This is a genomic window from Oceanithermus desulfurans (genome assembly GCF_014201675.1).
GTDB lineage: Bacteria > Deinococcota > Deinococci > Deinococcales > Marinithermaceae > Oceanithermus > Oceanithermus desulfurans.
In genome coordinates, this window is sequence record NZ_JACHEZ010000003.1 from 1 (window position 1) to 54,824 (window position 54,824).

A 54,824-nucleotide genomic window follows, 5' to 3' on the forward strand; every position below is an offset into this window, starting at 1 on the left:
GCAGACCGCGTGTGGGGTTTACCCGCGTCCGGCCTGCGCTTTTCGCCTTCCCTGATCCGTGCTTTCAAGATCCCCGCACCCGCTGGGCGCAAGACCTAGGGTACAGGCGACCCCGGGGGTTGTCAAGCGCCCTCGGGCTAGAATCGGAGCATGACGGAACCGCAGACGATACCCGTGCTCGACAAGGGCTTCGTGCGCCTGGTGGACGCGATGGGCGACGACCGCCGCATCGTCCAGGCGGCGCGCGTGAGCTACGGCGAAGGCACCAAGACGGTGCGCGAGGACGCGGCTCTGATCGACTACCTGATGCGCCACCGGCACACCAGCCCCTTCGAGATGGTGGAGTTCACCTTTCACGTCAAGGCGCCCATTTTCGTGGTGCGCCAGTGGTTCCGTCACCGCACCGCCAGCGTCAACGAGATCTCGGCGCGCTATTCGGTGCTGAAAGACGAGTTCTACGAGCCCACCCCCGGGGAGCTGCGCGCCCAGAGCAAGGTCAACAAGCAGGCGGGCGAGGGGCGGCTGCCAGCGGCCGAGGCCGAACGGGCTTCCGCACTGCTGGCCGCGGCCGGGCGCGACGTCTATGCCCGCTACCAGGAGCTGCTGGCGCTGGGGGTGGCCCGGGAGCAGGCCCGTAGCGTGCTGCCCGTGGGCATCTACACCGAGTTCTACTGGAAGCAGGACCTGCACAACCTGCTGCACTTCCTGAGGCTGCGGCTCGACCACCACGCCCAGGCCGAGATTCGCGCCTACGCCCGCGCGGTGGCCGAGTTCGTGAAAGCGCGGGTGCCGCTGGTGTGGCGCTCGTTCGAAGAGCACGTGCTGAACGCGCGCACCCTGAGCGCAAGCGAGCTGGCGGTGCTGGCGCGGCTGGTGGACCGGGAAGCCTACGCCGAGGCGCTCGGGCAGGCGGGGCTGTCCAAGAGCCGGGTGCGCGAGGCGCTGGAAAAGCTGTTCGGCGAAGCTTAGCCGCCGTTCATCGGCGCGGCCGGGTAGGAGCCGAGCACCTTCACGAAGGCCGCCCGGCGCAGCAGGGTCACCAGCGCCTCGGCGGGCTCGGGGTCTTCGACGTGGCCCTCGAAGTCGAGGTAGAAGACGTAGCTCCAGGCGCGGTCGCGGCGGGGGCGCGACTCGAGCTTGGTAAGGTTCACCCGCGAACGGGCGAAGGCCTCGAGCGCCGAGAGCAGCCCCCCCGGCTTGTGCCGCACCCCGAAGACGACGCTGGTCTTGTAGGGGCCCTCGGCGCGCGGCCGCTCCTCGCGGGCGATGACGAAGAAGCGGGTGTAGTTGAAGTTGAAGTCCTCGATCCCCTCGGCCAGCACCTCGAGCCCGTAGACCTCGGCCGCCCGCCTGGAGGCGATGGCCGCCAGCCCCGGCTCGGGCCGCTCGGCCAGCTGCTTGGCCGCCCCGGCGGTGTCGTAGACGGGTACGGCCTCCAGCTTTTGCCGGGCCAGGAAACCGTCGCACTGGGAGAGCGCCTGGGGGTGGCTGATCACCTTGCGCACCTCCTCGAGTCGGGTCCCCGGCGGAGCAAGCAGGTTGTGGCGCACCCGCAGGTAGATCTCCCCCACTACGTGCAGGTCGGACTCGAGCAGGAGGTCGTAGGTCTGGTTGATGCTGCCGGCCACCGCGTTCTCCACCGGCACCACGCCGCAGGCGGCCGCGCCGGAGGTGACCGCCTCGAAGACCTCGTGAAAGGTGGGGTAGCCCACCGGCTCGGCGCCCCCGGTGACGGTGAGCGCCGCCTCCTCGCTGAACGCGCCGGCGGTCCCCTGGTAGGCGACCTTCTTCGACATAGCCAACAGTATACTGGCCCCATGGTGCGTTTTCTCGAAGGGGTCGTGCTGGAGCTGGCCGAGGACCGCGCGATCGTGAGCCTGCACGGCCTGGGCTTCGAGGTCTTCTGCCCCACCGGGACGCTGGGGCGGCTGCGCGTGGGCGAGACCGCACGGCTGCACACCCGGCTGGTGGTGCGCGAGGACAGCCTCACCCTCTACGGCTTCCACGACCCGCTCTTGCTCGAGTGGTTCGACCTGCTCACCGGCGTCTCGGGCGTGGGGCCGCGCGTGGCGCTGGGCCTGCTCAGCGCCCTGCCCGCCGACCTGCTGGGGCAGGCCGTGACCGGCGACGACCCCAAACTGCTTACCGCCGCCCCCGGCGTGGGCAGGAAGCTGGCCGAGCGCATCGTGCTGGAACTCAAGACCAAGCTCCCCGACCACCTGGCCGGCCTCGCCCCCAGCGCCGCGCCCGTCGAGAACCCCGCCGCCGGCGAAGCCGCCGCGGCGCTGATCACGCTGGGCTTCCGCGAGACCCAGGTGCACGCGGTGGTGCAGAAGCTGGCCGCCAAGCAGCCCGAGGCCGGGGCCGAAGAGCTCATCCGCCTGGCCCTGCGCGAGCTCCGGTAGGGCATAATGGCTGGGTGCGGCCTGGCCGCCCTTACCATGGAACGACGCGAGATCGACACCCCCGAAGCCTGGAACCGTATCGTCGGCGAGCTCCCGCTCTCCAGCTCCCTGCAGTCGTGGGGCTGGGGCGAGGTAAAGCGCACGAGCGGCTGGAAGCCCGTACGCCTCGCCCTTTTCGACGGTGGCGAGCCCGTGGCCGCGGCGCAGCTGATGACGCGCCACCTGGCCGGCCCGCTGCGCCTGGCCTACGCCCCCCGCGGTCCGGCGCTGGCCGAGGCGGGGTTGCTGCCGCGGGTGGCCGAACAGCTGGCGCGGGCGGCGCGCGGCGCGCTCTATCTGCAGCTCGAACCCCCCCTGGCCCTGGAGGAGCCGTACGACGTCCCCGCCTTCGCGGGTCTCCAGCCGGCGGCCACGATCCAGCCCGAGTACTCGATCCTGGTGGACCTCGAAGCCGGCGAGGAAGCCGTGCTCGCGCGGATGAAGTCGAAGACGCGCTACAACATCCGCCTCTCGGCCCGCAAAGGGGTGACCGCGCGGATCGTGCGCCCGGGCGAAGGCGACGCCGAAGAGGCCTTCGAGGCCTTCTTGGCGCTGTTCACCGAAACCAACCGGCGCGCGAAGCTCCTGCAGCACGCCCGCAGCTACTACGAGACGGTCTTCCGGGCGATGGAGCAGCCGGGGGGCGCGGCCTTCATCAGCCTGGCCGAGTACCAGGGCCAGCCGCTCGCGGCCGGGCTCTTCGTGGCCTTCGCCGGCCGGGTGGACTACCTCTACGGGGGCTCGAGCCGCGAGCACAAGAACGTGATGGCCCCCTACGCCATGCACTGGACGGCGATGCGCTGGGGCATGAAGCACGGCTACCGCGTCTACGACCTCTGGGGGGTGCCCCGGGTGCTCACCCCCGAGTCGCACGCCTACGGCATCTACCGCTTCAAGGAGGGCTTCGGCGGCCGGCGGGTGCGCTTCCCCGGCTACGTGCGGCCGCTCTCGCCCCTCTTCGGCCCGGTGCAGACCGCGCTGCGCTGGCGCAAGAACTGGGTCAACTGGCGCACCCGCGGCACCCCCCGCGACGTCTTGTGATTTGAACATTTAAAACCTTAAAATACCCGGCATGGACCCCGACCGCCGGCAGCTGCTGGCCCAACTCGACGAAGAGTTCTTCCTCTTCCTCTGGCGGGTCAAGGAAAGCACCGCCCGCCTGTTCAAACCGCTGGGGCTGCGCCCCGAACAGGTCTTCATCCTCGAGCTGATCGACCGGGGCCTCCACCACCCCAAGGAGATCGCCGACGCCTTGCAGTGGGACCCGCCCCTGCTCAGCCATTACCTCGCCAAGCTCGAGGAGCGCCGTCTGATCGAACGCGAGCTCGACCCCGACGACCGCCGGCGCACGCGCATCACCCTGAGCGCCTCCGGCGCCCGGCGGCTCGAGCGCGCCCGGGCGGCCTGGCGCGACTACACCGCCGAGACGCTCGAAGTCCTCGAGCCGGGTGAAATCGAAACCTTGCGCGGCTACCTGCGCCGCCTCCTGGCCGCCCAGGAGGCGCGGGCATGAAGCGGCGGATCTGGGCTGCCTGGCTGCTTTCGCTGGCCGCCGCCCAGCCCGCCTTCCTGACCTCGCTGCAGGCCCACCCCCAGCTTCGCGCGGCCCGCCTGCAAGTGGAGGCGCGCGCCCTGGCGGCGCGCCTCGCGCCCAACCGGCTGGCGTTCGACGCCCAGGGGGGCTGGACCCGGCGCGCACTCGACCCAGCGGAACCCTGCCCCTTCCTCGCCGACCCCGACCCCAGCAACGACGTCCTTTGCAGCTTCGTCAGCCCCGACGTTCCCAACGAGGCCTCGCAGGCGGAGGTGGGGCTCACCCTGCGGCCGCTGACCTTCGGCGACTACGCCGACCGCAGCCGGCTCGCCGACCTGGACCTGGCCGAGGCGCGGCTGGACTACCGCAAGGCGCAGGCCGAGCTCGAGGCCGCCGCCCTGCGCGCGGCGTTGAGCCTGGCCGAGGCCCGGCAGGGTCTGGAGGTGGCACGCGAGGGGCGGCGCCTGGCGGAGGCGGCCCTGGCGGCCACCGAGCTGCGGCGCCGCAAGGGCGCTGCGGGCGACGCCGACCTGCGCGCCGCGCGCCTGGCCCTGGAAGACGCACGGGCGCGGGTGGAGCAGGCCCGGGAGGGGCTCGAGCTGGCCCAAAAGGGGCTGGCCGCGTTCACCTCCGAGCCCCCGCCCCCTCCGCCCTGGCCCCTGGAGCCGCCCGAACGGGCGGAGCCCGCCTCGCTCGCCCGCGCCCGGATCGCCGTGGAGCGGGCCCGGGTGGCCCTGAAGAACCGCGGGCGCGACTTCTGGCCCACCGTAGAGGTCGGCTACCGGCTCAACCTGGACGACCGCAGCAGCCTCGCCGTTTCGCTGGAGTCGCGCACCCTCGGGGCGCGCGTGGCCTACGGCTACGCCACCTTCGCCGATCCGGCGCGCGCGCGGACCCGCACAGAGTGGCGCGTGGGCGCCCGCCTGAGCCTCTCGGCGGAAACCTGGGCACAGCAGTCCGAAGCGCGCCTGCAGCTGCGCGCCGCGGAGGCGGCCCTGGAGGCGGCCCGCCGCCAGGCCGTAGTGGAGGCGCTGCGCCTGCGCCAGCGGATCGATCAGGCCCTGCGCGCGGCCGAGCGCGCCGCGGCGCGTCTGGACGCCGCCCGCGCCGACGAACGCGAGGCGCGGGAACGGCAGCGTCTGGGTCTGATTACGCCGCTGCAGCTGATGCAGACCCAGCTGGCGCGGCTGCAGGCGGAGCTGCAGCTCCAGCAGGCCGAAAACGACGTACGGCGGGCACGGCTCGAACGGCTCGTCTTCCTTGCGGTCCCCCCATCGGAGGTGTGGCGATGAAACCCTGGATCCCCCTGGCCCTGCTGCTGAGCGCGCTTCCGGCGCTGGCCCTTGGCTACCCGGAGGCGCTGGCGCGCGCGGACGACCGGCCGCCGGTCGTGGCCGCGCGCGCCGAACTCGACGACGCCGAAGCGCAGTGGGCGCGCACCGAGGCCGACCCCGCGGCGCTGCGTCTGGAACGGCTGCAGGCCCGTCAGCGGCGCGAGCTGGCCGCGGCGCAGCTACGCCTGGAGCGGATACGGGCGTCCGCCGAGATCAGCCTCGCCTACACCCAGCTGCTCGACGCCCAGGCGGCCTACCGCCTGGCGGAGCGGGGGCTCGAACTGGCCGCCCGCACCCTTCGCGTCGCCCAGCTGCGCTACGTCAAGGGCGGCATCGGCCGCCAGGAGCTGCGCGCCAGCGAGCTGCGCCTGGAAGAGGCGCGCAACCGGCTGCGGCAGGCCGACGACGCCCGGGCGCTCGCCCGCGCCCGGCTCTTCTCGCTGGTCGGGGGGCCGGAGCCGGGCGAGGCGCTGGCGCCGGCGGGCTCCCCGGTGCTGCCCGGCCTGGAGGCCGTCTACCTCCGCCTGGACGCCCACCCCGACCGCCTGCGCGCCGCCCAGGGGGTGGAACTCGCGCAAACCGCCCTGGCCCTGCTCGACCCCAGCTACGCCCCCCGCGCCCGGATCGAAGCGGCGCAGCTGCAGCTGACCCAGGCGCGCACCGCGCTGGAAGAGGTGCGACGCGGCCTGCGCCTGCAGGCCAAGGCCCGCTGGCAGGCCGTGGCCGAGCGGCAGCGCGACCTTGACCTGGCGCGCGGCGAGAGCGACAAGGCCGCCCGTGACCTCGACGTCGCCCGGGAGCGCTACCGCGCGGGGCTGATCTCGGAACTCGCGCTGCTGCAGGCAGAGCTCGAGCGCGAGCAGGCGGCCGTGGCGGTCCAGAACGCCGAACACGCGCTGCTCGCCGCCGCCTGGGAGCTGGCGGTGGCGACCGCCTGGCCGCTGGAGGTGCGCGATGCGCACTAGCCTCCTCTTAGCCCTGATCGCAGCGCTGCTGCTCGTCGGCGGCTGCAAGCGCAACCGCGGCGGCGAAGCCGCCCCCTCCACCCCCGCGGTGCAGGAACGTTCCGCCTTCAAGGTGCGCACGGTCGCGGTCTCCAGCGGACCGCTTACGGTCGTGCGGGAAGCCTCGGGTCGCATCGAGCCGGAGCGCGACGTGCGGGTGGCCGCGCGCACCGGCGGAAAGGTGACCGCGGTGCCCGTGCGCGAAGGCGACCGCGTCGCACGGGGGGACGTGCTGGTTCAGCTCGACGAGCGCGACCCTCGCGACCGCCTGCGGCAGGCGCAGCTGGCCCTGGAGCAGGCCCGCCTGAACCGGGTCGCCGCCGAGCGCAGGCTCGCCGACCAGGAGGCGCAGCTCACCCGCCAGCGGCAGGCGGCGCGCCAGAACCTGGCCAACGCCGAGAAACGCCTCGACGAGGCGCGGGCGCTGCTGCCGCTGGGGGGTGTGGCCCCGGTCGAGGTGGACCGGCTCGCCGCCGCGGCCGCCCAGGCGGCGGCGAACGCCGCCGCCGCCGAAGCCGCCTACCGGCGCTGGCAGCGCAGCAAGGACGAGGACCTGGCGCAGCTGCGGCTGCAGGTAGAGCAGGCGCAGGTCGCGGTCGACCAGGCGCGCACCGCGCTGGAGGACACCCGCATCACCGCCCCGTTCGCCGGCCGGGTGGCCGCCCGCTTCGTGGACGCGGGGGCCTTCGTGGGCCCCGGTTCGCCGGTGGTGCAGCTGGTCGCGGGACCGCGCAACGTGGTCTTCAAGCTGCCCCCCGACGAGGTGGCCCGGCTCGATCCGACCGAGCTGACGCTCCTCTTCCTGGGCCGCCGCTACCCGCTCGAGCTCCTGCGCAGCGCGCCGGTGCCGGGGCCGGACCGTCTGATCAGTCTTTACGCCCGCCCCCTCGAGGGCGGCGACGAACTGCCGTTCGGGGGCGCGGTGCTGCTGCGCTACCGTCTGGTCCTCGCCTCGGGCCCGCGGGTGCCGGCGACCGCGCTGCGGGTGCGCGAGGGCCGGAGCTACGTCTTCGCCGCCAGCGGCGAGCGCGCCCGCGCCGTACCCGTCGAGGTCGTGGCCGAGGCGGAGGGGTGGGCGGTGGTGCGCGGCGCCGGGCTGCCGGAGCGCGTCGTCCATCCCCTGCCCCAGGACCTGCGTGACGGTTCGTACCTGGAGGTCCTGGAGTGAGGGAGAACCCGCTGGTCCGCTTCTTCGTCGAGCGGCCCGTCCTCACCACGGCGTTCTTCCTGGCGGTCACCCTCTTCGGGCTGCTCACCGCCTTCCGCCTGGGGGTGGACATGCTGCCCAAGATCGAGGTCCCGGTGGTCACCGTCACCACGATCTACCCCGGCTCGAGCCCGCGCGAGATCGCCGATCAGGTCAGCAAGCCCGTCGAGGACGCGCTCTCGACGCTCTCCGGTGTCGACCGCATCGCCTCGATCTCGCTTGAGGGGGCCTCGCAGGTGATCGTCCAGTTTGACTACGGCGTCGACGTGAACGTGGCGGCGGTGGACGTCTCGGAGCGGGTTTCCGCCATCCGCGGCGAGCTCCCCGCCGACGCCGAACCCCCCGTGGTCGCCAAGTTCGATCCCGCGGCCGACCCCATCCTCTTCGTCGCGCTCACCGCCCCGGGAGAGTCGCTGGGGCGTCTGGGCGCCTACGCCGAGGACCGCCTCAAACCCGAACTGCAGCGCATCCGCGGCGTGGCCGACGTGCAGGTGGTGGGCGGCCCCGACGAAGAGGTGGCGGTGCTGCTGCAGCCCAGCCGCCTCGCGGTCCTGGGCCTCTCGCCGCTGCAGGTGGTGCAGGCGCTCGCGGCCGACACCGTCAACCTCCCCGCCGGTGCCCTGGACGTGCGCGGCGAGCACCGGGTGGTCAGTCTCCGCAGCCGACCCGCCACGCCCCACGACGTAGCCGAGCGCACGGTGGACGCGCGCCGGGGGCTGAAGGTGCGCGACGTCGCCAAAGTTCGCCTGCAGGAAGGGCGGGCCGAGACCTTCAGCCGCCTCAACGGGGACCCGGTGGTGCTCATGGCGGTGCGCAAGGCGAGCGGCTCCAACGTGGTGGAGGTCGCCCGACGCGTCCACGAGACGGTAGCCGCGCTGCAACTCCCCGAAGGCTACCGGCTCCGCACCGTCTTCGACGTCACCCGCTTCACCCGCGCCACCGTGAACGACACCTTCGTCGAGTCGCTGATGACGGCGTTGATCGTCTCGGTGATCATCCTCGTCTTCCTCGGCCGCACCAACTCCGCGCTTTCCGTCATCCTCGCCATTCCCGTCACCCTGGCCGGATCCATCGTCGTCTACGGCGTCTTAGGCTTCACTTTCAACGTGATCAGCCTGCTGGCGCTGATCGTGGCCGTGGGGCTGGTGGTCGACGACGCCATCGTCGTGGCCGAGAACATCGACCGCTGGCTGGAGCAGGCGTACGGTCGCATGGAGGCGGTGCTCAGGGGGGCCTCCGAGGTCAGCACCGCGGTGCTGGCGACGACGCTGAGCCTGCTCGCCGTCTTCGTTCCCATCAGCTTCCTGCCCGGCATCGTCGGCCAGCTCTTCCGCGAGTTCGGCATCGGCCTTTCCACCGCCATCGCCATCAGCTACCTGGAGGCGATGTTCTTCCTCACCGTACGGCTGGCCTACTTCCCCGACCCCAAGCCGCCGGGCTGGCGCGACTTGGGGCGGCTGCTGCGCAGCTTCCACCTCGACCTCGGAGCCTGGCGGGCCGCGCTGGGCCGCTGGGCCTTCTGGGCGGCGGCGCTCGCCCTGGCCTACGGCGGCCACCGGCTTAGCGGCGCGGCCCTGCCGGCGGTGCTGGCCGGGGCCGGCTTCGCGCTGGGCTACCCGCTGCTGCGCTACGCGGCGCGGATGCTGGGCGGGGCGCTGGGTGCGCTCATGCGCGCCGCGCACGAGGCGGTGGACCTCCCCTTCGCGCGGCTGCAGGACGGATACGCCCGCTTGGTGCAAAGGCTGCTGCAACACAGCGGGCTGGTGCTGCTGGGCGCGCTGGTGCTGATGGCCTCGGTGGCCTGGGTGCTGCCGCGGCTGCCCTTCAACTTCACGCCCAAGGCCGACAGCGGCTTCATCGAAATCACCCTCACGCTGCCCAAGGGCACCGACCTGGACACCACCAACGCGCTGGTTCAGAGGCTCGAGGGCTACCTGCTCACCCGCCCCGAGGTGGACGCGCTGGTGACCACCGTGGGGGCCTCGCAGAACGCGGGTACCGGCAGCGCCCCCGAGCGGGCCAGCCTCAGCCTGCAGCTGGTGCCCAAGGACGAACGCATGGACCAGTACGCCCTGGCGGAGGTGCTCCGGCGCGATCTGCAGGCGCGCGTCGCCGCACATCCCGAGGCCAAGGTGCGGGTGCAGCCCATCACCGGCGGCCCTCCGAGCGCGGCCGACATCGAGTTCGTGCTCACCGCCCCCAGCGAGGCACGGCTGGAGGAGCTCAACCGCGAGGCGCTCCGCCTGATCCGGTCCCTGCCCTTCGTACGCGACGCAAAGAGCAGCCTTTCCGAGCGCACCCAGGAGTACAGCTTCCGCCTCGACGCGGCCAAACTGACGGGCACCGGTCTGAGCGCCCTCGAGGTGGGGCGGACGCTGCGCGCCTACCTGACCGGGCTGGAGGCCGGCCGTCTGAGCGACGGCGGGCGGGACACGCCCGTCGTGGTCCGCGCCGACCCCGCGGCGCTCGCCAGCGTGCAGCAACTGCTGGCGCTGCCCATCGCCGCCCCCGCCCTGGGGTCCACCGTCCCCCTCGCCGGCCTCGGGCGCTTCGAGCGCCGGGACCAGGCGGCCAGCATCGGACGCACCAACCAGGCCTACTCCGCCGGCTACCAGGTCAACCTCGTCGATCCCGAGGCCGGAGCGCTGCAGGCGGAGCAGCGGCTTAAGCGCGCCCTCGCCGAGGCCGGGCTGCTGGGCGGCGGCGTCGGCTACCTGGCCACCGGCACCACCACCTTCACCGGCGACCTCGCCGCCACGGCCCCGCTGGCCTTCCTGCTCGCTTTGGTGCTCAACTACCTGGTGATCGCCAGCCAGTTCAACTCGTTCCGCTACCCCGTCTACCTGCTCCTTCCGGTACCCCTGGCCCTCGTCGGGGCCTTCTGGCTCTCCTACTTCATGGGCACCGGCCTGGACGTGATCAGCATCCTGGGCACGGTCATGATGGTGGGGCTGGTAACCAAGAACGCCATCCTGCTCCTCGACTTCGCGGTCGAACGTGCCCGGACGATGCCCCTGGACCGGGCGCTGGTGGAGGCCGCGCGGCTGCGGCTGCGGCCCATCCTGATGACCAGCCTCACCATCCTGGTCGTCTCGCTGCCGCTGCTGTTGGGGCTCGGCGAGGGCTCCGAGTTCCGCATCCCCCTGGGGGTGATCATCCTCGGGGGCATCTTCTCCAGCACCCTCCTCACCCTTTTCGTCATCCCGGTGGCTTTCTACCGGTACGAACGGCGGCGCTACGCGGAAATGCAAGCCGAGCAGTAGACTTTTGGCCCCGCTTGCGTCAGAATCGATACGGCATGCTAGATACTGCGACGGTACTCCAAGCGCTTTCGACGATCGTCGACCCCGACTTCAAGAAGGACATCGTGGAGCTCGGGTTCGTACGCGACCTCAAGATCGAAGACGGGGTGGTCAGCTTTACCATCCGCCTGACCACGCCCGCCTGCCCCATCAAGGACCAGTTCAAGCGGCAGGCCGAGGAAGCCGTCGGGGCGCTGCCGGGGGTCCGTGAGGTGCGGGTCACCATGGGCGCCGCGCCGGCGGTGGAGGTGAGCACCGGGATACCCGGCGTCGCCCACATCGTCGCGGTGATCGCGGGCAAGGGCGGCGTGGGCAAGAGCACCACCGCCGTCAACCTGGCCGTGGCGCTGATGCAGATGGGCGCCAAGGTGGGCCTCTTCGACGCCGACGCCTTTGGCCCCAACACCCCCCGCATGCTCGGCGTGCGCGGGGTGCCGCTGCGCACCCAGGGCGGGAAGATCGTGCCCATCGAGGCCCAGGGCATCAAGCTGGTCTCGATCGGTTCGGCCATCCCCGAAGATCAGCCCGTCGTCTGGCGCGGCAGCCTGCAGCACGGCTTCGTCCGCGACTTCACCCAGAAGACCGAGTGGGGCGAGCTCGACTACCTGGTGGTGGACATGCCGCCGGGCACCGGCGACATCCCCCTCTCGGTGATGCAGCTGCTGCCGCTCTCGGGGGCGCTGGTGGTGGGCACGCCGCAGGAGGTGGCCCTGGAGGACGTGCGCCGCGGGGTGACGATGCTGAACAAGATGAACGTCAACCTGCTCGGCTTCGTCGAGAACATGAGCTACCTCGTCTGCCCCAAGTGCGGCGAAGAGATCGACGTCTTCGGCAAGGGGGGCATGGACGCCTTCGCCGAAACCTTTGGCGCGCCGGTGCTGGCGCGCATTCCCATGGACGTCAACATCCGCAAGGGCTCCGACGCCGGCCTGCCCGCCGCCTTCCAGGAGGGCCCGGTGGCCGAGGCCTACAAGGAGCTGGCGGCGGCCGTGGTGCAGCGGGTGGCCGTGGTGGAAAAGGAAAACCCGCCCAAGGCCGCGGGCGTCCCCCAGGCGGGCCCCGGCGGTAACCAGCCCTTCCTCAACGTCCCCAAGAAGAACTAATCCTCGCGTCCCGAACCGGCCGGCGCCCTGTGGGCGCCGGTTTCTCACGCGGGTTCAATAGAATGTCCCTGCATGCTGCCCCTCGCGGTCGAACCCTTCGGCGGTTATCGGGCCTGGCTGGAGACCCTGCCCGGCTACGCGGGGCAGGTCGCCTTTCACCGGGTGCTGCCGGCCCGGCCGCCCGACGTGGTGCCCTACGAGGGGGCCTTCAAGCCGGTGCTCGCCCGCCTCGGCCTCGCCCCCTACGCCCACCAGGCCGAGGCCTTCGAAAAGCTGGAAGCGGGTGCCAACGTCGTCATGGCCACGCCGACGGCCTCGGGCAAGAGCCTGGTCTTCCAGGCGCCGGTGCTGGCGGCGATGCAGCAGGGCGGCACCGCCCTCTTCCTCTACCCCACCAAGGCGCTGGCGCGCGACCAGCGGAGCCGGCTCGAAACCCTGGCCGACCCCTTCGACCTCGCGGAGCGGGTCTTCACCTACGACGGCGACACCCCGCCCGCCCGCCGACGCAAGGCGCGCGAGCAGGGGCTCGCCCTCCTCACCAACCCCGACATGCTGCACTTCGGTATCCTGCCGCGGCACCCCGCCTGGGCGGGCTTCCTCGGCCGCCTTCGCTACGTCGTGATCGACGAGGCCCACTACCACCGCGGCGTCTTCGGCAGCCACGTGGCCCTGATCCTCCGGCGGCTGCTGCGGCTCGCCGAACACTACGGCGCCCGTCCGCAGCTGATCGCCGCCTCGGCGACGATCGCCAACCCCGCGGCCCACGCCGCCGCGCTGAGCGGGCGGCCGTTCGAGGCGATCGCGGCTTCGGGCCGGTTCAGCGAGCTCGAGTTCGTCGTCTGGCAGCCCCGGGCGCTGGACGCCAGCGGCGACCGCCGCCGCAGCGCCAACCTGGAGGCGGCGGAGCTGGCCGTCTGGGCCGCCACCCACGACCTCAAGACCCTGATCTTCACCGGCAGCCGCAAGACCGCGGAGCTGATCGGCCGCTACACCCGCGGCACCGCCGTGGAGGACAAGATCCGCAGCTACCGCGCGGGGTACACCGCCGCGGAGCGGACCCGCCTCGAAGAGGCGTTCCGTGCGGGCGAGCTCGCCGTCCTCGTCAGCACCAGCGCCCTCGAGCTGGGCATCGACATCGGCGGCCTCGACGCGGTGGTCATGGTCGGCTACCCCGGTTCGGTCAACGCCTTCTGGCAGCGCGCGGGGCGCGCGGGGCGCGGCCGCGAGCGGGCGCTCACGCTCTGGATCCCCCGCGAGGACCCGCTCGACGAGTACTTTCTGCGGCGGCCCGAGCTGCTGCTCGGCAGCCCGCCGGAGTCGGCCGTGGCCGACTGGCAGAACCCCTACCTCTACCCGCCCCACCTCCACTGCGCCGCCTTCGAGCTGCCGGTGGACGAGACGGAGCCGCTCTACCGGCCCGAGCTGCTGGAGGATGAGCCGCTGGTCCGCCGCAAGAGGCGGGTTCACACCCCCTTCAAGGCACCGCACCGCAGGCTCACCCTGCGCGGCAGCGGCGTCACCTTCACCCTGCGCGACGCCGAAGGCCGCGCCCTGGGGCAGCTCGACGAACGCCAGGCCTACTGGGAGGCCCATCCGGGCGCGGTCTACCTGCATCAGGGGGAGAGCTACCTGGTGCGCAACCTCGATCCGCGCAAACGCGAGATCGTGCTCCTGCCGGGGCTCGAGGACTACTACACGCAGCCGCGCGCCCGGACCGAGATCGAGGTCTACCCCGAGCATGCCCGCGAGGTGCGCCCCGGCGTCTGGGTCGGGCGGGTGCGCATGCAGGAGCAGGTGACGGGCTACGTGAAGAAACGCTACGTCACCGAGGCGGTGCTCGAGGAGGTGGAGCAGCCCATGCCGGAGGTGGCCTTCGACACCGAGGCGGTCTGGTTCCATCCGCCGGTGGAGGCGCTGGCGGCTGAGCAGGTGCCGGGCGGCATCCACGCGCTTGAGCACGCGATGATCGGCCTCCTGCCGCTGTTCGTGCTCGCCGAGCGCGGCGACGTGGGGGGCGTGAGCTACCCCGTCTACCCGCGGCCGCTGCCCTCGGGCGAGGGTGCGGTGGTCTTCATCTACGACGGTTACCCGGGCGGGGTCGGGTACGTGCGCGCCGGGGCGGAGCAGTGGGAGCGATGGCTGCAGGCGACGGTCGAGCTGCTCGGCGGCTGCCCCTGCGAGGACGGCTGCCCCCGCTGCGTGCTCAGCCCCAAGTGCGGCAACGGCAACCAGTTCCTCGACAAGCAGGCGGCGCTCGAGCTGGCGGAGCGGCTCGCGGGCCGGCGTTTCCTGCCGAAGCCCTAGCCGTCCAGCGGCTGCTCGAGCACGGTCAATCCACGCTTCTTGGCGGCGTACATCTCACGATCGGCCCGCTCCAGCAGGTCTTCGGGGGTGTCGCCTTCCCGGTAGACGGCCAGCCCGAAGTTGGCGTGCACCCCGTAGTGGCTCAGCTCCGGATCGCGGGCGATCACCTCCGCGGCGCGTCGCGCCGCGTGCAGACCCTCCTCGCGCCCCGCGTGGGGCAGCACGATGACAAACTCGTCGCCGCCAAGGCGGTAGACCTCGTCCTCTTCGCGCAGGGCCTGCTTGAGCAATCCGGCGACGCGCGCGAGCACCCGGTCGCCGACGAGGTGGCCGTAGCGGTTGTTCACGCTGCCGAAGTTGGCCATGTCCACGACGGCCAGCGAGAAGACGTGGCCGTGGCGGGCGGCGAGCGAGGCCAGCCGGGCGAGCTGCTGGTCCAGCTGGCGGCGGTTGTAGACCCCGGTGAGGGGATCGAGCGCGGCTTCGCGGGCGAGCCGCGCCTGCAGCCCGAGGCGTTCGGCGTAGGGGCGGATCTCGCGCATCATCGAGCGCGCCAGCTGCAGGTCCCACTCGGTGAATCCGCGCGCGCTCGCCAGCCAGATGAACCCCTCCCCGAACGGCAGCAACAGCCCCCCCTGCATCTTCTCCGGGTTCCACAACGACTGGAACACCTCGGGGAGCTGGCGGAAGCGCGAGAACATCAGCGGTTGCTCCAGGTGCAGGCTGACGGGGTCCAGGCGCCGCGGCAGCCACTCGACCCGGCCGGTGACGGCGATGCGCTCGAAGGGGGACTCCTGGGTTTCCCGCACGAAGAAGGCCGCCCCCAGCTGGTTCCAGACCTCGGAGGTGGCCAGCAGCAGCTGGTGGAAGAACTCGCGCTCCTCGCCGGCGCGCCACTGCAGCTGCCCCAACCGGCGCGCGAAGCGCTCGAGCCCCCGCCAGCGCAGGTGCTCGATCGCGTACCCCAGCACCTCGGCCACCGAGACCAGGTGCTCCAGGTCCTCGAGCCCGTAGTGCCAGGGGCGCATCGACTGCAACGAGAGCACGCCCTTGGTGCTGCGGCTTTCGAAGGGTACGGCCAGAAAGCTGCGCAGCTCGGGCTCGTCGCGCTCGGGCTCGGGGTCGAGGGTGCGCACCGGGTACATCTGCCGGGCCATGGGGTCGGTCATGTCCCCGATCAAGAGCGGCTCGCCGCTGCTGAAGACGAGGTGGGTGAGGGTCTCCTTTTCGAACGGTACGATGGCCTCACCGATGGTGCGCGGCCCCTGGCCGCTCTCACCCACGCCGTAGAGGATGCGCAGCGAAGCCCCCTCGATGAAGTTGATGGCGACGGCATTGTAGGCCACGTCCCGCGAAAGGCTGCGGAAAAGAACGGGGACGAGCTCGTCGAGGCGGTTGATCTTGTGGATCTCGTCCATGAAGGCGACCAGCCCCCGCTGGCGCTCGTTCCTGCGGCGCTGCCGGCGCAGCGCCGCGTGGGCGGAGAGCAGGCTCTGCAGGATGCGCAGCTCCTGCAGCTGGCCCGCGTCCAGACCCGGGTGCGGCCGGGTGTGCATCGTCATGACGACGGCCCCGTGGTCCTCGCCCCCGAAGCGGAGCGGCAGGACGAGCAGGCTGCGGACGAAGTCGCTGCGCGTCGGCAGCGCGTCCGGGTGCCGGGGGTAGTCGCGCACCTCCAGCAGCTCGCCGCTGTTGAAGGCGCGGCCGATGACCCCGTCCCAGGGTCGGGCGACGATCTTGAGCTCCTCGAGCGGCTCCCCTTCGCCGCCCTCGGCGAAGGTCAGCTCGGCGGTGCCCCCGTGCACGTCGAAGACGCGAACACCCTCGTACCCGTAGTGCCGGTAGATCTCCGGCCAGATGCGGTCCAGGGCCCCGCCCGACTCGATTTGCCGCAACCACCCGTCCAACGGTTCCAACCTCGGCGACCTCCCGATTCCTTCAGTATACGAAGGGCGACCCCTGACCCCCGGGTCAATCCAGCGCCTCCAGACCTCCGCGCCACACCCGCGCCACCGGACGTCCCCGCTCCCACAGCGTCAGGGCCGCGTACGCGCCCGCTCTCACCCGCCCCCAGGGGGCGTCCTCGCGCGTCCAGCCCAGGTCCGCGGCCGGGGTGTGCACGTAGGCCGCCAGCGCCGCCTCCAGACCCAGCCCCCTCGCTCCGGCCAGCGGCGGCCGCTGCGCCAGCCGCAAAGCGCGCGCGGGGTCGGGTTCGGCCACGGGGGCGTCGGAGCCCAGCAGCAGCCGCGTCCCCGGAAGCGTGGCGAACTCGCCCCAGCGGTAGGCCGCCCGCCGCTGAGCGGGGTAAAGCCGGCCGAGGGCGGCGCGGTCGTCTTCGGCGTGCTGCGGCTGCACCGAGAGCGCCAGGCCCGCAAGCCGGGGGAGGTCGTCGTCGCTAACGTGCTGCACGTGCTCGATGCGGAAACGCCGGCGCGCCGGCAGGCCACGGGCTTCCAGGCGGTCGATCAGGTTCAGCACCTCACGCACCGCGCGGGTGCCGATCGCGTGCCAGACCGGAGCGAGCCCGCGCCGCAGCACTTCGGCGACGGCCTCGTCGGCCTCGCGAGGGTCGTCGAGCGGCAGGCCGCTTCCGCCTTCCGGGTAGGGCTCGAGCATCCAGGCGGTGCGGCTGGTCAGGGCGCCGTCGGCGAAGAACTTGACCCCGAAGACGTGCAGCCCGCCCGGGGAGCGTTCGGGCGCCCAGGCGCCCGGGCGGGCGGCCGGCAGCGTCCAGGCGACCCGCAGGGGCAGCCCCCCCTCCCCGTCCAGCTCGCGGATCCAGGCGGTGGCCTCGGGGGGCTCGCCCATCGCGTGCACCGCCACGAAGCCGCGCCGAGCCAGGTCGGCGAGGCCCGCGAGGAGCTGGTCCTTTCCGGGCGGGGGCAGCGCCTGCGCCACCAAGTCGGCCGCACGTTCCAGCAGGTAGCCGGTGGGCTCGCCGGAACCGTCGCGCAGGATGCGGCCCCCTTTCGGGTCGGGGGTGCTGCGGTCGACGCCCGCCCGTTGCAGCGCCCGAAGGTTCGCCCAGGCGGCGTGGAGGTCGCGCGAGCGCAGGAAGACGGGGTGGTCGGGGGCGGCCTCGTCGAGCCGGCGGCGGTCCGGGTAGCCGTCGAAGACGTAGCCGCCGCCCAAGATCCAGCGCCCCGGCGGCAGGGCCGCGGCCCGCCGGGCCACGAGCCGCGCCACCCGGTCGGGGTCGTCCACCCCGCGCAGGTCGAGCGCCTCCAGCGCCAGCCCCCACTGCAACGGGTGCACGTGGGCGTCGTGCAGCCCCGGCGTGATCCATTCGCAGCGGACCCGACGGGCGGCGGGGTAGCGGGCCCGCAGTTCCTCGACCGCGCCCACCGCAACGACGCGCTCGCCGTCGACCCGCACCGCGGCGTCGCGGGGCGGGTTCCCGTCAAAGGTCCAGACCTTTCCCTCGAGCAGCATGCGTTCAGCCTACCGCCTATACTGGGGGGCGTGAGGCGCTACGTCTACCAGGGGAAAATTCTTTCTTTGGCCATCGAGGACGAGCACTGGGAGATCGTCGAGCACAAGGACGCGGTCGCCCTGCTGGTCCAGGACCCGGAGCGCGGCGTGCTCTTCGTGCGGCAGTACCGTCCTGCGGTGGGCGGGCGCACTTTGGAGATCCCCGCCGGGCTGATCGAGCCGGGCGAACGCCCGGAGTCGGCCGCGGCGCGCGAACTCGCCGAGGAGGCGCAGCTGGGCGGCCGGCTCGAGCGCCTCGCGGAGTTCTACGTGAGCCCGGGCTTTACCGACGAAAAGACCTACCTCTTCCGCGTCCACGATCCGCGGCCCGCCGCCGGTACCCCGGACGCCGACGAGGAGCTCGAGGTCGTCTGGCTCGACCCCGACGACGTGCTCGCCGGGGTGTGCGCCGGCAGCGTCCAGGTCAGCGCCGCCACGCTGATCGGCTTGCTCTACGCAACGGGGGCGGAGCGTTGATCATCGCCGCCGAGGTGGCCGACCTCCCCCCGGGCCCCAAGGTCGTGGCCGTGGGCTCCTTCGACGGGGTCCACCTGGGCCACCAGAGCCTCCTGGCCAGGGCGCGCGCCCTGGCCGCGCAGGAGCGCCTGCCGCTCCTCGTCTACACCTTCGATCCCCCGACGAAGGTCTTCATGCGAGGGGTGGGGATGCTCTCCACGCTGAGCGAGAAGCTCGACCTGCTGCGCGAGCAGGGGGTGGACCTCGCGCTCGCCGTGCCCTTCGACGAGGACTTCGCCGGCCGCGACAAGGCCGCCTTCCTGGACGACCTCGTGCGCCTGGAGGCCCGGCGGCTCGTCGTCGGCGAGGATTTCGCCTTCGGCCGCGGTCGCTCGGGCGGCCCCGCCGACCTCGAGACGGTAGCCCCGACGCTGACCGTGCCGCTGCTCGACCTGGGCGGCGCACCGGTGAAGAGCACCCGGATCCGTGAGCTGCTCGAGCAGGGCGACGTGGAGGCGGCGCGCCACCTGCTCGGCCGCCCCTACGGTGCCCGCGGCATCGTCCGCCAGGGCGAGCGCCTCGGCCGGCGCTTGGGCTTCCCCACCGCCAACGTCGAAACCGCCCCGGGCAAGGTGCTCCCCCGAGGCGTCTTCGCCGCCCGCGCCTGGGTCGGCGAACGGACGCACCCCGCGGTGGTCAACGTCGGCACGCGGCCCACCCTGGGGGGAGGCGCCCTGCGGCTCGAGGCCCACCTCATCGGTTTCAGCGGCGAACTCTACGGGCACGAGCTCCGGCTGGTCTTCCTCAAGAAGCTGCGCGACGAGCGCGCCTTCGCAGACCTGGAGGCGCTGCGGGCGCAGATCGCCCGCGACCTCGAGGCCGCGCGCCGGTTCTTTCGTCTCTAACCCGTCGCGCCACCCCCGGCTAAGCTGGGGGTATGGACACCGACCTCGCCCTGGCCGACTGCCCGGGGGGCCACCGCCTCGCCGCGCTGAGCCGGGTGGCCGCCGCCATGGCCGAGACGTTCGAGCCGGCCAGGGTGCTGGAGCGCAGCATCGAAGCCCTCATCGAGGCGACGGACGCCCGCTGCGGCGAGGCCTACCAGGTGGGCCCCGACGGCCCCGCCCTGGAGGTGGTGCGCGGCTGCCGCGGGATCTGCCCGTTCAAGCGGCGGCTCGAAGGGCTGGCCCGGGAGGCGGCGCGTCGGCGCGAACCGGTGCGCGAGGGCCGCCTGGTCGCCTTTCCGGTACTGCGCGAAGGCGAGGTGCGCGGCGTCTTCGGCCTGGACCTGGGCGAAGAGCGCGAGGGCATCGACGGCTGCTTTCTGGGCGCGGTCGGCCACCTGACGGCGCTGGCTTTGGACCACGCGGCGCTGGTGCGCGAGTTCGAACGCCGCGAGGCCGAACGCGTGCGCCTGCTGCGCAAATGGCTGGGCGCCCAGGAGGAAGAACGGCGGCGGGTCGGGCAGGCGCTACACGACGAGGTCGGGGGCATCCTCACCGGGGCGTTGCTGGCCCTGCGCCTGGCCAAGAGCGACCCGGAGCGGCTCGAGGAGGTGCGCAAGGTGCTGGGGCAGGCGCTCGACGAGGTGCGCCGACTCTCGCGCGAGTTGCGCCCCGCCGCCCTCGACGACCTGGGGCTCGAGCGCGCCCTGCGGCGCCACCTGCAGGAGTTCGCCGGCCGCACCGGGATCCGGGTGCACGCCCGCATCGATCCGCCCAAACTCGACCGTGCCCGGCAGGTCGCGCTCTTCCGGATCGCCCAGGAGGCCCTCACCAACGTGGCCCGGCACGCGCAGGCGGAAAACGTCTGGGTGACGCTGGAGCCGCGCGGGAACCGGCTCGTGCTGGAGGTGCGCGACGACGGCGAAGGCTTCGACCCGGAACGGACCGCGGACACGCTGGGGCTCGCAGGCATGCGCGAGCGCGCAGAACAGCTCGAAGGCCGGCTGCAGATCGTCAGCGCCCGGGGCGAGGGCACCCGGGTGCTTGCGGAGGTTCCCCTTGCAGGTGGCGCTGATTGAGGACCACGCGGTCGTGCGCACCGGCCTGCGGCTGTTGCTGGAAGCCAACGGCCACGCGGTGGTGGGCGATTTTTCCCGCGCGGAGGACGCGCTGGCCAGCCCGCTGCGCCCCGACGTCTACGTACTGGACCTCAACCTTCCGGGCGTCGGGGGTCTCGAGGCGCTTCCCCAGCTGGCCCGCCGGGCGCGGGTGCTCGTCCTCTCGATGCACGAGGAACCCGCCTACGTAAGCGAGTCCTTCAAGCGCGGGGCCAGCGGCTTCCTCAGCAAGCGCGCCGCCGACGTCGCCCTGCTCGACGCCCTGTCCGCCCTCGAGCGGGGGGAGCGCTACCTGCACCCGGAGCTGGCGGCGCGGCTGGCCGGCTACGTCGCCGAGCCGGGTCCGGAGGTGCTTTCCCGGCGCGAACGCGCGGTCGTCGCGGGGCTGGCCCGGGGCCTCGAACTCAAGGAGGTGGCCGCCGCGCTGGGGATCAGCCCCAAGACCGCGGCGACCTACAAGGCCCGCGCGCTCGCCAAGCTGGGCATCAAACGCGCGGAGATCGCGCGCTGGGCCCGCGAGCACGGGCTGCTGCAAGACCCCACTTCGTAAACAAGAACTCCTAGGACAAACGTTGTAGGCTCCGTTCCGACGCGACCGTACGTCCGCTTCCGACCCCGCCGCGGCCTCCCGCGGCCATGCTGAGGGCGAGGAGGCCGTATGGAATGGATCGGGTTGATCACCGCGGCGACGTTTCGTGCACCGGGCAAGGCCCTGGAACGCGACCTCGCCAGCGGCAGCCTGCAAGCGGCCATAGAAGAGCTGGCCCGCGCCCGCGGGCTGCCGCCGCCCAGGCTGCCCAACCCTCCGCTGGCCGAGCTGCAGGCGGCCTACACCCGTCTCTTCGTGGCCAACCCCGAAGGCCTCCCCGCGCCCCCCTATGCCGGCTACGCCCTCGACGGACGTCTCATGGGCGGCGCGGAGGAGGCGCTCGAGCGCTTCTACGCGGAGCACGGCCTGGTGACCCAGAAGGGCTGGGACGACCTGCCCGACCACCTGGCGGCCCTGGGCGAGGCGATCGCGCTGCTCGGGGAAAGCGACCCCAAAGCGGCGCGGACGCTGGCGCGCGGCTACCTCGCGCCCTGGCTCGAGCGCTACGCCGAGGTGGTGGCCCGGGAAGACCCCACCGGTTTCTACGGCACGATCTGCACCTTCCTGAAAAAGGCACTGGAGGCGGAACATGAAGCTCGATCGTAGGCGTTTCCTCAAACTCAGCGCCGCCAGCGTGGGCGCCGTGGCGTTCGGCAGCCGCGCCGCAGCGCTGCGCGCCCCCTGGGCGGTGCCGCGAAAGTGGTACGCGGGCGAGGTGCGGACCGTTTTCTCCTACTGCGAGAACTGCTTCTGGAAGTGCGGCATCGCCGTCAAGGTGGAGGGTGGCCGGGTGCGCAAGATCGACGGCCAGAAACAAAACCCCAAGTCGCGCGGCCGCCTCTGCCCGCGCGGCCAGGCGGGCGTGGCCCAGCTCTACGACCCCGACCGCCTCAAGCGTCCGCTCATCCGCATCGAAGGCAGCAGGCGCGGCGAGGGCAAGTACCGCGAGGCCAGCTGGGAAGAGGCCCTCGACTACGTCGCCGAGCGGATGCTGAAGATCAAGGAGCGCTACGGCCCCGAGGCCGTCGCCTGGTTCGGCCACGGCAGCGGCGACAGCTGGTTCGTGGAGTACCTGCCCGCCGCCTGGGGCAGCCCCAACGCCGCCAAGCCGGCGGTGAGCATCTGCACCGCCCCGCGCGAGACCGCCAGCCAGTGGACCTTCGGTCGCCCCGTCGGCGGCCACGAGCCGGTGGACTGGACCGAGAGCCGTTACATCGTGCTCATCGGCCACCACATCGGCGAGGACACCCACAACACCCAGCTCCAGGACTTCGCCGAAGCCCTGAGGCGCGGGGCGAAGCTGGTGGTGGTGGACCCGCGCTTCTCCACCGCCGCCTCCAAGGCCCACCGCTGGCTGCCCATCAAGCCCGGCACCGACCTGGCGCTCCTGCTCGCCTGGATCCACGTCCTCATCAAAGAAGACCTCTACGACCGCGACTACGTGCAGAAGTACACTGTCGGCTTCGAGGAACTGGCCGTCCACAGCAACAAGCACACCCCCGAGTGGGCCGAAAAGATCACCGAGATTCCGGCGGAGACGATCCGCGCCGTCGCCCGCGAGATGGCCGCCGCCAAGCCGCGGGCGGTGCTGCCGCCGGGGCGCCACACCGTCTGGTACGGCGACGACACCCAGCGGATGCGCGCGGTCTACATCCTCAACGCGCTGCTGGGCAACTACGGCGTGCCCGGGGGCTTCTACCTGGCCAAGCCCCCCTACCTGGAGAAGTACCCGCACCCGCCCTTCCCGCTCGAGCCCGCCGCCGGCGGCTGCAGCGGCTCGTCGGGGGGCGCCGAGGAGGTGCCCGAGGGCTTCAAGCCGCGGGCCGACAAGGGCAAGTTCTTCGCCAAGACGACGGCCATCCAGGAACTGATCGAGCCGATGCTCAGCGGCGAGCCCTACCCCATCCGCGGCCTCGTCTGCTACGGCACCAACCTCTTCCACTCCATCCCCAACGTTCCGCGAACCAAGAAGGCCCTCGAGAAGCTGGACCTCTACGTCGCCATCGACGTGCTTCCCCAGGAGCACGTGATGTGGGCCGACGTGATCCTGCCGGAGTGCACCTACCTGGAGCGCTACGACGACCTCGCGGCCATCGCCCACAAGACTCCCTTCATCGAGCTGCGCCAGCCGGCGGTCGAGCCCTTGTGGGACACCAAGCCGGGCTGGTGGATCGCCCGCGAGCTGGGGCTGCGGTTGGGACTGGAGAAATACTTCCCGTGGAAGGACATCGAGGAATACCTGGACACCCGCCTCCAGCTCATCGGCTCGAGCCTCGAGGAGCTGAAGCAAAAGGGCACCCTGATTCAAAAGGGCCGGCCCTACCTGAAGGACTGGGAGCGCCGCCACCGCAACCCCTTCAAGACCCCGTCCGGAAAGATCGAGCTCTACTCCCAGACCTTCGCCGAACACGGCCTCGACCCGCTGCCCGACTACACTCCGCCGATGCCGGTGCCCGAAGGCTTCTACCGCCTCCTATACGGCCGCACGCCGGTGCACAGCTTCGCCAAGACCCAGAACAACTGGGTGCTCATGGAGCTGAAGGCCGAAAACGAGGTCTGGATCCACCGCGAGGAGGGCCGGAAGCTGGGCCTCCGCCACGGTGAGTACGTCTGGCTCGAGAACGACGCCGGGGTGCGCGAGGGCCCGGTTCGGGTGCGGCTCACCGAACGCATCCGCCATGACTGCGTCTACCTGGTCCACGGCTTCGGGCACAAGGGGCGCGGCCTGCGCCTCGCCTACGGCCGCGGCGCCTCGGACAACGCGCTGCAGACCCGCTACGTCCTCGACCCCATCTCGGGAGGCGCGGCCCTGCGCAACAACTTCGTCAAGGTCGTGAAGGGCGCGGCGCGGCCGCGGCTCAAGCGGATCGGGCAGCTCGCCCGTGAAAGGAGGCTCTAGATGGCCCGCTATGCGATGCTCATCGACCTCGCGGCCTGCGTGGGCTGCGCCGCCTGCGCCGCCGCCTGCGTCCTGGAAAACGAGGTGCCGCCGGGACACAACCGCTTGTGGATCCGCCAGCGTGAACTCGGCACCTTTCCCGACCTGACCGTGGAGTACCGCCCCGAGCAGTGCCTCCACTGCGAACATCCGCCCTGCGTGCCCGTCTGCCCCACCGGGGCCAGCCACCAGACGAAGGACGGCCTGGTGCTGGTGCACGCTGAGCGCTGCATCGCCTGCGCCGCCTGCATCGCCGCCTGCCCCTACGACGCCCGCTTCATGAACCCGGCGGGGTACGCGGACAAGTGCACCTTCTGCGAACACCGCGTCGCCCGGGGCGAAGACCCCGCCTGCGTGGAAACCTGCCCCACCGGTTGCCGCGTCTTCGGCGACCTGGACGACCCCGAAAGCCCGCTCCACGCCTGGATCGCAGCCGCCGAGCGGGTGGACGTGCTCAGGCCGGAGATGGGCACCGCGCCCAAGCTGCTCTACCTGAACACCCCCTCGAAGCGGGGGCTCGCCCGGCAAGAAAGCGAGGTGGAGTCATGACCACGTTCTACGGCCTTCCCGGAGCCGAAGCCTTCTGGCACTGGACGACGCTGGTGCACTTCCTCCTCGTCGCCCTCGCCGGGGGTACGGCCTTCTACACCGCGGTCCTGGGGATCCGGCGCCCGGACGCCGTACGCGGCCTCGCCTGGCTGGCGCTGGCTTTCATCGTCCTCGACCTCTTCATGCTCTGGGCCGAGTCGCCTGCGCGCTTCCGCTTCAGCCACGTCTGGCTCTTCTTGAGCTTCGAACCCGCCTCGGCGATCTGGTGGGGCGCGTGGGGGCTGGCGACGAGCGCGCTGATGCTTTTGCTGCTCGCGCTGGGGCTGGGGCCGGCGCGCCTCTGGGCGGGCCTGCTCGCCCTCAGCAGCGCCGTCGTGCTTGCCTACCCGGGCTACGCCCTGGCCGCGAACGCGGCGCGCCCTTTGTGGGACCACCTGCTCCTCGCCTTCTTCCCCGCGAGCGGGCTGCTGCTGGCGCTGGCCGTGCTCGTCTGGCTGCGGCCGGCGGAGGAGGCCGCGCCGTGGCTGCAGGTTGCGGCGCTGGCGAGCCTGGCCCTCGCCGCCCTCTACCCCGTGGCCCTGGCCAGCGGCGGCGCCGACGCGCGGCTGGCCTTCGTGCTGTGGCTGCGCGGCTGGGGCTGGTTCCTGCTGGGCAGCGGGCTCCTCTTCCTGGCCGCCTTCCTGGCGCGGCGCGCCCCGGCGCTCGCGGGGGCGTGCGCGCTCGCGGGCGCCTTCGTGCTGCGCAGCTGGATCGTGGAGCAGGGCCAGCACTCGCTGTTCGTCCACGGCTTCTAGGGGGAGGAACCCCCTGAGCAGAATCGCTGGAGGTGAGTCATGAAGAGAGCGGTATGGATCGGCATCATCGGCTTGATCTCGCTGGGCGTCTTCGCGCAGACCCAGGTGGTCAACACCCAGGCCGCCCAGGTGGTCATGCAGGTCATCAAGGAGGTCAGCACCCAGGGCTGGGGCTTCATCACCCCGGACAAGGCGGCCGACTTCATCGACGAGGTAAACCCCTTCATCCTCGACGTGCGCACGCCCAAGGAATGGGACGAGACCGGCGTGATCCCGGGCGCGGTCACGATTCCGCTGACCGAGCTCGACCAGCACCTGAGCGAACTGCCCCCGCTCAACAAACCCATCCTGGTCTACTGCAAGGCGGGGGCGCGCGGGCAGTACGCGCTGACCTACCTGAAGGTGCTGGGCTACAAGAACGTCAAGAACCTCAAGGGCGGCATCACCGCCTGGATCAACGCGGGCTTCGAGGTCGCCAAGAAGTAACGGCCGCGGCCTTCCCTACCCTAGCCCGCCGCTTCGCGCGGCGGGCGGTTTTCGCCTGCGCCCGCCCACTCGACGGCCTCCCGGCCGCCGTCGAAGCGCAGCAGCGCGGCCAGCCGGGCGCGCGAGTAGACCCGGTGCGGGCGCTCGGGGATGAAGGTGGTGACGATGTCGACCCAGCGGGGCTTGGCGTACTCGAGCACCACGTGCAGCGGCAGCTTGACGCGGCCTCCGAAGACCATGTACCCCAGCACCAGCATGCGCGCGTCCTCGGGATAGACGGCGAGCTCGCGCCCCCAGCGCAGCGCCGTGAGCACGTCGCGCTCGAGGAAGCCTTCCTGGAGCATGTGCCGGGCGACGTGGGGGCCCAGACGGTAGCGGCCGGCCTCGATGTGCTCGAGCAAGGTGTGCAGCCTGCGGATTTTGGGCATGGCCCTCCCCCTGCCCGCAGTTTACCAGTCCCCGTCCTGGCGCGCGGCGATCACCGCGCCGTAGACCGCCTCCGCCCCGCCGGCGCGCAACGCCCGTTCCACCGCCCGGAAGGTGGCGCCGGTGGTCCAGACGTCGTCGACGAGCAACCAGCGGCGGTGGTCGAGCTCGCGCTGCAGGAAGAAGGTGCCGGCCTTCATGCGGGCGCGCTCGTCGCGGCGCCGGCGTGTCTGGCTGGGGGTGTAGCGGCGCGCCACCGCGCGCACGAAGGGCAGCCCGAGCCGCTCGGCGATGCGCCGCCCCAGCAGCTCGGCGGGGTTGTACCCGCGCACCAGCGCCCGCCACCAGGTCGTGGGGACCGCGGTAACGGCGTCGAGCGACCAGCCGGCCTCGCGCACCCCTGCGGCGAGGGCGTCGGCCAGGGGAGCGACCAGCCGCCGCCCGCCCTTGAACTTCAGCGCCCGCACCGCCCCGCGCCACTGGCGGTAGCCCCCCAGATAGACGAGGTTCTGCCAGCGCCGCGGGTGCAGCTCGGAGCGGCAGCGCCGGCACAGCCCGGGGGCGTCGAGCTCGCCACCGCATACGGGGCAGCGGGCCCCGAGGACGGCCTCGAACTTCACCCCGCCTCCTAGACCCCGCGCTTCCCGGCTCCGTTTCGCGCGCGCCGGCCGCACCCCGTTCGCCTTCCTGGAATACGCGCGTCACCGCGCGCGGCCAGTATTGGATTCATGCAATAAGTTTAATTGTTTGAACCGCTGCGGGCAAGTCGGCTCAGCCTTCCGGGTAGAGGACGGCCTTCACGCCCTCGCCGCGCTCGAGCAGCTCGAAGGCCTCGCGGTAGTCCGCCATCGCGAAGCGGTGCGTGATCAGCGGCTCGAGGTCGACCCGCCCGCTGTAGATCAGGCCGCTGCCCTGGTACCAGGTCTCGTAGAGCCGGCGGCCGGCGATGCCCACGGCGGTGATGCCGCGCATGACCAGCTCGCCCGCCAGGTCGAAGCGGATCGGATCGGAGGGAATGCCCAGGATCCGCGCCTCGCCCCCGGGCATCAGCGCCTGCAGCCCCTGGTGGATGGCCTTCTCGTTGCCGGAGAACTCGAGCAGCACCTCCACCCCCTGGCCGCCGGTAAGCTCGCGCACGATCTCCACCGGGTCTTCCTCGCGCACGTTCACCACCCGGTCGGCGCCCATGCGCCGGGCGAAGTCGAGGCGGTAGGGCTGCAGGTCGGTGGCCACCACCAGGGTGGCCCCGCTGGCGCGCGCCACCGCGATGGCCATCAGGCCGATGGGGCCCGCGCCGGTGACCAGAACGGTGCGGCCCTCGACCCCCACGCCCGCGTAGACGGTGTGGACCGCGTTGCCGAAGGGCTCGAGCACCGCGGCGATCTCCCAGGGCAGGTCGTGCGGGTTGACCCAGGCGTTCTCGGCGGGCACGGTGGCGTACTCGGCGAAGCCGCCGTCGATGTCCACGCCGAGGATGCGGGTGTTCTGGCAGATGTGCCCCTTGCCGGTGCGGCACTGGTAGCAGGTGTGGCAGACGACGTGGCTCTCCAGGCTTACGTGGTCGCCCACCCGCGGGGTGGTGACCCCGGGACCCACGGCCTCGACCACGCCGGTGAACTCGTGCCCGGTGATCACCGGCGGCCGTAGTCGGCCCGCGGCCCAGTGGTCCCAGCGCCAGATGTGCAGGTCGGTGCCGCAGATCGATGCCGCGCGGATCTTGACCAGGATCTCGCCCGGTCCGGGCTCGCGCACGTCCACCTCGCGGAGCGTCAGGCCGGGCGCGGGGGTTTCCTTGACGAGGGCTTTCATCCTGGATTCAGGCTAACACGCGCGCGCCCTATAATGGGCGTGGAAAACGAGGTGATGCATGGCTGGACATAGCAAGTGGGCCCAGATCAAACGCAAGAAGGCGGCCAACGACGCCAAGCGCGGCAAGCTGATCACCAAGCACATGCGCGCCATCGCCGCGGCGGCGCGCTCGGGCGGCGGCCCCGACCCCGCCGGCAACGTGCAGCTGCGTAACGCCATCGAGGCCGCCAAGCGCGACGACGTGCCCGCCGACAACATCGAGCGGTTGCTCGCCAAGCTGCGCGGCGAGGGCGAAGGGGCCACCCAGTACGAAGAGATCGTCTACGAGGGCTACGCCCCCGGCGGCGTCGCCCTGCTCGTCTTCGCGCTCACCGACAACCGCAACCGCACCGCCGGCGAGGTGCGCCACGTCTTCAGCAAGCACGGCGGCTCGCTCGGCGCCAGCGGCGCGGTGGCCTGGCAGTTCGAGCGCAAGGGCCTGATCGTGCTGCCCGACACCGGCGAGGCGGCCCAGGAGGCCGCCATCGAGGCGGGCGCTTTGGATCTCGAGGAGTCGGACGGGGTGCTCGAGGTCTACACCGATCCCACCGAGGTCTACGCGGTGGCGCGCGCCCTCGAGGAGGCCGGTTTCAAGCCCGATGCGGTCGAGATCACGATGATCCCACAGAACACCACGGCGCTGCCCGAAGAGGAGGCGCAGAAGGTGCTGCGCATGATCGAAGCCCTGGAAGACCTGGACGACGTGCAGAACGTCTACTCGAACCTGGACCTGGAAGGTGTCGTGGCCTGAGCCGTGGTCGTCCTGGGCATCGATCCCGGCATCAGCAACCTGGGCCTGGGCGTCGTCGAGGGCGACGGGGCCCAGGCCCGCTTCCTGCACGCCGAGCTGGTGCGCACCCGCCACGGAGACCCGGCGGCGGCGCGGGTGGCCGCGATCTACGAGGCGGTGCGCGCCGCCATCGCCGACCACCGCCCCGAGGCGCTGGCGGTGGAGGCACAGTTCTTCTACCGCCAGAACGAGCTGGCCTACAAGGTGGGCTGGGCCATGGGCGCGGTCTTCCTGGCCGCGGGGCAGGCGGGGCTCGAGGTCTTCCAGTACGGGCCCATGGAGGTCAAACGCGCCCTCGTGGGCACCGGACGCGCCGACAAGCGCCAGGTTGCCTTCATGGTGCGGGCGCTGCTCGGTCTCAAGCAGACGCCCGCGAGCAGCCACGCCGCCGACGCCCTGGCCGTGGCCCTCACCCACCTGGCCCACCTGCGCACCGGGACCACCCCCCGGGTCTAGGCCCCCTCGCCTGGGGGTGTCCGCCGCCGCAACGGCGTTCTATGCTGAAGGCGATGCCACTTCACGGAGGACCCTTATGAAGCGACTTCTCTGGACGGGCGCGGTGCTGGCGGTGCTGGGGCTGGCCTCCGCGCAGGACGTGCGCAGCCTGGGCATGGGCGGGCTTACGCTCCCCGGCCCCGCGGCCGCCGATCTGAACCCCGCCTACGCCGCGTACCCGGGCGACCGCTTCGGGGCCGGCGGCGGCTTCACCCTGCCCCTGGGGCTCGTCAACCTGGCCCTGCGCCCCAGCGTCAGCCCGGTCTACTACTTCACCGACCGGGCGGTGTTCAAGGACCGCTTCGACCTGCTCGCCTTCTACGACCAGGCAACCCACCTGGGCGAGTTCGTGCTCAACCCGCCCGCGAGCCCCGACGAAATCGTCTTCCACGTTAGCGCGGACGGCGTCCAGATCACCGACGGCGCGGGCAACCCCTTCGACCTCGAGCGCTACGCCGCGTCCTCCGGGACGTCCACGGCCGCGCTGCCGACGCCGCTCTTTCAGTTCAACGTCCCCAGCGGCGTGCCCGGGCTGCGGCTGGCGGCCGGCGCCTTCCTCGACGCCAGCGGCTTCGGCCTGGAGCCCGACGATCAGCTCCTCGCCGATCTGGCCGCAGGCGCCCTGCAGCCGAGCACCACCTACCGCCTCAGCGCCCGCGGCCGGGTAAAGGGCGGGGTCACCGCCACCGTGGGCTACGCGACGGCCCTGCCGCGGATCCCCGGCTTCGAGGGCCGCCTCTACCTGGGGACCCAGGTGCAGGGTTTCTACGGCCTCCTCTACGCCGACGCCGCGGTGACGGCCGAGACGACGACCGACGCCTCCGGCGCCCCCGGACCCGTGGGCTACGCGACGAACACCTTCTACCTCTACCCCGGAAGCGGCCAGGGCTTCGGAGTTCAGCTCGACCTCGGCGTCGCCCTCGACTACGCCGAGGGCAGCTACGGCCTGGGGGTGCGGAACCTCGTCGGGTACCAGCGCTGGAACGGACACCGCCGGGTCACCGACACCGCCGGGAACGTGACCTCCGACGCCCCGGAGACCCTGACGGTCAGCGGCTTCCAGCCCGACGTCTACGCCAACGCCGCCTACCTGCAGCCGCTCGAGGGGGCGGGCGAGGTGCTGCTGGGGGCCGACCTGGGCTACGCCGGCGGCCGGGTGCGCGGCCACCTCGGCGCCGAATACCGCGTGGGCATCGTACGCCTCCGCGGCGGCCTCGGCTACGAAGACGGCCTCAAGCTGGGGCTGGGGGCGGGCTTCGCCTTCGGTCCCGTGCGCACCGACCTGGCCCTCACCCGCCACGCGGCCCCGTTCACCGGGCAGACGGTCTTCGGTCTCGCCGCCAGCCTGGGGCTGTCGTTCTAGGAGGTTGTGATGAAACGCCTGTTCCTTTTCTCGCTGCTGCTCCTCGCCCTCGCCGGCTGCAGCGCCCGAACCCTGCTCGTCGCCGACGTGGACGTCCTCTCGTTCGTCGACGCGGCCGACCTCGAAGGCAACCTGAGCGTACCGGGCAGCGTGCAGGTCTTCGTCCCCGACGCCGACGGCGACCCCCTCACGCCCGACGGCGGGCAGCTGGTGGACCAGCTGCCGGTGCTGGACGCGCTCGCGGGCTTTGCGGTCCGGGTGACCGTGGAGGTGGAAAACACCGGCGGCGGAGCGCTCCAGGTCGCCGCCGAGTTCCGGCTCGCGCCCGCGTCCGACAGCGCCGACATCTACGACGGCGTCGAGGACCTGAAGCTGGCCGAGGCCGGGTTCCAGCTGGATCCCGGCTCGCGCCGCACGATCACCCTGGAGGCCGAGCTCGTCCAGGGCGACGCCGGCATGGATCTGATCACCCAGGACGGCTTCCGGGTGGGCATGAAGATCGCGGCGACCGGAACGAGCAGCGTGCACTACCGGATCACCGGCTTCGACCTGCAGCTCAAGCAGCGCCCCTTCGACCTGATTCCGAACGGCTGAGCGTGCCCCCGGCCCTTGCACCGCACCCACCGGGGGCTTAGACTTCCAGTGCGGAGGGGGCTGAGAGTTGGAGCAGCGGAAACTCTTTAAAGGCAAACGCACGCGCACCCCGGGTGGCGAAACCATCGTCCGTCTTTCCGGGGTGCGCAAACGTTTCGACCGCCACACCACCGCGCTCGACGGTGTGGACCTCGAGGTCCGCGCCGGCGAGTTCTTCAGCCTCCTGGGACCCTCGGGCTGCGGCAAGACGACGCTGCTGCGCATCCTTGCGGGGTTCGAAGAACCCGACCGGGGCCGCGTCGAGATCGCCGGGAGCAGCATGCAGGGCGTCCCCCCGTACCGCCGGCCGGTCAACCTGGTCTTCCAGAACTACGCCCTCTTCCCGCACATGAACGTCTTCGACAACATCGCCTTCGGCCTGCGCATGAAACGGCTTCCCGACGCCGAGGTGCGCGCGCGGGTGGGCTGGGCGCTGGAGCTGGTCGACATCGCCGAGCTCGAGCGCCGCCGGCCCCACGAGCTCTCCGGCGGTCAGAAGCAGCGGGTCGCGCTCGCGCGCGCCCTGGTCAACGAACCCGAGGTGCTGCTCCTCGACGAACCCCTGGGTGCGCTCGACTACAAGCTGCGCAAGCAGCTGCAGGTCGAGCTGATGAACCTGCAGGAGGAGCTGGGGCTCACCTTCATCTACGTCACCCACGACCAGGAAGAGGCGCTGGTGATGTCGGACCGCATCGCGGTGATGCGCGCCGGCCGCGTCGAGCAGCTCGGTCTGCCGGAGGCGCTGTACGAGCGCCCGGCCAGCCGTTTCGTCGCCCAGTTCCTGGGAACCTCCAACCTCATCCCCGCCCACGCGGTGGACCGGCGCCAGGTGGAGACCCCGCTGGGGCCGCTACGCGTCGCCGAGGAGCTGGAGGCGGGGCGGCGGTACACCCTCTCGATCCGCCCGGAGAAGGTGCGGCTCAGCCGCCGTGCCCAACCGGGGCCGAACCGCATCGAGGCGCGCGTCGACGACATCATCTACACAGGCGCCGAGAACCAGTACCTGCTTGACGCCGGAGGCTTCGAGCTGGTCGCCTACACCCTCAACTCGGACATCCAGGAACCCGGTTACGAAGAGTTCGACTACGACGAGCGCATCGCCGTCCACCTGCCCGAGGAGAACCTGGTCGTCATCCATGAATAAGCCGAACCGCTGGACGCGCCTCCTGCCCACCCTGGGGCCGGGCACGGTCTGGTTGCTCGTCTTCACCCTGGTGCCGACGCTGCTGATCTTCTACACCTCGTTCTTGCAGCGAGATCCCCACGGCTGGCTCAGCGGGCCGCTGACCCTCGAGAACTACCGTCGCTTCTTCGGCCTCGGGCCGGACGGCATCGACCCGCTCTACCTGGAGATCCTGGGGCGCAGCCTGCTCCTGGGCTTGGTGACCACCGTGGCCACGGTGGTGATCGGCTACCCCTTCGCCTTCTTCATCGCCGGCAGTCCCCGGAAGAACCTGCTGCTGTTGCTGGTGGTGCTGCCCTTTTGGACCAACTTCCTCATCCGCGTCTACGCCTGGATCGTGATCTTCCAGCGCAAAGGGGTGCTCAACGCGCTGCTCGGACACTTCGGCCTCGACCCGCTGCTGCTCTACCCCAGCTGGACCGCGGTCTACGTGGGGACGATCTACACCTACCTGCCCTTCCTGATCCTGCCGCTCTACGCCTCGGTGGAGAAGATCGACTGGACCTTGCTCGAAGCGGCCCACGACCTGGGGGCCGGCAGGCTCCGGGGCTTCTGGCACGCCGTCTTTCCCCAGACGCTGCCCGGTCTGATCGCGGGTGTCCTGCTCGTCTTCATCCCCGCGGTCGGCACCTTCGTCATCTCCGACCTGCTCGGCGCGGGCAAGGCGATCCTCGTGGGCAACGTAATCCAGCAGCAGTTCGGGGCCTCGCGCGACTGGGCCTTCGGCTCGGCCGCGGCCTTCGTGCTGATGGCCGTGGTGCTCACGGGGCTCTGGCTCTACGCCCGCTGGGCGGGGGAGCGCAGCATGGAGGAGCTGGTATGACCGGCCGCCGCTGGCTGACGCTGCACGGCGTCCTGGTGCTACTCTTCCTCTACCTGCCGATCGCCGTCATCGTCGTGCTCTCGTTCAACGAGAGCAAGTACGGCGTCGGCTGGCACGGCTTCACCCTGAAGTGGTACCGGCAGCTGCTCGAGCACACCCGCATCCACCCCTACGTCTGGAACAGCCTGATCGTCGCCACGGTCTCGACCTTCGTCTCCACGGTGCTGGGCACGCTGCTCGCCCTGGGGCTCGCCCGCTACCGCTTCCCCTGGCGCGGCGGCCTGCTCTTTTTGCTCTACATCCCCGTCGTCATCCCCGACGTGGTCATGGGCGTCTCGCTGCTGCTCTTCTTCGCCTGGGTGCAACAAGCCGCAGGTGCCCTGCACCTGGGGCTGACCACGGTCATCCTCGGCCACGTCAGCTTCCAGATCGCCTACGTGACCCTCGTCGTCAAGAGCCGGCTCGCGGGCCTCGACCCCAGCCTGGACGAGGCCGCCGCCGACCTGGGTGCGGCCGGATGGACCCGCTTCTGGAAGGTCACCTTCCCACTGATCGCTCCCGGCATCGCGGCGGCGGCACTGCTGGCCTTCACCCTCAGCCTCGACGACTTCGTGATCACCTTCTTCACCGCGGGGCCCGGGGCGACGACGCTGCCGATCTACATCTTTTCCAGCGTCAAGCGCGGGGTCACGCCCGAAATCCACGCGCTCTCGACGCTCATGATCTTGGTCACCACGCTGGCCCTGATCGCGGTCCAGCGGGTACAGGCAAGGAGGTGAGGATGAAAAGGCTCATCGCAGGACTGGGAACGTTGCTGTTGCTCGTGGGTATGGCCAAGGGGGAGCTGAGGATCTTCAACTGGTCCGACTACATCCCCGAAGAGGTGCTGGTCGAGTTCGAGAAGCGCTACGACGTACGGATCATCTACGACACCTTCGAAGCGCCCGAGGCCATGATGGCCAAGCTGCAGGCCGGCGGGGCCCGCGAGTACGACCTCGTCGTTCCCCCCGACTACTACGTGGCCGAGATGGCGCGCGCGGGGCTGATCCAGCCGCTCGACCACGGCCGCATCCCCAACCTGAAGAACCTGTATCCCGAGTTCCAGAACCCCGATTACGACCCGGGCAACCGCTACTCGGTCCCCTACCAGTGGGGCACGACGGGCATCGCCTACCGCGCCAGCGAGGTGGAGGGCGCTGTCGACTCCTGGGGGGTCTTTTTCGACCCCGCGCAGTACCAGGGCCCCTTCCTGCTGCTCGACGAGATGCGCGAGACGATCGGGGCGGCGCTCAAGTACCTGGGTTACTCGCTCAACGACACCGACCCCGCCCATCTGGAGGAGGCCAAGCAGCTGCTCATCGACGCCAAGCGCCGCGGCCTGGGCTTCGCCGGCAGCGTGGAGGGCCGCAGCCGGCTGCTGGCGGGGGACGCCGTCGTGGTGCACAACTACTCCGGCGACATCTTCCAGATCCAGGAGGAGGACGACGACATCCTCTACGTCATCCCCAAGGAAGGGGGCACGATCTGGATGGACGCGGTGGCCATGCCCGCGGGAGCTCCCCATCCGGACCTCGCCTACGCCTTCTTGAACTTCATCCTGGAACCCGAGATCGCCGCGGCCATCTCGAACTACAACTACTACGCCTCGCCGGTGCAGGCGGCGGAGCCCTACCTCGACCCCGAGCTGCTCAGCGACCCCGCCGTCTACCCCCCGCCCGAGGTGCGCGCCAAGCTCGAGTTCATCCGCGACGCCGGGGCGGCGCTCCCCCTCTTCGACCGGATCTGGACCGAGGTGAAGGCCCGGTAGCTGCGGACCGCCGCGCGGGCCGCGGGCTGATATAATCCGCCTGGAGGTGCACAAATGCGCAAATTCGTGACCGTGCTGATCGCCCTGCTGGCGCTCGCCCCGCTGGTGCTGGCCGACGGCGCCGCCGACTACGGCAAGTTCTGCGCCAGCTGCCACGGCGCCACCGGACAGGGCACCCCGGGAGTCTTCCCGCCCCTGGCCGAATGGGCCGGCCACTTCGCCCAGAACGACGAGGGCCGCGCCTACCTGGTTCACGTGATCGTCTTCGGGCTCCAGGGGCAGATCAGCGCCCAGGGCAAGGCCTACAACGGCTTCATGCCCCCCTTCGCCCAGCTCTCCAACGATCAGGTCGCGGCGATCCTGAACTACCTGCTGAGCGAGTGGAACAAGGACCTGCTGCCCAAAGACTTCCGGCCCCTGACCGCCGACGAGGTGGCCCAGCTGCGCGCCAAGGCCCTTACCCCCGCCGACGTCTTCAAGGCCCGCCAGGCCCTGGTGCAGTCGCTGGGGATCAAGTAACCCCGCCTTTCTCCGCCGCCCCCGCATCCGGGGGCGGCTTTTCTTTGTAGGATGGGCGTGATGCGACGCCTCCTGGTCGTCTTCCTGCTGCTGGGCCTGGCCCAGGCGCAACCGCTGAGGATCGCGGCGGCGGCCAACCTGAGCCCGGTGCTGCCCGAGCTGGTGGCCGCCTACGAAGCCGCGCACCCCGACGTTCAACTCGGGGTCTCCTACGGCGCCTCGGGCCAGCTCGTCGAACAGATCCGCCGCGGCGCGCCCTTCCAGGTCTTCCTCTCGGCCAGCCCCGGCTACCTGCGGCACCTCGCCGACGCCGGGGTGCGGATCTACACCGAGACGCCGTTCGCCCGGAGCCCCCTCGTCCTCTACGTGCCCTCGCGCCTGGGCGTCACCCCCACCGGCTTCGACGTTCTTGCGGATCCGCGCGTTCGCCGCGTCGCCGTGGCCAACCCCGCCTACGCCCCCTTCGGCAAGGCGGCGCTGACCGCCCTCAAACGGGCGGGCTGGTACGCGCGCGTCGAGGACAAGCTGATCTACGCCGCCAACGTCTCGCAGGCCGCGCAGATGACGGTTCAGGGGGCCGACGCCGGCTTCCTCGCCCTGGCCTCGGCGCTGCTCCCCGCGCTGCGGGAGCGGGGGGCCTACTGGCGGGTGCCCCAGGACCTCTACCCGCCGCTGCTCCAGGTCGCCGCGCAGCTCGACCCCCGCCCCGAGGCGCAGCGCTTCGTCGCCTTCCTGGGCAGCGAAGAAGCCCGCGCCATCCTGGCGCGCCACGGGTACGCGACGCCATGACCGAGGCCTTCCTGCTCTCGTTCAAGCTGGCCGCCCTTACCTCGCTCACGCTGCTCGTCCTGGGCGTTCCGCTGGCCTATGCGCTGGTCTTCAAGCGCGTGCCCGCCCGCGCCCTGGTCGAGGCCGTCTTCCTGATGCCCCTGACCCTGCCGCCCACCGTGCTGGGCTACTACCTGCTGATCCTGCTCGCTCCCGAAGGCTTTCTCGGCCGCCTCGGCCTCGACTGGGCCTTCCGCTTCGAGGGCATCTGGCTGGCCTCGGTGATCTTCAGTCTGCCGTTCGCGCTCACCGCCTACCGGGAGGCGTTCCAGGCCGTCGAACCCGAGGTGCTGGAGGTCTCCCGCACCCTCGGTCTGGGCACCTTCCGCCGCTGGCGGCGGGTTATCCTTCCCTGGATCTGGCCGGGGCTGCTCTCCGGAACGCTGCTCGCCTTCGCGCACACCCTGGGCGAGTTCGGGGTGGTGCTCATGGTCGGCGGCAACCTGCCGGGCGAGACGCGCGTGGCCAGCATCTACATCTTCGACCTCGTCCAGGCCCTCGAGTTCCAGCAGGCGGCGCGGGCGGCGCTCGTCTTCGTCGCCCTCTCCTTCGTCATGGTGCTGGCCGTACGCACACTGGAGGTCAGGTGGAGATCGATTACCGGCTCGAGCGCCCGCTGAACCTGCACGCCCGCCTGCGCGTCGAGGGGCTGACGGCGCTCTTGGGCGAGTCGGGGTCCGGGAAGACGAGCCTGCTGCGCGCCCTGGCCGGCCTGATCCGGGCCCGCGGCGAGCCCTTCGGAGGGCTGCGACCCGAGCAGCGGCGCGTCGGCTACCTGCCGCAGGGGTACGCACTGGTGCCCCACATGACCGCGCTGGAGAACGTGGCCCTGCCGCTGCGGGGGCCGGAGGCCGAGCGCGTCGCGCGGCGCTGGCTCGAACGCGTGGAGCTCGCGCACCTGGCGGGCCGCCGCCCCCACGAACTCTCCGGCGGCGAGCGCCAGCGCGTCGCCCTCGCCCGGGCGCTGGCGCTGGAGCCGCGGCTGCTGCTGCTGGACGAGCCGACGAGCGCCCTGGACGCCGCCACCCGCGAGACGACGATCGACCTGATCGACCGGATCGTGGCCGAGGTCGGGCTGCCCACCCTGCTCGTCACCCACGACCGCTACGTCGCCGGCCGCAGCCGCTCCCTGGCCGTGCTGGAGCACGGCGCCGTACGCCAGCAGGGCCCGCCCGACGAGGTCTTCGCCCGACCCGCGACCCTGGGGATCGCCCGCCTCGTGGGGTTCGCCAACGTCTTTGCCGGGAAGGTGGCCGGGCGCGAAGGGGACGGGGTCTGGATCGAAACGCGGGGGCTGCGCATCTTCGCCCCCACCGAAGCGCCGCCGCCGGTGGGGCGGCAGGTGCACTGGGGGATCCGGCCCGAAGAGGTGATGATCGTGCGCCCCGACCGGCCGCTCAGCTCACCGCTGGCCCGCAACCGGCTCGAGGTGGTCGTCCGCCGCCTGGTGAAGAAGGGCCTCGCCTACGCGGTGCGCGTCGAGGGCGCACTCGCCCTGGAGGTGCTCCTCCCCCGCCACGTACAAGACCGCCTCCGCTTGAGCGAAGGCGATCGCATCGAGGTGGCCCTCAAGCCCACCTACGTTCACTTGTTTTCTTCGGAAGGCTTCTCTTCCTGATCCTCCTTGAGCCCCTTCTTGAACTCGCTGGCCGAGCGGCCCAGGCCGCGGGCCAGTTCGGGGAGTTTTCGCGCACCGAAGAGCAGCACGATGATCAAGAGGATCAAAATGATTTCTACCGGTCCCAGGTTCATCTCTCCTCCTTTAGCGGCGGCGCAGGTAACGCAACCCCGTCCACAGCAGCACGGCCGCAAAGATCCACCTCAGTATACCTTCGGGGATGCCCAGGGCCACCTGCCCTCCCGAGAACGCCCCCAGCACGATGCCGAAGAGCAGCCCGGGGGCGATCCTGCGGTCGATGTGCCCCATGCGTCCGTGGGTGTAGGCGCCGATCAACGAGGGCAGGATCATGGCCATCAGCGCCGTCCCCTGCGCGAGCTGCTGCGGCTCGCCGGCGCCCAGGACCAGCGCGGGAACCATCACCGTTCCCCCGCCGATGCCGAGCAGTCCGGAGAGGAAGCCCGCCAGTCCGCCGGCGCCGAGCAGCACGACCCAGCTGAGCGCGCCGGCGCCGCCGGCCGCGACGTGCGGCAGCTGCTTCTTGAAGGGCAGCAGGAAGGCGGTCAGGATCAGGAAACTGCCGAAGATGCGGCGCAGGCTGCGGGCGTCGAGCTTCTGGGTGTAGCGTGCGCCCAGCCGGGCCGTCATCATCGCGGTGACGGTCAGCAGGGCGGCGGCCAGGTAGTCGACGCTGCCCCCCAGCGCGTAGCTGACGCCTCCGACGAGGGCGGTGCCCGCGACCGCCATGAGGCTGGTGCCGTGGGCGCGGTGCTGGTCGAGCCGGGCCCAGCTCACCAGCAGGGGGACCATGATCACCCCTCCGCCCAGCCCCACGAGCGCCCCGAAGCCGCCCGCCAGGAAACCGATCAGAAAACCAATCACGCCCCCTACTCTACCGCTAGCCGGGGCGCGCACCCAACCTACGCGGGTTCGTACCGGTCGCGGTAGACGAGCTGGGCGAGGCCGAGGGCCAGGTAGGTGGTGAGCAGGCTGGTCCCGCCGTAACTCATCAGGGGCAGGGTGATGCCCGTCACCGGCGCGACGCCCAGGGTGACGCCCACGTTCACCAAGAGCTGGAAGGCCAGCAGGCTCATCACCCCGGCGATCACCAGGCGGTCGCCGTCGTGGAGCACCTCCACGGCCATCACCCCCAGGCGGTAGAGCAGCGCCGCGTAGCCGAGCAGCACCGCCAGCGCGCCGACGAGCCCCATCTCCTCGGCCAGGACCGAGAAGATGAAGTCGGTATGGCGCTCGGGAACGAAGCCCAGCTGCGCCTGGGTCCCCTGACCGTACCCCTTGCCGGCGACCCCGCCGGAGCCGATCGCGATCATCGACTGGATCACTTGAAAGCCGGCCCCCAGAGGATCGCTCGCCGGGTTCAGCAGCACCAGGATGCGCTCCTGCTGGTGCGGCTTGAGGTTGGGCCAGACGACCGTCGGCACCAGCACCGCCGCCAGCAGCACGGCGACGGCGAGGTGGCGCCAGGGCAGCCCGCGGACGAAGAAGATGCCGAAGACGATGGCCGCCAGCACGAGCGCGCCGCCCAGGTCGGGCTCCACCAGGGTGAGCGCGACCGGGGGCAGGGCCAGGGCGAGGGGGAGCAGGTAGTCGCGCCAACGCTCGAGGGTGCGGCCGTGCAGGAAGCGGGCGAGCGCCAGGATCAGCGCCAGCTTGGCGAGCTCCGAGGGCTGCAGCCGCAAGGGGCCCAGCACGAACCAGGAGCGCGCCCCGTTCACCTCGCGACCGAAGAAGAGCACCGCGACGAGCAGCAGCAGGCTGAGGCCGTAGGCGACGTAGCTCAGGCGGTAGACCGTCGCCTTGCGGAAGAGCTGCAGCAGCGCCGCGGCCACGAGGGCCACCGCTGCGAAGAGCAGCTGCAGCTTCCACAGCCGCGGGTTGGGCGCAGCGCTGGCGAGCACGAAGAGGCCGGCGACGTTGAGGCCGAGCGTCAGCAGGGCCAAAGGCCAGTCGTAGAGGGTGAGGTCGAGCCTGCGGATCATGAACGAACCGGGATGTCGGCGATCAGGACCATGCGCTCTCCGCGCTGTTCGAACTCGATCTCCATCTCGCGGTCCTCGGTGGGAAAGTACTTCTGCAAGACCTTGAGCAGGTCCCGCTTCAAGGCCTCGACCTGCCCCGGGGGCAGCTTGGCGCGGTCGTAGGCGAGCACCAGCTGCAGCCGCTCCTTGGCCTTCTGCTTGCTCTTCTTGCGGCGCCACCAGAACATCAACGGCCTCCAAAGATGCGGCGCACCGTCTGCCACAACCCCGACGCCTCGTCGAGGCTGGGAAACGGCACCTCCTCGCCGCGGATGCGGCGGGCGATGTTGCGGAACTCCTCGCCGGCCGCCGAGCGTTCCTTGCGCAGCGCCACCGGCTCGCCGATGTTGGTGGAGACGAGGATGCCCTCGTCCTCGGGGACGATGCCGATCAGCCCCAGCCCCAGGATCTCGACGATGTCGTCGACCGAGAGCATGTCGCCGCGCTTGACCATCTTGGGGCGGATGCGGTTCACGATCAGCCGGTTCTCGGCCACCTCACCGGCCTCGAGCAGCCCCACGATGCGATCGGCGTCGCGCACCGAGCTGACCTCGGGGTTGACCACGACGAGCGCGCCCTCCGCCGGAGCCGCCGCGGTCTGGAAGCCGCGCTCGATGCCGGCCGGGGAGTCGATGAGCACGCGGTCGAAGCCCTCGTCCTCGATCAGGTGCTTCACCACCGCGCGGAAGATCTTGGGGTCCAGGGCCTCCTTGTCGCGCGTCTGCGAGGCCGGGAGCAGGTAGAGGTTCTCCACCCGCTTGTCGCGGATCAGCGCCTGGCGCATCTTGCAACGGCCCTCGAGCACGTCGATCAGGTCGAAGACGACGCGCCCCTCCAGCCCCATCACCACGTCGAGGTTGCGCAACCCGACGTCGACGTCGATCACGGCCACCTTCTCGCCCTCGCGCGCCAGCGCCGCGCCCACGTTGGCCGTGGTGGTGGTCTTGCCGACGCCTCCCTTCCCCGATGTCACGACGATCGCTTTAGCTTGCAACGCGCCCTCCTCCTTCATTCCATCCAAGTATAGCCGTCCGTTTTGAGGAGGTAAGGAGAATTCCGGGGATACGTCCCGGTTGCGGGCGCTAGACTGGAGGCATGAAAACCCTTCAACGTCCCGAGGTGCACACCCCGCTGCCCGGTCCCAAGGCCAAGGAAGTCCTCGCGCGCGACGAACGCGTCCTCTCGACCTCGTACGTCCGGCCCTACCCCTTCGTACCCGAGGCTGGCGAGGGCGTCTGGATACGCGACGTGGACGGCAACGTCTTCCTCGATCTGATGGCCGGCATCGCGGTGAACACCACCGGCTACGCCCACCCCCGGGTGGTCGAGGCGGTGCGTGAGCAGGCGGCGCGGTTCAGCCACGTCTGCTTCTCGGACTTCTCCTCGGAGCCGCAGGTGAGCCTGGCCGAACGGCTCGACCGGCTGGCGGGCGGAGGCTTCCGGGTCTACTTCGGCAACTCCGGCACCGAGGGCGTGGAGGCGGCCGTCAAGGTGGTGCGCTACCACACCCGCCGTCCCTACATCCTCGCCTTCACCGGCGCCTTCCACGGGCGCACCCTGGGCTCGCTCGCCCTTACCTCCTCGAACAGCAAGTACCGCAAGGGCTTCGCGCCGCTCCTGCCGGGCGTGGTGCACGTCCCCTACCCCCACCCCTACCGCCCGCCCTTCGGCGCCAAACCCGAGGACGCCGGACAGGTGGTGCTCGACTACATCGCGCACCTTTTCAAGACCAAGCTCCCGCCCGACGAGGTGGGCGCGATCTTCTTCGAGCCCATCCAGGGCGAGGGCGGCTACGTCGTGCCGCCGCAGGGGTTCCTGCCCGCGCTGCAGGAGCTGGCCCGCCGCCACGGCATCCTGCTGGTGGCCGACGAGGTGCAGACCGGAAGCGGGCGCACCGGCCGCTTCCTCGCCTCGGCGTACGAGGAGCTGGACCCCGACATCGTCATCCTTGCCAAGGGCCTGGCCTCGGGCTACCCCATCTCGGCGGTGCTCTTCAAGGAGGAGCTCTCGAGCTGGCCCCCGGGCGCCCACGGCTCCACCTTCGGGGGCAACCCCGTCGCCGCCGCGGCGGCGACGGCGACGCTCGACCTGCTCGAGGAGGGGCTGATGCAGAACGCCTACGAGGTCGGCGCCTTCCTGCGCGAGGAGCTGGCCAAGCTCCAGGCCGACTTCCCGCGGCTGGGCGACGTGCGCGGCCGCGGCCTGATGATCGGGCTCGACTTCGTGAAGGACCCCGGGACGCGCGAGGAGGACCCCGAGCTGCGCGACCGCGTGGCCGAGGCCGCCTTCGCCAAGGGCCTGCTCACCCTGCCGGCCGGCCCCTCGACGCTGCGGCTCTCGCCCCCGCTGGTGCTGAGCCGCGCGGAGGCGGCGCTGGCCGTGGAGCTGCTGGGCGAGGTGCTGCGCGAACTGGCCTAGCGCCCCGCACGAAAACGAGGGCCCGCGGACGCGGGCCCTCGTTCCACCGCCGATGGTTCAGTTGGCGGGTGCGTCGGGAACGGCCCGGAAACCCGGAGGTATGGTGAGCCGCCGCAGATTCAGCTTCCAGCGGCCGCGCTCGTCGCGGGTCACCGGCGGCCACCAGACCGCGCTGGCGCGGCCGGCGATGTTGGGGTCGGGGATGGGGCCGAAGACGCGCGAGTCCTCGGAGCCGCCCAGGGTGCGGTTGTCGCCCATCACGAAGTAGTAGCCGGGCGCCAGCCGCAGCGTGCCCACGTACTCGACGGGGCGGGCGCGGCTGGCCAGCCTGACCTCCTCGGGCACCGGCTCGAGCATGGCCAGGGCGTCGTTCAGGTAGGCCGGCAGGTTGTCGACGCGGTAGCCCTGGAAGCCCACGACCTTGCCGTCGATCACCAGCACGCGGGGAAAGCTGTCGGGGTAGGGCTGGATCTTGTCGGTGATGAACGACTCGTCCACGTAGACGCCGTTGACGACGAGCCGTCCCTCCTCGACCCGCACCGTGTCGCCCGGGCGCGCCACCAGCCGCTTGATGAAGTAGGGACGGTACTGGAAACCCAGGATGGGGAACGCGGCCACCGAGTTCGGGGCCCCAGGCGGCGGCTTGACGATCACGATCTCGCCGCGGTGCCAGGCCCGCAGCCCGAAGCGCTCGAGCCACATCTCGTACTTGGGCACGAGCACCCGTTCCCCGTGCTGCAGGGTGGGCACCATGCTGCGGCCGTAGACCTGGACCGTGGTGAAGAAGAAGGTGGTGATGACGAAGGCCACCAGCAGGGCCTCCCCCACCTGGCGGAACCACTCGTGCCAAAGGTAACGCAGGAATTCACGAACGTTCATGGATCACCTCGTCGAGAACACGCTTCGCCGCTTCGTACCCCCGCGGCCAAATCTCCTCCAGCTTACCGAAATGCTCGAGCCCGATGCCCCGCAGATCGGGCCGCACGTAGGCGTCGGGCGGGTTCATGGCCAGCCGCGCCTGGGTGAGCCGCGCCTGCATCAGGTCCACCGCGCGCCGCCCGAGCTCGAGCAGGCCCGTGGGCGGATCCTGCTCGTGGTCGGGATCGTAGGTCACGTCGACGGCCAGGATCCACTCCGAGCCCAGAAAGCGCGCGGCGTCGACCGGTAGGTTGTCGAGGACGCCGCCGTCGATCAGCTGCAGGCCGTCGCGCTCGACGGCCGAGAAGAGACCGGGGTAGGCGGCGGAGGCGAGGACAGCGCTGGGCAGGTCGCCGCGGTGCAGGTAGACGCTGCGCCCGCGGACCGCGTCGGTGGCCACGGCCGCGAAGGGGCGCTCGAGCCCCTCGAAGTCGCGCGGCAGGTAGCGCCCGAGGAAGTCGCGCAGCTTGCCCGCGGAAAGCAGCCCGCCGCCGGGGCGGAAGTTGATGAGGCGCAGCCAGCTGGTCTTGCGGGCCAGCCCCAGGATCTCGTCGGCGGGCATCCCGCTGGCCCAGAGGCTGCCGATGATCGCGCCCATGCTGGTGCCGGCCACCGCGGCCACCGGCAGGCCCGACTCCTCAACCGCCTTGAGCGCGCCGATGTGGGCGAAGCCGCGGGCGGCGCCCCCCGCCAGGGCGATCCCCCGCTGCAACGTCCGGCCTTCCTGGAATTCGGGGCGGTTCACGGCTCGCACGCACCCACTCTACCGCCGCCGGCGTGAACCGGGTGAGGCCCTTTCGAGCACGTTATAGTTGGGTTGTGGGTATCCCTGGACGGGTGCTGTTGGGCGAGTACCGGGTCGTCCGCCCCATCGCGCGCGGCGCGGTGGCGACGGTCTACCTGGCGTTCGACCGGCAGGGCCGCCCGTTCGCCGTCAAGGTCTTCCCCGAGGGGTACGAAGCGCGCGCCGACCGCGAGTGGCAGGTGGGGCGCGCCCTGGAGCACCCCAACGTCAACCCGGTGCTGCAGCGCCTCGACATCGAGGCCCACCCCGCGGTCCTCCTCGCCTACGCGCCCGGCCGCCGCCTCTCGGAAGAGCCGCCGGCGCCGGGCGAGTTCCTGGACGTCTTCCGGCAGCTGCTCGCCGCGCTCGGGCACATGCACGAGCGCGGCTACGTCCACCGCGACGTCAAGCCCGAGAACGTCATCGTCGACGCCCGGGGGCACGCCCGGCTGATCGACTTCGACCTCTCCGGCCCCAAGCGCGAGGCCACCCAGCGGCTGCGGCTGGGCACGATCGCCTACATCGCCCCCGAGCAGGTGCGCGGCGAGAACGTGACCCCGGCGACCGACGTCTACGCCGCCGGGGTGATCCTCTACTGGGGGCTGACGGGCGAGCTGCCCTACGTGGGCACCCCCCAGGTGGTGATGGAAAGCCACCTCCACGCCCCGCTGCCCGCGGCCGCGGGGCTCGAGCCCGACACCCAGCTGGGCGCCGTCCTGGGGAGGATGGTCGCCAAGGACCCCCAGGCCCGCTTCCGCGATGCCGGGGCGGTGCTCGAGGCGCTGGACGCGATCCGCTGATCCCAAGCGCAAGCGCCGCCGGCCCCAGCCGGCGGCGCTTTTTCGTGCCGGATCAGCGCTGATCGATGGGCACGTACTTGCGGTCGAGCTCGCCCACGAACTTGGCCTTGGGGCGGAGCAGGCGGTTGTCCATGCGCGCGTACTCGAGGATGTGGGCGGTCCAGCCCGAGATCCGCGCCACCGCGAAGACGGGGGTGAAGAACTCGGTGGGGATCCCCAGGTCGGAGTAGACGACGCCCGAGTAGAAGTCGACGTTGGGGTAGATGCCGCGCGGGTTGAGCACCTTGCCCGCCTCTTCTTCGACGATGGTGAGGATTTCGTACTCGGTGGACTTGCCGTGGGCCTTGGCCACGATCTCGGCGTACTTCTTGAGGATGACGGCGCGCGGGTCGAGCGCCTTGTAGACGCGGTGACCCATGCCCATGATGCGCTCTTTGTTGGCCAGCTTGCCCTGGACCCAGCCGCGGGCGGCCTCGGGCTTGCCGATCTCCTGCACCATCTTCATGACCTGCTCGTTGGCGCCGCCGTGGCGCGGGCCCTTGAGGGCGCCCACCGCCGCCACGATGGAGGAGTAGATGTCCGAGGCGGTCGAGTGCACGGCCAGGGCGGTGAAGGTGGAGGCGTTCATGCCGTGCTCGGCGTGCAGGATCAGCGCCACGTCGAGCAGCTTTTCCTGCTCGGGGCTGGGGCGCTTGCCGTTGAGCATGTAGTAGAAGTTCGCCGCGTGGGAGAGCTCGGGGTCGGGCTCGATGGGCATGTGCCCCTCACGCAGGCGCTTGATGGCGGCGGTGACGGTGGCGAACTTGGAGATCAGGCTGACGCTCTTCTCGTAGAGGCTGTCGAAGGAGGTGTCCTCCTCGGTGGGGTCGAAGAGGCCCAACTCGCTGATGGCGGTGCGCAGCGAGGCCATCGGGTGGGCCGTGCGCGGGTAGTCGGCGAACGAGGCCACCTTCTCGACCGCGATGCTGCGGTTCTTGACCAGTTTCTCCTTGAAGACCGCCAGCTCGTCGGCCGTGGGTAGTCGCTTGTGCAGCAGCAGGTAGGAGACCTCCTCGAAGCTGCTGTGCTCCGCGAGCTCTTGGATGGGGTAGCCCAGGTAGTAGAGCCTACCGTTCTGGCCGTCGATGAACGAGAGCTCGGTCTCGGTGAAAACGACGCCTTCCAATCCCCGTGCGATTTCAGCCTCTGCCATTTTGACTCCTTTCCGAGCCTGCCGCGCAGGCCCTGCCATGGCTGTTCTTCCCAAGTCTAGCACCGCCCGCAGACGGGTAAGAGGAACAACGTCCCCATCCGCATCCTTAGGGCATGCTACCGGGAAACGTTACAAAACGCCTCGTAGTCGATCAGGCCCTTCTGCGTGGGGTGGTCGCCGCAGACCGGGCAGTTCGGGTCGCGCTCGACCCTGAGCTCGCGGAATTCGGCCTCGAGTCCGTCGTAAAGGAGCAACCGGCCCGAAAGCGGGCGGCCGATCCCCAGCAGCAGCTTGAGCACCTCGGTGGCCATCAGGCTGCCGATCACCCCGGGCAGCACCCCGAAGACGCCCGCCTGGGCGCAGCTGGGCACGCTGCCCGGCTTGGGGGGCTTGGGAAAGAGGCAGCGGTAGCAGGGGCCGCCCTGGTGGTGGAAGACCGCGACCTGCCCCTCGAAACGGTGGATCGCCCCGTAGACCAGGGGCTTGTCGGCGAAGACGGCGGCGTCGCTTACCAGGTAGCGGGTGGGGAAGTTGTCGCTGGCGTCGACGACGAGGTCGTAGCCGGCGAAGAGCGCGAGCGCGTTTTCCGAGGTGAGGCGCTGCGGGTGAACCTCCACGGTGACGTGGGGGTTGAGCTCGGCGAGCCGTTCGGCGGCGACCTCGGCCTTGGGCCGCCCCACGTCGGGGGTGGCGTAGAGCACCTGCCGCTGCAGATTGCTGAGGTCGACGACGTCGTCCTCGACGATGCCGATGCGCCCCACGCCCGCCGCCGCGAGGTACATGAGCAAGGGCGAACCCAGCCCCCCGGCGCCTACGACCAGCACCGAGGCGGCCTTCAGGCGCGCCTGCCCCTCGGGACCCACCTCCGGCAGGATCATGTGCCGGGCGTAGCGATCGAGTTCTTCACGGCTCCACACGGATCTCCACCTCTTCTCCTTCGGGCAGGAGGTAGGCACGGGCGCGCCCCTCCGGCAGCCCCAGGATAACGTAGGGCACGCGCCAGCTGGCCTCGGCTCGGTCGCGCTCGCTGGGCCGCGGCCGCCCCGCCGGGTGACTGTGGTAAAGCGCCAGCACCTCGAGCCCCTCGGCGTCGGCGCGGCGGAGCGCCTGGAGCAGCTCGCCCGGATCGGCGAAGTAGTGCACCAGCGGATGCGGGCTCGCGTTGGCCAGCGGCCAGGCCGCCTCGGCGCACCCCCGCCGCCCCACGAGCAGGCCGACGGCCTCTTCCGGCGCGCGGGCGCGGGCGTCGTCCCACATCGCCCGCCAGGCTCCCTTGCGCACGCACAACCGCATGCCCCCAGCCTACCAGCGGGGACGTTTGGCCGAAGAAAACCCCGCTCGCACGCGTCGTATACTTGGTGCACGTAGGGAGGCCACGAAAGGAGGACGAACGTGATCCGTACCATCGCCTTCGCCGGACACTCCGGCAGCGGAAAAACGACCCTGGGCGAGGCGCTGCTCTACCTCACCGGGGCCAAGGAGCGGAGGGGGAGCGTGTCCGAGGGCACCACGACCTCGGACTACACCCCAGAGGAAAAGGCCCACGGCATCAGCGTACGCACGGCGGTGCTGCCCCTGGACTGGAAGGGGCACAAGTTTTTCGTGCTCGACACCCCCGGCTACCTCGACTTCATCGCCAGCATCCGCGGGGCGCTGACCGCGGCCGACGCCGCGGTGGTCACCGTGAGCGCGCCCGACGGCGTGCAGATCGGGACCGAGCGCGCCTGGACGGTGGCCGAGCGGCTGGAGCTGCCGCGCATGGTCGTGGTGACCAAGCTCGACAAGGGGGGCGACTTCTACCAGCTGCTCGAGGATCTGCGCTCGACGCTGGGCAGCATCGTCCCGGTGCACCTGCCCTGGATGGAGGGGCCTGACTGGGTGGGCCTGCTCGACGTGCTGCGGAACAAGGCGTTGCGCTACGACGGTGAGGAGTACGAAGAGCTCGAGGTTCCGTCCGAGCTGGCGGAGCAGGTGGGGACGTACCGCGAGCAGGCGATCGAGGCCATCGTGGAGACGGACGAGAACCTGCTCGAGCAGTACCTGGAGGAAGGTGAGGAACCGGCCCCCGAACAGGTGGCCAAGGCCTTCCACGAGGCCGTGCGCCAGGGGCTCGTCTACCCGGTCGCCATCGCCTCGGGCGAGACGCTGATCGGGGTGGAGCCGCTGCTCGACATCTTCCTGCAGGCCCTCCCCTCCCCCACCGAGCGCTGGGGCGAGGGGCCGCCGCTGGGCAAGGTCTTCAAGGTCCAGGTCGAACCCTTCGTGGGCAAGGTCGCCTACATCCGCCTCTACCGCGGCGAGCTGAAGCCCGGCGACGTGCTGCAGTCGGAGAAGGGACCGGTCAAGTTCAACAAGCTCTACGTTCCCCGGGGCAACGAGCTGCTCGAGGTGGACAGGGCCGAGGCCGGCTACATCCTGGCCCTGCCCAAGGCCGACCAGCTGCACCGCACCATGGCGCTGTGGGCCGAGGAGCCCGAAGAGGTGCCGATGACCAAGCTGCCCGAGCCCACCACCTTCATGGCCATCGTGCCCAAGGGCAAGGGTGACGAGGCCAAGCTGGGCGAGGCGGTGAACAAGCTGCTCGAGGAGGACCCCAGCCTGCGGCTCGAACGCAACGAGGAGACCGGGGAGATGCTGCTTTGGGGCATGGGCGACATGCACCTCGAGGTGGCCAAGGAGCGCCTGCACGACTACGGCGTCGAGGTCGAGCTGAAGCTGCCCAAGATCCCCTACCGCGAGACGATCCGCCGCAAGGCCGAGGGGCAGGGCAAGCACAAGAAGCAGACCGGCGGCCACGGCCAGTACGGCGACGTCTGGCTGCGGCTCGAGCCCGCCGAGGACTACGAGTTCGTCTGGGAGATTACCGGCGGCGTCATCCCCACCAAGTACAAGGAGGCCGTGGAAAAGGGCATCAAGGAGGCCGCCAAAAAGGGCGTGCTCGCCGGCTATCCGGTGATCGGCTTCCGCGCCGCGGTCTACGACGGTTCCCACCACTCGGTGGACTCGTCCGACCTCTCCTTCCAGATCGCCGCCTCGCTGGCCTTCAAGAAGGTGGCCGAGGCCGCGGGACCGGCCCTGCTCGAGCCCATCTACAAGCTCAAGATCATCGTCCCCCAGGACAAGATGGGCGACATTCTCTCCGACCTCCAGGGCCGCCGCGGCCGGGTGCTGGGCTCCGACATGGACGGCGCCCTCGCGGTCATCCACGCCGAGGCGCCGCTGGGCGAGATCCTGGAGTACAGCCGGGTGCTGCGCAGCCTCACCGCCGGCCAGGGGGCCTACAACCTCGAGTTCAGCCACTACGCCGAGGTGCCGCCGCAGCTGGCGCAAAAGATCGTCGAGGAAGCCAGGAGCGAGTGACCGCCGGAAACCAAGACCCCCGCGCTATTGCGCGGGGGTTCGTCTTGGCCGGCGAGGGCTAGGCCTTCTTTTTCTTGAGGTTTTTCTTGTACGAGTCCCCGAAGCGGCGCTGGAAGCGTTCGACGCGGCCTTCGGTGTCCACGAAGCGCTGCTTGCCGGTGAAGAACGGGTGGCAGGCGGAGCAGACTTCCACGTGGATCTCCGGCTTGGTCGAGTAGGTTTCGATGACGTTGCCGCAGCCGCAGATGATCTTGGCGGGGACGAGCTTCAGGTGAATGCCTTCCTTCATGGAGTCCTCCTTAGAGGGCGCACGGGCTTGGTCGTGCGGCCAACCAACGCTCCCCACTGTACCAACCGCGCGGGAAGGGCGCAAGTCCGCGCCCGCCGGAGCGGCCGACTTGATATCGTACCACTCATGTTTTATAATGCTCGCGGAAGGAGGTGAGCTTACATGAAACGCTGGCAGGACTGGGTCAACCTGGTGCTGGGTCTCTGGCTGGTCGTTTCGCCCTGGATTCTCGCCTTCTCGCAGAACACCGCCGCGCTCTGGAACGCGCTGATCGTGGGCGCGATCTTCGTCGTGCTCTCGCTGCTGGCCCTCGCCGACGCCAAGCCCTGGGAAGAGTGGTCCGAGCTCGTCGTCGCGCTCTGGCTTCTCGTCTCACCCTGGGTGCTCGGCTACAGCGCTCTGAGCGCCGCGATGTGGAACGCCGTCATCGTCGCCGTCATCGTGGGCGTCCTGGCCTACACGGCCGCCAGCCAGCAACCCACCCAGACCACCTGAAGGTAAGTCACGCTCCGCTTGACCCCGCCCCCTTGGGCGGGGTAAATTGCCTTGACCTTTAAGCCCGTCCCGTGAGGCGGGGAAGGAGGAGAACGTGAACGAACAGCGGAACAATCCGGTAGCGGCACGCCCCATGCGGGCGGTTTTTTTTAGGAGGGCGTGATGCGCTTCAAGGCGCGTGTGCTCGAACCCGCGGAGATCGAGCGGGCGATGCGCCGCATCGCCCACGAGATCATCGAAAAGAACAAGGGCGTCGGGGATCTGGCGCTGGTGGGCATCCACACCCGCGGCATCCCCCTGGCCGAGCGGCTGGCGGACCTGATCGAGCGCTTCGAAGGGGTGCGGCCGCCGGTGGGCGTCCTCGACATCACCCTCTACCGCGACGACCTCTCCGAGATCGGGGTGCAGCCTCGTGTGCGCGAGACCCGCATCCCCTGGGACGTGACCGGAAGGCCGGTAGTGCTGGTGGACGACGTGCTCTTCACCGGCCGCACCGCCCGGGCGGCGCTCGACGCGCTGGTGGACCTGGGACGCCCGAAACGCGTCTACTTCGCGGTGCTGGTCGACCGCGGCCACCGCGAGCTGCCCATCCGCGCCGACTTCGTGGGCAAGAACCTGCCCACCTCCATGCAGGAGGTCGTCAAGGTCAAGCTGCGCGAGACCGACGGTGAGGAGGGGGTGGAGCTGTGGGAGCGCTAACGCATCTGCTCGACTTCGCCGGTTGGGAGCGGGCGCAGGCGGAGAGCCTGCTCGAGACCGCGCGGATGATGGAAGAGGTGCTCGAGCGGCCCATGAAGAAGGTGCCGGCGCTCAAGGGCTTCACCGTGGCCACCGTCTTCTTCGAGCCCTCGACCCGTACCAAGATCAGCTTCGAGCTGGCCGCGCGCCGGATGTCGGCCGACGTGGTCGGGTTTACGGGAGCGGGCTCGAGCCTGGCCAAGGGCGAGTCGTTCAAGGACACCCTGCTCACCCTCCAGGCCATGGCCCTCGACGCCTACGTGATCCGCGCCCCGGTGGCGGGGATGGCCCACCAGGCGGCGCGCTGGCTCGAGGGCGCCGTCGTCAACGCCGGCGACGGCCGCCGCGCCCACCCCACCCAGGCGCTCCTCGACGCCTACACCCTGCTGGACGACCTGGAAACCCTGGAGGGGCGGAAGGTCGCCATCGTCGGCGACGTCGCCCACTCGCGCGTCGCCCGCTCGAACGCCGAGCTGCTGCCGCTCTTGGGTGCCGAGGTCTGGGCCGCGGGCCCCGCGGGGCTGCTGCCCGAGCGCCTGCCGGGCGCGCGGCTGACGACCGACCTGGACGAGGCGCTCGAAGACGCCGACGCGGTGATGGTGCTGCGGCTGCAGCGCGAGCGCATGGACGAGGGGGCGCTCCCCTCGCTGCGCGAGTACGTGGCCGAGTACCAGGTTACCGAGGCGCGGCTGGCCCGCGCCAAACCGGACGCGCCCCTTTTGCACCCGGGGCCGATGAACCGCGACGTGGAGCTCGAGGGCACCCTGGCCGACGGACCGAGGAGCCGCGTCGAACGGCAGGTGCGCGCCGGCGAAGCCGTGCGCATGGCGGTGCTCTACCACCTGCTGGTGGGGAGGGCGGCATGAGGCTGCTCATCAGGAACGCCCGCCTCGTCGACGGTACCGGCGAACTCGGCACCGCCGACGTCCTCGTCGAGGAAGGCCGCATCGCCTCGCTCGCCGGGGGCGACGCCGAGCGGGTGCTCGACGCCGGCGGCCGGTTCCTCGCCCCGGCGCTCACCGACCCCCACGTCCACCTGCGCACCCCCGGTCAGGAGACCAAGGAGGACCTCGCCACCGGCCTGGCCGCCGCCGCCCGCGGCGGCTACGGCGCGGTCGTGGCCATGCCCAATACCGATCCGGTGGTGCAGGAGCCGGAGCAGGTGCGGGCGCTGCTGGACGAAGCCCGCACGCTTTCCAGCGCCAGGTTGCTCGTGGCCGCGGCGCTTACCGAGAACCAGGAGGGCCGCCGGCTTACCCCGGCGGCGCTGCTGGCCCGCGCGGGGGCGGCGCTGCTCACCGACGACGGCCGCACCAACGAAGACGCCGGCGTGCTCGCCCGCGGCCTGGTCTACGCCGCCGCCGCGGGCCTGGCCGTGGCCGTGCACGCCGAGGACGCCGGGCTGCGCGCGGGCGGGGTGATGAACGACGGCCCCCTGGCCGCTGAGCTGGGCCTCTCCGGCAACCCCCCCGAGGCCGAGGCCGCCCGCATCGCCCGCGACCTCGAGGTGCTGCGCTACGCGGTGCGCAAGGCCGCGGCGCTGGGCCACGCCCCGCGGCTGTACGTGCAGCACGTCTCCACCGCCCGCGGCGCGGCGCTGATCGCGGCGGCGCGAGCCGAGGGGCTGCCGGTGACGGGCGAGGTCACGCCCCACCACCTGACGCTCACCGAGGAGGTCTGGCGCGGCTTCGACGCCCGCTTCAAGGTGGCCCCGCCGCTGCGCGCCGCGAGCGACGTGGAGGCGCTGATCGGGGCGCTGGAGCGGGGCGAGCTCTCGGCGATCGGCACCGATCACGCCCCCCACACCGCCGCCGAGAAGGAGCGCGACCTGGAAAACGCGCCCTTCGGCATGCCCAGCCTGGAGGTGGCCTTTCCCCTGCTCTACACCGAGCTGGTGGAGAAGCGGGGTCTACCGCTGGCCGTACTCATCGAGTGCATGACCAGCGGACCGCGCGCGGCGCTGGGGCTCGCCCCCGCGCGCCTCGCGGAAGGCGCCCCCGCCGACCTGATGCTCTTCGACCCCGCGGCCCAGCGTACCGTGGACCCCGCGCGGTTCGTTTCCAAGGCCCGCTACAGCCCCTGGGCGGGCCGCGAGCTCGTCGGCTGGCCGCGGCTCACGCTGGTGGCGGGAAGGGAGGTCTGGCGTGACGCAGCCCTCGCTTGAGCTCGCTCCCGAGCGCCCGCGCTGGGACGACCACGCGGTCACCCTCGTCGCCAGCGAGCCGCTGGGACCGCACCGGCGGCTGGTGCTCGCGATGCCTTCGCTCGGGGCGCGCTTCCGGCCGGGGCAGTTCTTGAACCTGAGCGTGCCCGGCCACCTGCTGCGGCGGCCGCTTGCGCCCTCGCGCCACGAGGGCGCCGAGGTCGAGCTGATCGTCACCCCTTTTGGGCCGGGAACCCGCGACCTGGTGGCGCTTCCGGCGGGAACGCGGCTGCAGGCGCTCGCGCCGCTCGGGAACTCCTTCCCGTTGCCCGCGGGCGCGGCCGCGCTGGTGAGCGCCGGCGCGGGGGCGGCGCCGCTGGCGCGGCTCGCCGAAGAGCTGCTCCGCGCGGGCCGGCGCGTGCACGTCTTCCACGGCGCTCCTTCGGCGGAGGACCGCACCCTGGTCCGGGCGGTCTACGAGCGGCTGGGGCTCGAGGTGCAGTACTTCAGCGAGGACGGCTCGCTGGGTCGGCGGGGCTACCCCACCGAGGGTCTCGCGGAGCTGCTCGCCGGCGGCGCCGAGGTGACCGTCTACAGCGTGGGGCCCATCGCGCTGATGCGGGCGGCGGCGCGGCTGGCGATCGCTCACGGCCGGCCCGGCTTTGTGAGCCTCGACGTGCACATGGCCTGCGGCGTGGGCGCCTGCCTCTCCTGCGCGGTGGCGACGACCGCAGGGCAGAAGCACGCCTGCGCCGACGGCCCCGTCTTCGAGGTGCGGGAGGTGGTCTGGTGAACCGGCTCGAGGTCGAGTTCCTGGGGGTGCGCTTCCCCAACCCGGTGGTCACCGCGAGCGGCACCTTCAACTTCGGCCGCGAGTACGCCCACCTCTACCCGCTCGGCCGGCTGGGCGCGGTCACCACCAAGGGCACCTCGCCGCGGCCCATCGCCGGCGCGCCCACCCCCCGCATCACCGAGACGCCGATGGGGATGCTCAACGCCATCGGGCTGGAAAACAAGGGCGTGGACGCCTACGTAGCCGACGAGCTGCCCTGGCTCAAGGCGCAGGGGGCGCGCGTCATCGTCAACGTCTTCGGCGACGCGGCCGCCGACTTCGCCCACGTCGCGCGCAAGGTGAGCCCCTTCGCCGACCTGATCGAGGTCAACCTCTCCTGCCCCAACGTCCACGGCGGCCGCCTCCCCTTCGCCCACGACCCCGCGGCTGCGGCCGAGGTGGTGCGGCGGGTTAAGGACGCCACCGACCGCCCGGTGATCGCCAAGCTGAGCCCGGGCGCCCCGCTGCTGCCGGTGGCCGAGGCGCTGGAAGCGGCGGGGGTGGACGGCTTCAGCCTGATCAACACCCTGCTGGGGATGCGCATGGACCTGGAGCGCAAGCGTCCGGTGCTGGGCAACCGCCAGGGCGGCCTCAGCGGCCCCGCCGTCCGGCCGGTGGCCGTGCGGCTGGTCTACGAGCTCTACCGCCACACCGACCGCCCCATCCTCGGCATGGGCGGCATCGCCAGCGCCGAGGACGCGCTCGAGTTCGCCCTCGCGGGCGCGCGCCTGGTGGCCGTGGGTACCGCGACCTTCGCCGACCCTTACGCGCCCGTCAAGGTGATCGAGGGTCTGGAGCGCCTCCTCGAAGCCCGCGGGGAGCGCTGGAGCGACTGGGTGGGCGCCGCGCATACCCCCGACTGAGGGTGGTCGTCGATACCCCTGGGGCGTATGATGGGGCCATGAA

At 71.2% G+C, this 54,824-nt stretch carries 58 protein-coding genes (1 of these 58 running past the window's edge); 41 read left to right on the plus strand and 17 right to left on the minus strand.

Annotation, left to right across the window (positions count from 1 at the left end; genetic code table 11):
• Positions 1 to 150: 150 nt before the first annotated feature.
• Positions 151 to 969, plus strand: a complete 819-nt coding sequence (gene thyX, locus HNQ05_RS04180; protein WP_147149081.1) for an FAD-dependent thymidylate synthase — start codon at positions 151 to 153, stop codon at positions 967 to 969.
• On the opposite strand, the gene pheA is transcribed toward thyX, so the two are convergent.
• Positions 966 to 1,796 (minus strand): prephenate dehydratase, encoded by an 831-nt coding sequence (gene pheA / locus HNQ05_RS04185; RefSeq protein ID WP_147149078.1) that lies wholly within the window; start codon positions 1,794 to 1,796, stop codon positions 966 to 968. The two genes, thyX and pheA, sit on opposite strands and share 4 nt — an antisense overlap.
• Before the next feature lie 21 nt (positions 1,797 to 1,817).
• On the opposite strand from pheA, the gene ruvA reads away from it, so the two are divergent.
• From ruvA to HNQ05_RS04230, 9 genes are all read left to right on the plus strand, one after another.
• Positions 1,818 to 2,405 (plus strand): Holliday junction branch migration protein RuvA, encoded by a 588-nt coding sequence (gene ruvA / locus HNQ05_RS04190; RefSeq protein ID WP_147149076.1) that lies wholly within the window; start codon positions 1,818 to 1,820, stop codon positions 2,403 to 2,405.
• A 36-nt stretch (positions 2,406 to 2,441) separates the two neighbouring features.
• Entirely contained in the window at positions 2,442 to 3,485 is a 1,044-nt protein-coding gene (locus HNQ05_RS04195; RefSeq protein WP_246104140.1) for a lipid II:glycine glycyltransferase FemX, read from the plus strand.
• A 31-nt stretch (positions 3,486 to 3,516) separates the two neighbouring features.
• Positions 3,517 to 3,957 carry a MarR family winged helix-turn-helix transcriptional regulator gene (locus HNQ05_RS04200; protein ID WP_147149072.1) on the plus strand — a complete coding sequence of 147 codons (441 nt, stop codon included), beginning with the start codon at positions 3,517 to 3,519 and terminating at the stop codon, positions 3,955 to 3,957.
• Positions 3,954 to 5,270, plus strand: a complete 1,317-nt coding sequence (locus HNQ05_RS04205; RefSeq protein ID WP_147149070.1) for a TolC family protein — start codon at positions 3,954 to 3,956, stop codon at positions 5,268 to 5,270. Before HNQ05_RS04200 ends, HNQ05_RS04205 begins: the two co-directional genes overlap by 4 nt.
• On the plus strand, positions 5,267 to 6,277 hold the full coding sequence (locus tag HNQ05_RS04210; protein ID WP_147149069.1) for a TolC family protein: 1,011 nt from the start codon (positions 5,267 to 5,269) through the stop codon (positions 6,275 to 6,277). The genes HNQ05_RS04205 and HNQ05_RS04210 overlap by 4 nt, the downstream gene beginning before the upstream one ends.
• The gene (locus HNQ05_RS04215) at positions 6,267 to 7,484 is read left to right on the plus strand and encodes an efflux RND transporter periplasmic adaptor subunit (protein ID WP_147149066.1); all 1,218 of its coding nucleotides are present in this window, start codon (positions 6,267 to 6,269) and stop codon (positions 7,482 to 7,484) included. The genes HNQ05_RS04210 and HNQ05_RS04215 overlap by 11 nt, the downstream gene beginning before the upstream one ends.
• Complete coding sequence (locus HNQ05_RS04220; RefSeq protein WP_147149065.1) at positions 7,481 to 10,786, plus strand: efflux RND transporter permease subunit; 3,306 nt, start codon at positions 7,481 to 7,483, stop codon at positions 10,784 to 10,786. Before HNQ05_RS04215 ends, HNQ05_RS04220 begins: the two co-directional genes overlap by 4 nt.
• A gap of 35 nt (positions 10,787 to 10,821) precedes the next feature.
• A complete protein-coding gene (locus tag HNQ05_RS04225) occupies positions 10,822 to 11,928 on the plus strand; it encodes an Mrp/NBP35 family ATP-binding protein (protein WP_147149063.1) in 1,107 nt (368 codons plus the stop codon).
• Positions 11,929 to 12,000: 72 nt separating this feature from the next.
• Positions 12,001 to 14,232, plus strand: a complete 2,232-nt coding sequence (locus HNQ05_RS04230) for a DEAD/DEAH box helicase (protein ID WP_183677611.1) — start codon at positions 12,001 to 12,003, stop codon at positions 14,230 to 14,232.
• On the opposite strand, the gene HNQ05_RS04235 is transcribed toward HNQ05_RS04230, so the two are convergent.
• Entirely contained in the window at positions 14,229 to 16,148 is a 1,920-nt protein-coding gene (locus tag HNQ05_RS04235) for a sensor domain-containing diguanylate cyclase (RefSeq protein ID WP_183677613.1), read from the minus strand. The two genes, HNQ05_RS04230 and HNQ05_RS04235, sit on opposite strands and share 4 nt — an antisense overlap.
• A gap of 55 nt (positions 16,149 to 16,203) precedes the next feature.
• Positions 16,204 to 17,664: an amidohydrolase gene (locus tag HNQ05_RS04240; RefSeq protein ID WP_147147590.1), complete on the minus strand. Its 1,461-nt coding sequence runs from the start codon at positions 17,662 to 17,664 to the stop codon at positions 16,204 to 16,206.
• Between the two features lie 30 nt (positions 17,665 to 17,694).
• On the opposite strand from HNQ05_RS04240, the gene HNQ05_RS04245 reads away from it, so the two are divergent.
• From HNQ05_RS04245 to HNQ05_RS04285, 9 genes are all read left to right on the plus strand, one after another.
• Positions 17,695 to 18,180, plus strand: a complete 486-nt coding sequence (locus HNQ05_RS04245) for an NUDIX domain-containing protein (protein ID WP_147147592.1) — start codon at positions 17,695 to 17,697, stop codon at positions 18,178 to 18,180.
• On the plus strand, positions 18,180 to 19,064 hold the full coding sequence (ribF, locus tag HNQ05_RS04250; RefSeq protein ID WP_183677647.1) for a riboflavin biosynthesis protein RibF: 885 nt from the start codon (positions 18,180 to 18,182) through the stop codon (positions 19,062 to 19,064). Before HNQ05_RS04245 ends, ribF begins: the two co-directional genes overlap by 1 nt.
• A 32-nt stretch (positions 19,065 to 19,096) precedes the next feature.
• On the plus strand, positions 19,097 to 20,182 hold the full coding sequence (locus HNQ05_RS04255; RefSeq protein WP_246104117.1) for a GAF domain-containing sensor histidine kinase: 1,086 nt from the start codon (positions 19,097 to 19,099) through the stop codon (positions 20,180 to 20,182).
• Positions 20,169 to 20,771: a response regulator transcription factor gene (locus tag HNQ05_RS04260; protein WP_246104118.1), complete on the plus strand. Its 603-nt coding sequence runs from the start codon at positions 20,169 to 20,171 to the stop codon at positions 20,769 to 20,771. Before HNQ05_RS04255 ends, HNQ05_RS04260 begins: the two co-directional genes overlap by 14 nt.
• A 108-nt stretch (positions 20,772 to 20,879) precedes the next feature.
• Positions 20,880 to 21,416, plus strand: a complete 537-nt coding sequence (locus HNQ05_RS04265; protein ID WP_147147598.1) for a TorD/DmsD family molecular chaperone — start codon at positions 20,880 to 20,882, stop codon at positions 21,414 to 21,416.
• A complete protein-coding gene (locus tag HNQ05_RS04270) occupies positions 21,400 to 23,709 on the plus strand; it encodes a molybdopterin-dependent oxidoreductase (RefSeq protein WP_147147600.1) in 2,310 nt (769 codons plus the stop codon). Before HNQ05_RS04265 ends, HNQ05_RS04270 begins: the two co-directional genes overlap by 17 nt.
• Positions 23,710 to 24,297: a 4Fe-4S dicluster domain-containing protein gene (locus tag HNQ05_RS04275; RefSeq protein ID WP_147147602.1), complete on the plus strand. Its 588-nt coding sequence runs from the start codon at positions 23,710 to 23,712 to the stop codon at positions 24,295 to 24,297.
• Positions 24,294 to 25,091 carry a polysulfide reductase NrfD family protein gene (locus HNQ05_RS04280; protein WP_147147604.1) on the plus strand — a complete coding sequence of 266 codons (798 nt, stop codon included), beginning with the start codon at positions 24,294 to 24,296 and terminating at the stop codon, positions 25,089 to 25,091. Before HNQ05_RS04275 ends, HNQ05_RS04280 begins: the two co-directional genes overlap by 4 nt.
• A 39-nt stretch (positions 25,092 to 25,130) precedes the next feature.
• Entirely contained in the window at positions 25,131 to 25,577 is a 447-nt protein-coding gene (locus tag HNQ05_RS04285; protein ID WP_147147606.1) for a rhodanese-like domain-containing protein, read from the plus strand.
• Between the two features lie 20 nt (positions 25,578 to 25,597).
• Here HNQ05_RS04285 and HNQ05_RS04290 read toward each other — a convergent pair whose 3' ends face one another.
• The 3 genes from HNQ05_RS04290 to tdh form a co-directional block, all read right to left on the minus strand.
• On the minus strand, positions 25,598 to 26,005 hold the full coding sequence (locus tag HNQ05_RS04290) for a DUF4258 domain-containing protein (RefSeq protein WP_147147608.1): 408 nt from the start codon (positions 26,003 to 26,005) through the stop codon (positions 25,598 to 25,600).
• A 21-nt stretch (positions 26,006 to 26,026) separates the two neighbouring features.
• Positions 26,027 to 26,623 (minus strand): ComF family protein, encoded by a 597-nt coding sequence (locus tag HNQ05_RS12315; protein WP_147147611.1) that lies wholly within the window; start codon positions 26,621 to 26,623, stop codon positions 26,027 to 26,029.
• 151 nt (positions 26,624 to 26,774) lie between these two features.
• Positions 26,775 to 27,812, minus strand: coding sequence for an L-threonine 3-dehydrogenase (gene tdh, locus HNQ05_RS04300; protein ID WP_147147613.1), 1,038 nt, complete (start codon positions 27,810 to 27,812; stop codon positions 26,775 to 26,777).
• A gap of 58 nt (positions 27,813 to 27,870) precedes the next feature.
• Between tdh and HNQ05_RS04305 the strand changes: the two genes are divergently transcribed.
• The 12 genes from HNQ05_RS04305 (at position 27,871) to HNQ05_RS04360 (ending at position 37,910) form a co-directional block, all read left to right on the plus strand.
• Positions 27,871 to 28,602 carry a YebC/PmpR family DNA-binding transcriptional regulator gene (locus HNQ05_RS04305; protein WP_013457622.1) on the plus strand — a complete coding sequence of 244 codons (732 nt, stop codon included), beginning with the start codon at positions 27,871 to 27,873 and terminating at the stop codon, positions 28,600 to 28,602.
• Between the two features lie 3 nt (positions 28,603 to 28,605).
• Positions 28,606 to 29,097 (plus strand): crossover junction endodeoxyribonuclease RuvC, encoded by a 492-nt coding sequence (ruvC, locus tag HNQ05_RS04310; protein WP_147147614.1) that lies wholly within the window; start codon positions 28,606 to 28,608, stop codon positions 29,095 to 29,097.
• Positions 29,098 to 29,173: 76 nt separating this feature from the next.
• Positions 29,174 to 30,499 carry a hypothetical protein gene (locus HNQ05_RS04315; protein ID WP_147147616.1) on the plus strand — a complete coding sequence of 442 codons (1,326 nt, stop codon included), beginning with the start codon at positions 29,174 to 29,176 and terminating at the stop codon, positions 30,497 to 30,499.
• A 9-nt stretch (positions 30,500 to 30,508) separates the two neighbouring features.
• A complete protein-coding gene (locus HNQ05_RS04320) occupies positions 30,509 to 31,093 on the plus strand; it encodes a hypothetical protein (protein ID WP_147147618.1) in 585 nt (194 codons plus the stop codon).
• 67 nt (positions 31,094 to 31,160) lie between these two features.
• Positions 31,161 to 32,276 (plus strand): ABC transporter ATP-binding protein, encoded by a 1,116-nt coding sequence (locus HNQ05_RS04325; protein ID WP_147147620.1) that lies wholly within the window; start codon positions 31,161 to 31,163, stop codon positions 32,274 to 32,276.
• The gene (locus HNQ05_RS04330) at positions 32,269 to 33,138 is read left to right on the plus strand and encodes an ABC transporter permease (RefSeq protein WP_147147622.1); all 870 of its coding nucleotides are present in this window, start codon (positions 32,269 to 32,271) and stop codon (positions 33,136 to 33,138) included. Before HNQ05_RS04325 ends, HNQ05_RS04330 begins: the two co-directional genes overlap by 8 nt.
• Positions 33,135 to 33,917, plus strand: coding sequence for an ABC transporter permease (locus tag HNQ05_RS04335; RefSeq protein ID WP_147147623.1), 783 nt, complete (start codon positions 33,135 to 33,137; stop codon positions 33,915 to 33,917). The genes HNQ05_RS04330 and HNQ05_RS04335 overlap by 4 nt, the downstream gene beginning before the upstream one ends.
• A 2-nt stretch (positions 33,918 to 33,919) precedes the next feature.
• Positions 33,920 to 34,945: a polyamine ABC transporter substrate-binding protein gene (locus tag HNQ05_RS04340; RefSeq protein WP_147147625.1), complete on the plus strand. Its 1,026-nt coding sequence runs from the start codon at positions 33,920 to 33,922 to the stop codon at positions 34,943 to 34,945.
• Positions 34,946 to 34,999: 54 nt separating this feature from the next.
• Positions 35,000 to 35,464, plus strand: a complete 465-nt coding sequence (locus tag HNQ05_RS04345) for a c-type cytochrome (protein ID WP_147147627.1) — start codon at positions 35,000 to 35,002, stop codon at positions 35,462 to 35,464.
• 60 nt (positions 35,465 to 35,524) lie between these two features.
• The gene (gene modA / locus HNQ05_RS04350; RefSeq protein WP_183677617.1) at positions 35,525 to 36,253 is read left to right on the plus strand and encodes a molybdate ABC transporter substrate-binding protein; all 729 of its coding nucleotides are present in this window, start codon (positions 35,525 to 35,527) and stop codon (positions 36,251 to 36,253) included.
• Positions 36,250 to 36,912, plus strand: coding sequence for a molybdate ABC transporter permease subunit (gene modB / locus HNQ05_RS04355; protein WP_147147630.1), 663 nt, complete (start codon positions 36,250 to 36,252; stop codon positions 36,910 to 36,912). The genes modA and modB overlap by 4 nt, the downstream gene beginning before the upstream one ends.
• Positions 36,879 to 37,910: an ABC transporter ATP-binding protein gene (locus HNQ05_RS04360; protein WP_147147632.1), complete on the plus strand. Its 1,032-nt coding sequence runs from the start codon at positions 36,879 to 36,881 to the stop codon at positions 37,908 to 37,910. The genes modB and HNQ05_RS04360 overlap by 34 nt, the downstream gene beginning before the upstream one ends.
• Here HNQ05_RS04360 and tatA read toward each other — a convergent pair.
• From tatA to minD, 5 genes are read right to left on the minus strand one after another with little or no spacing between them, the layout of a single operon-like run.
• The gene (gene tatA, locus HNQ05_RS04365; RefSeq protein WP_013457610.1) at positions 37,877 to 38,044 is read right to left on the minus strand and encodes a Sec-independent protein translocase subunit TatA; all 168 of its coding nucleotides are present in this window, start codon (positions 38,042 to 38,044) and stop codon (positions 37,877 to 37,879) included. The genes HNQ05_RS04360 and tatA overlap by 34 nt on opposite strands.
• A 10-nt stretch (positions 38,045 to 38,054) precedes the next feature.
• Complete coding sequence (locus tag HNQ05_RS04370; RefSeq protein WP_147147635.1) at positions 38,055 to 38,825, minus strand: sulfite exporter TauE/SafE family protein; 771 nt, start codon at positions 38,823 to 38,825, stop codon at positions 38,055 to 38,057.
• A 5-nt stretch (positions 38,826 to 38,830) separates the two neighbouring features.
• Positions 38,831 to 39,910, minus strand: a complete 1,080-nt coding sequence (gene rodA, locus HNQ05_RS04375; RefSeq protein WP_147147637.1) for a rod shape-determining protein RodA — start codon at positions 39,908 to 39,910, stop codon at positions 38,831 to 38,833.
• Positions 39,907 to 40,137 carry a cell division topological specificity factor MinE gene (minE, locus tag HNQ05_RS04380; protein ID WP_013457607.1) on the minus strand — a complete coding sequence of 77 codons (231 nt, stop codon included), beginning with the start codon at positions 40,135 to 40,137 and terminating at the stop codon, positions 39,907 to 39,909. The genes rodA and minE overlap by 4 nt, the downstream gene beginning before the upstream one ends.
• Complete coding sequence (gene minD, locus HNQ05_RS04385) at positions 40,137 to 40,943, minus strand: septum site-determining protein MinD (protein WP_041554623.1); 807 nt, start codon at positions 40,941 to 40,943, stop codon at positions 40,137 to 40,139. The genes minE and minD overlap by 1 nt, the downstream gene beginning before the upstream one ends.
• Positions 40,944 to 41,044: 101 nt before the next feature.
• On the opposite strand from minD, the gene HNQ05_RS04390 reads away from it, so the two are divergent.
• Complete coding sequence (locus HNQ05_RS04390; RefSeq protein ID WP_147147639.1) at positions 41,045 to 42,367, plus strand: acetyl ornithine aminotransferase family protein; 1,323 nt, start codon at positions 41,045 to 41,047, stop codon at positions 42,365 to 42,367.
• Positions 42,368 to 42,424: 57 nt separating this feature from the next.
• Here the strand turns inward: HNQ05_RS04390 and lepB are convergent, their stop codons facing one another.
• Together lepB and HNQ05_RS04400 are read right to left on the minus strand one after the other, a co-directional pair.
• Positions 42,425 to 43,246, minus strand: coding sequence for a signal peptidase I (gene lepB / locus HNQ05_RS04395; protein ID WP_147147641.1), 822 nt, complete (start codon positions 43,244 to 43,246; stop codon positions 42,425 to 42,427).
• Positions 43,233 to 44,039, minus strand: a complete 807-nt coding sequence (locus tag HNQ05_RS04400) for a patatin-like phospholipase family protein (protein ID WP_147147643.1) — start codon at positions 44,037 to 44,039, stop codon at positions 43,233 to 43,235. Before HNQ05_RS04400 ends, lepB begins: the two co-directional genes overlap by 14 nt.
• A gap of 65 nt (positions 44,040 to 44,104) precedes the next feature.
• Between HNQ05_RS04400 and HNQ05_RS04405 the strand changes: the two genes are divergently transcribed.
• Positions 44,105 to 44,869 carry a serine/threonine-protein kinase gene (locus tag HNQ05_RS04405; RefSeq protein WP_147147645.1) on the plus strand — a complete coding sequence of 255 codons (765 nt, stop codon included), beginning with the start codon at positions 44,105 to 44,107 and terminating at the stop codon, positions 44,867 to 44,869.
• A gap of 52 nt (positions 44,870 to 44,921) precedes the next feature.
• On the opposite strand, the gene HNQ05_RS04410 is transcribed toward HNQ05_RS04405, so the two are convergent.
• The 3 genes from HNQ05_RS04410 to HNQ05_RS04420 form a co-directional block, all read right to left on the minus strand.
• Positions 44,922 to 46,061 carry a citrate synthase/methylcitrate synthase gene (locus HNQ05_RS04410; protein WP_147147647.1) on the minus strand — a complete coding sequence of 380 codons (1,140 nt, stop codon included), beginning with the start codon at positions 46,059 to 46,061 and terminating at the stop codon, positions 44,922 to 44,924.
• Positions 46,062 to 46,177: 116 nt separating this feature from the next.
• Complete coding sequence (locus HNQ05_RS04415) at positions 46,178 to 46,978, minus strand: HesA/MoeB/ThiF family protein (RefSeq protein WP_147147648.1); 801 nt, start codon at positions 46,976 to 46,978, stop codon at positions 46,178 to 46,180.
• Positions 46,965 to 47,354 (minus strand): M67 family metallopeptidase, encoded by a 390-nt coding sequence (locus tag HNQ05_RS04420; RefSeq protein ID WP_147147650.1) that lies wholly within the window; start codon positions 47,352 to 47,354, stop codon positions 46,965 to 46,967. The genes HNQ05_RS04415 and HNQ05_RS04420 overlap by 14 nt, the downstream gene beginning before the upstream one ends.
• 99 nt (positions 47,355 to 47,453) lie before the next feature.
• Between HNQ05_RS04420 and HNQ05_RS04425 the strand changes: the two genes are divergently transcribed.
• A complete protein-coding gene (locus tag HNQ05_RS04425) occupies positions 47,454 to 49,421 on the plus strand; it encodes an elongation factor G (protein ID WP_147147652.1) in 1,968 nt (655 codons plus the stop codon).
• A 58-nt stretch (positions 49,422 to 49,479) separates the two neighbouring features.
• Here the strand turns inward: HNQ05_RS04425 and rpmE are convergent, their stop codons facing one another.
• On the minus strand, positions 49,480 to 49,710 hold the full coding sequence (rpmE, locus tag HNQ05_RS04430; RefSeq protein ID WP_013457597.1) for a 50S ribosomal protein L31: 231 nt from the start codon (positions 49,708 to 49,710) through the stop codon (positions 49,480 to 49,482).
• A gap of 162 nt (positions 49,711 to 49,872) precedes the next feature.
• On the opposite strand from rpmE, the gene HNQ05_RS04435 reads away from it, so the two are divergent.
• The 7 genes from HNQ05_RS04435 to HNQ05_RS04465 all read left to right on the plus strand — a co-directional run.
• Positions 49,873 to 50,205, plus strand: coding sequence for an SPW repeat protein (locus tag HNQ05_RS04435; protein ID WP_147147654.1), 333 nt, complete (start codon positions 49,873 to 49,875; stop codon positions 50,203 to 50,205).
• A gap of 162 nt (positions 50,206 to 50,367) precedes the next feature.
• Positions 50,368 to 50,904 carry a bifunctional pyr operon transcriptional regulator/uracil phosphoribosyltransferase PyrR gene (gene pyrR, locus HNQ05_RS04440; protein WP_147147656.1) on the plus strand — a complete coding sequence of 179 codons (537 nt, stop codon included), beginning with the start codon at positions 50,368 to 50,370 and terminating at the stop codon, positions 50,902 to 50,904.
• Positions 50,892 to 51,809, plus strand: coding sequence for an aspartate carbamoyltransferase catalytic subunit (locus HNQ05_RS04445; RefSeq protein ID WP_147147658.1), 918 nt, complete (start codon positions 50,892 to 50,894; stop codon positions 51,807 to 51,809). The genes pyrR and HNQ05_RS04445 overlap by 13 nt, the downstream gene beginning before the upstream one ends.
• Entirely contained in the window at positions 51,806 to 53,107 is a 1,302-nt protein-coding gene (locus tag HNQ05_RS04450) for a dihydroorotase (RefSeq protein ID WP_147147660.1), read from the plus strand. The genes HNQ05_RS04445 and HNQ05_RS04450 overlap by 4 nt, the downstream gene beginning before the upstream one ends.
• Entirely contained in the window at positions 53,088 to 53,879 is a 792-nt protein-coding gene (locus HNQ05_RS12320) for an iron-sulfur cluster-binding protein (protein ID WP_147147662.1), read from the plus strand. The genes HNQ05_RS04450 and HNQ05_RS12320 overlap by 20 nt, the downstream gene beginning before the upstream one ends.
• On the plus strand, positions 53,876 to 54,781 hold the full coding sequence (locus tag HNQ05_RS04460; RefSeq protein ID WP_147147664.1) for a dihydroorotate dehydrogenase: 906 nt from the start codon (positions 53,876 to 53,878) through the stop codon (positions 54,779 to 54,781). The genes HNQ05_RS12320 and HNQ05_RS04460 overlap by 4 nt, the downstream gene beginning before the upstream one ends.
• Before the next feature lie 38 nt (positions 54,782 to 54,819).
• Positions 54,820 to 54,824: the start of a hypothetical protein gene (locus HNQ05_RS04465; RefSeq protein WP_147147666.1), read on the plus strand. It continues 529 nt past the right edge of the window; only the first 5 of its 534 coding nucleotides appear in the window; its start codon is at positions 54,820 to 54,822; its stop codon lies beyond the right edge, outside the window.

Bases quoted from the DNA above. Each gene is read 5' to 3' on its own strand.
- HNQ05_RS04225 (WP_147149063.1), top strand. From the start codon at position 10,822: ATGCTAGATACTGCGACGGTACTCCAAGCGCTTTCGACGATCGTCGAC.
- HNQ05_RS04315 (WP_147147616.1), top strand. From the start codon at position 29,174: ATGAAGCGACTTCTCTGGACGGGCGCGGTGCTGGCGGTGCTGGGGCTG.
- HNQ05_RS04280 (WP_147147604.1), top strand. From the start codon at position 24,294: ATGACCACGTTCTACGGCCTTCCCGGAGCCGAAGCCTTCTGGCACTGG.
- HNQ05_RS04305 (WP_013457622.1), top strand. From the start codon at position 27,871: ATGGCTGGACATAGCAAGTGGGCCCAGATCAAACGCAAGAAGGCGGCC.
- HNQ05_RS04270 (WP_147147600.1), top strand. From the start codon at position 21,400: ATGAAGCTCGATCGTAGGCGTTTCCTCAAACTCAGCGCCGCCAGCGTG.
- HNQ05_RS04210 (WP_147149069.1), top strand. From the start codon at position 5,267: ATGAAACCCTGGATCCCCCTGGCCCTGCTGCTGAGCGCGCTTCCGGCG.
- modA (WP_183677617.1), top strand. From the start codon at position 35,525: ATGCGACGCCTCCTGGTCGTCTTCCTGCTGCTGGGCCTGGCCCAGGCG.
- rodA (WP_147147637.1), bottom strand. From the start codon at position 39,910: ATGATCCGCAGGCTCGACCTCACCCTCTACGACTGGCCTTTGGCCCTG.
- HNQ05_RS04285 (WP_147147606.1), top strand. From the start codon at position 25,131: ATGAAGAGAGCGGTATGGATCGGCATCATCGGCTTGATCTCGCTGGGC.
- lepB (WP_147147641.1), bottom strand. From the start codon at position 43,246: ATGAACGTTCGTGAATTCCTGCGTTACCTTTGGCACGAGTGGTTCCGC.
- HNQ05_RS04330 (WP_147147622.1), top strand. From the start codon at position 32,269: ATGAATAAGCCGAACCGCTGGACGCGCCTCCTGCCCACCCTGGGGCCG.
- HNQ05_RS04435 (WP_147147654.1), top strand. From the start codon at position 49,873: ATGAAACGCTGGCAGGACTGGGTCAACCTGGTGCTGGGTCTCTGGCTG.
- ruvA (WP_147149076.1), top strand. From the start codon at position 1,818: ATGGTGCGTTTTCTCGAAGGGGTCGTGCTGGAGCTGGCCGAGGACCGC.
- HNQ05_RS04450 (WP_147147660.1), top strand. From the start codon at position 51,806: ATGAGGCTGCTCATCAGGAACGCCCGCCTCGTCGACGGTACCGGCGAA.
- HNQ05_RS04340 (WP_147147625.1), top strand. From the start codon at position 33,920: ATGAAAAGGCTCATCGCAGGACTGGGAACGTTGCTGTTGCTCGTGGGT.
- HNQ05_RS04275 (WP_147147602.1), top strand. From the start codon at position 23,710: ATGGCCCGCTATGCGATGCTCATCGACCTCGCGGCCTGCGTGGGCTGC.
- HNQ05_RS04265 (WP_147147598.1), top strand. From the start codon at position 20,880: ATGGAATGGATCGGGTTGATCACCGCGGCGACGTTTCGTGCACCGGGC.
- HNQ05_RS04255 (WP_246104117.1), top strand. From the start codon at position 19,097: ATGGACACCGACCTCGCCCTGGCCGACTGCCCGGGGGGCCACCGCCTC.
- minE (WP_013457607.1), bottom strand. From the start codon at position 40,137: ATGTTCTGGTGGCGCCGCAAGAAGAGCAAGCAGAAGGCCAAGGAGCGG.
- pheA (WP_147149078.1), bottom strand. From the start codon at position 1,796: ATGTCGAAGAAGGTCGCCTACCAGGGGACCGCCGGCGCGTTCAGCGAG.
- HNQ05_RS04345 (WP_147147627.1), top strand. From the start codon at position 35,000: ATGCGCAAATTCGTGACCGTGCTGATCGCCCTGCTGGCGCTCGCCCCG.
- HNQ05_RS04200 (WP_147149072.1), top strand. From the start codon at position 3,517: ATGGACCCCGACCGCCGGCAGCTGCTGGCCCAACTCGACGAAGAGTTC.
- HNQ05_RS04320 (WP_147147618.1), top strand. From the start codon at position 30,509: ATGAAACGCCTGTTCCTTTTCTCGCTGCTGCTCCTCGCCCTCGCCGGC.
- tdh (WP_147147613.1), bottom strand. From the start codon at position 27,812: ATGAAAGCCCTCGTCAAGGAAACCCCCGCGCCCGGCCTGACGCTCCGC.
- HNQ05_RS04420 (WP_147147650.1), bottom strand. From the start codon at position 47,354: ATGCGGTTGTGCGTGCGCAAGGGAGCCTGGCGGGCGATGTGGGACGAC.
- HNQ05_RS04195 (WP_246104140.1), top strand. From the start codon at position 2,442: ATGGAACGACGCGAGATCGACACCCCCGAAGCCTGGAACCGTATCGTC.
- HNQ05_RS04205 (WP_147149070.1), top strand. From the start codon at position 3,954: ATGAAGCGGCGGATCTGGGCTGCCTGGCTGCTTTCGCTGGCCGCCGCC.
- HNQ05_RS04390 (WP_147147639.1), top strand. From the start codon at position 41,045: ATGAAAACCCTTCAACGTCCCGAGGTGCACACCCCGCTGCCCGGTCCC.
- HNQ05_RS04240 (WP_147147590.1), bottom strand. From the start codon at position 17,664: ATGCTGCTCGAGGGAAAGGTCTGGACCTTTGACGGGAACCCGCCCCGC.
- rpmE (WP_013457597.1), bottom strand. From the start codon at position 49,710: ATGAAGGAAGGCATTCACCTGAAGCTCGTCCCCGCCAAGATCATCTGC.
- HNQ05_RS04410 (WP_147147647.1), bottom strand. From the start codon at position 46,061: ATGGCAGAGGCTGAAATCGCACGGGGATTGGAAGGCGTCGTTTTCACC.
- modB (WP_147147630.1), top strand. From the start codon at position 36,250: ATGACCGAGGCCTTCCTGCTCTCGTTCAAGCTGGCCGCCCTTACCTCG.
- pyrR (WP_147147656.1), top strand. From the start codon at position 50,368: ATGCGCTTCAAGGCGCGTGTGCTCGAACCCGCGGAGATCGAGCGGGCG.
- HNQ05_RS04215 (WP_147149066.1), top strand. From the start codon at position 6,267: ATGCGCACTAGCCTCCTCTTAGCCCTGATCGCAGCGCTGCTGCTCGTC.
- tatA (WP_013457610.1), bottom strand. From the start codon at position 38,044: ATGAACCTGGGACCGGTAGAAATCATTTTGATCCTCTTGATCATCGTG.
- thyX (WP_147149081.1), top strand. From the start codon at position 151: ATGACGGAACCGCAGACGATACCCGTGCTCGACAAGGGCTTCGTGCGC.
- HNQ05_RS04230 (WP_183677611.1), top strand. From the start codon at position 12,001: ATGCTGCCCCTCGCGGTCGAACCCTTCGGCGGTTATCGGGCCTGGCTG.
- HNQ05_RS04290 (WP_147147608.1), bottom strand. From the start codon at position 26,005: ATGCCCAAAATCCGCAGGCTGCACACCTTGCTCGAGCACATCGAGGCC.
- HNQ05_RS04335 (WP_147147623.1), top strand. From the start codon at position 33,135: ATGACCGGCCGCCGCTGGCTGACGCTGCACGGCGTCCTGGTGCTACTC.